A 57,141-nucleotide genomic window follows, 5' to 3' on the forward strand; every position below is an offset into this window, starting at 1 on the left:
ATCGTCGACATCGTCAATCCTGCACGAGACCTTGTATTCACCTGGCTTCTTGTACGTGTGCGTCGGGCTGCGCTCCTTTGAGGTGCTACCGTCCCCGAAATCCCAGTGAAATCGTGGCTTACGCAGCTCCTCGCCGAGGAGATCGACGGTAAACTTTACCTTAAGGGGCGCCACTCCACTGTCTGGCTCCGCCTCGATCGTGAAGATAATTTTTTTGAGGAGTTCTAAGTCTTCGGCGCTTAACGTAGGCGGCACAGACGGCTGAGGCGTCGACGGACTAACCTTCGGGGTCTCCGCTCTCGGCTGAACGGTCTTCTCCGCGGCGTGCACGGCTGCCCCCATGATGACCAAGATGGCTAACGTCAGCATGCCTCTACGCATGACAATCCTCCTCACCACCAAGCCTTGGATTGGCAGCGCGCCTTCTAAAAGACCCCCTGGTGGTCCGCAAGGTTAATGGGACAGCTTTAGCCTCCGTGTGTCCAATAAAGTAGGCCAACTTTGGCTGACTTCCCTGTGAATCCCCGAGTTCTTACAATTTGGTCATGGCCTTGTCGAGCTGGGTCCTAGATGCACTCTACCCACAAGTGTGTGCATCCTGCGAACGGTTAACCAAGCAGGCGTTTGCGTTTTGCCCCGACTGTGCTCGTGCGTTGCGACCTCTCATAAGGCCTTGGTGTTCTGTCTGCGGTACACCGCTCGCCGGCAATCACGACCAAGAAGTGCCCTGTGGGGAGTGCATTCGCCGGGAACCAGCATTCAATCGGGCACGCGCAGCCTTCATCTACGGCCAACGGGAGCAGAACAGCCCTTTGGCCATGGCGATCGCTCGGTTCAAGTACGGTCGCGTGGTCGCCCTTGCCGCAACGCTTGGCGAGCTGCTCCTTCACTCCAGCCCCATCAATCCGTCCCAGTACGACTGGGTCATTCCTGTACCGCTTACACGCGACCGGCTTCGCTGGCGGGGATTCAACCAGGCACTGTTGCTTGCGCGATTCCTGGCCCCCGCAAACCAGATCGGGCCTGACGTGCTGGAGCGTTGGAAGGCTACAGCGGCGCAGGCCGAGCTCAACCGGCGCGACCGCCAAGAGAACGTCAGAGATGCCTTCCGAGTCCGCCCATCTTGGGCAACCAAAATTCGCGGTGCTTCCGTACTGCTGATCGACGATGTGATGACAACCGGGGCCACCGTCCACGAGTGCAGCGCCGCCCTGCGTCGCGCTGGAGCCGAGAACGTGGACGTTGTAGTTCTTGCGCGCGTTACCCTTCCTTGACTGGGGTGCCAAGGTGTACAGCGACAAACTCAAGTGGGAGGCCCGGTACCGAGACGGTAAACGAGCCACGACAGCCCCGGCACCCTTGCTTGTCCAGTGGCACCACCTGCTGCAAGCCCCCGTTCTCGACCTGGCGGGGGGAAACGGGCGGAACGCTTTGTTTCTGGCGCGGCGGCGTCTCCCCGTGCAGGTCATCGACATTGCCCATGTCGCGCTGCAGCACCTCATGCGCAACGCCCGCCCGGAGAATCTTCCAATCTCCGCCATCGCCGCGGACCTAGAGCACTTTCCGCTGCCCCATCAGCGCTACGGGGGTATCGTGATTTTTCACTACCTGCAGCGCGACCTCTTTGATGGCATCCGCGCCGCGCTTCGGCCTGGGGGAGTTGTGATTTATGAAACTTTTTTGGTGGACCAGCAAAAGATCGGGCACCCACGCAATCCAAATCATCTGCTGCAGCGCGGCGAACTTCTAGCTCACTTCGCGGACTTTGAGCTTCTTCTCTACGAGGAGGGCTTGCTGGAATATCATCCACCAGCTTATCTTGCCCGCCTTGTGGCCCGACGTCCCAACAAGGCAGCGGGAGCTGCCAACACCGCGAGATGGAGATGATTCGATGCGGCCGCTTTTGCTCGCGCTCGTTGTTGGTACTGCCATCATCACCGGCTGCAACTCGGGGGGCTCGGGCAGTAGCGCACTGGCCTCCTCTGCATGGCCGCGGTTTCGACATGACGCCGCGCACACGGGGGCCGGCATCGGCCGAGTGAGCACAGCCCGTGGCAACCCTTTGGGTGTACCCGTGGATGGCGCGGCGCCGTATTCGCCGGTGGTCGCGTCCCCAGCTCTGGGGATTGACGGGAGCGCGTACGTCGTGAGCACGGGAGGTACGCTGGCGGCCGTTAAAAGCAACGGTGAGCTCAAGTGGCGAACTGGAGAGTGCGAGGCGTGTCCAGACGGAAATACCACAATCGGACCCACGCTCTCCTCCCCGACCGTCTTCGCCCCGCCTGCTGGCGCAACGGTGGTTTACTTCGGATCTGCGAGCGGACGAATCTACGGCTTTGAAGATCGGCAGACGCATCCCGCGTGTACCCTCTGCTTCCAAGCCACCACTGTTCGCAGCGACCTGGAGGCCGTCACTTTTACCGCGCCGGTGACCTTGTTCACGCACGTGGTGACGGGAAGGGTAACGCAGATTCTCGCGCCGGCAGGGGTGAGGAGCAAAGGCTCTCCCCAGGAGACGGGGTTGGTCTTCGCGATTACGACAAGTGGGGACCTACTCTGGACCTATCCGCGTACGGCCACGTACCCCTTCCCCTTTATCACCGCGGCAGCTCTCGGTGCGGGATCGACGTTGATTTTCGGAAGCGGCGATGGCTGGCTGCACGCCGTAAATGTGCTGCTGGGCGGCGAGCCAATGTGGACAACGTTTGTGGGTCCGTTTGAGGATCCCGATACGCCTGTCGCACTTGCTCCTGTGACCTCAGGCTCGACCCTATTCGCTTATACTTCGGACGGCACCGTTGTTGCGCTCTCCGCAAGCGGCGCAGTGCAGCTCTGGCGGCGCAAATTACCCGCGACGCAAGTGGCCGCGTCGTTCGCTCTCGGTGTGCAAGCGGCAGTACCGACGCCTGAAGACACACCCACTCCGGAGCCAACGCCCTCGCCTAGTCAGCCTGTTTTGCCAGTGCCCACCGCTACGCCCAGCAACGGCGCCCCGCAGCCCACGCCCACAACAACTGCAACCCCGTCACCCACGGCCACCGCCACTCCCCTCTCCCTGGCATCAAGTCTTTTCATCGTCACGAAAGATGGCCGCCTACTTGTTCTGAACTCTGTGAACGGGGCTGATGTAAGAACTGGGGATGTCCAACAGGCCGTGGACGGTGAAGTTCTGTCGAGCCCAGCGCTGTCGCTCGACTCATACCTCGTATTCGGCAGCACAGCGGGTACACTGTACGCAATCGACACGAGCTCCGGGCGGTCAGCTTGGCCTCCGATCGCCCTGGCGCCAGGAGTGCCTCTTCGTTCGTCACCAGCAGTTGACCGCGACGGCACAATCTGGATCGGTGCCGATAACGGGTATCTGTACAGAATTGGAGGCCAGTGATGTGCTGCAGACGTAATCGGGTTGTGGCGGGGATCGTTGTCAGTTTGCTTGTCGTGTTAACCGCATGCAGCTCCGGTGATGGAGTGCGCTGCAGCTTTGCTCAGCCGGCCCGACTAGCGAATTCCAGTTGGCCGAAATTCCAAAGGGATCTTCAAAACACCGGGGCAATCCGGAGCAGGACACCGTTCGAACAGCCGCTCATACGAGCGCAATTTCGCACCCCCGACGGAGGTCGCTTTTTCGCAGGGCCTGTACTTGGAAATGGAGGGCCAGCGAGCTCGGCTGCAGATCGCCGCCTCTACGTCGGGGACTCCAACGGGCGGATGTACGCCTTAGATAGTGAGAACTTGACCCCGCTCCTAGATTCCGAGTTCTCGTTTCTGATTACCTCAGCAATTCGTACCACGCCACTGGTCGCCGTCCGCCAGGATCAAGAGGCGCTATTTTTCGGCAGTGAGCTCGGCTTCGTCTACGCAGTTACGCAGAACGGGAGTCCGCAGCCACAGGTTTGGCCGTTGAATACCGGAGGCAGCGTCGGCCTCACGGTCGCTTTGCACCCGACGGACGGAACCGTCTATGCCCCTTCAGCGGCTCGAGCTTTGTATGGGATCTGCCCCAACGGCGTCATCCGCTTCTCGAGCGTCAGTGTGGCCCCTCTTTCAGGCGGCCCCGCTGTCACTCCAACTGGGGAAGTCGTGTACGGGGGTGACGATCGTTTGCTCCGGATGGAACGCAGCGACGGATTCCTCCTCTGGGCGGTGAGCGTGTCCGCCCCGGTGCGCAATGCGCCAGTGATCGAGTTAGATGAATCCAACCCTTCCAACGTGAAAGCCATATACGCCCTCGATGCAAACGCCCGACTCTTCAAGATATCGCCTTCCGGGCAACTCCAATACGTTGCGTCACTGAGCGACAACATAGGCAACGGCGGTCCACAGGACGCGGTCGTGGCGAGCCCAGCCTTGGCCAACGGCCGGTTGTACGTTGCGGTTCCTGGAGGTCAGCTCGTTGCCGTTGATGCGAACTCCGGTGTTCCCATATGGTCGTTTTTCGCTGCCGGCGAGATCGTCGCACCGCCGGTGGTTTTGCTGCACGAGTCAGGCACCACCGTTGTGTTTGGGAGCACCGCGGGCGACCTACACCTGGTCGAAGACGCGGGTAACGTTAGCGGTGCAGTGAGCACCGTGTCCGTTGGGGCACCGATTCGAACTCCGCTCGCCGTCAGCGTCGCCGGTCCGGCTCCCGTGTTCTATGTCGCGGACGACTCCGGAACCGTTTCCCGAATTGAATAGGGCTGTGGGCAATTACCCCGAGGCGGACTCAGTTGCGCCGCGTCAGCACTTCCCGCTCTCCGTACAGTTTCTTAACCTTTACTCCTCCGGGAGGAGCAACGGCTAGGCACAACTCGCAGAGCGTACATTCATCCAAGTTTTTCTCGACGATTTCGAGCGAGTCCTTGGGCCCGAGCGCGAAGATATTCACAGGGCACACTTCGACGAGCTTGCGCGCTAAGTCGGTATCTCGAGCAACCTTTGGGTCGACTTCAACGTCGATAAATAACGCCATTGCAGGGCTCCTCCTCACACTCACAAGCCCAAGCGGCTCTTGACTATCCCGGGGATATCTTCGATCCGCTCCGCAACAGAGATCCCGGCGGCTTCCATGCGGGCAATCTTTTCCGCCGTGGTGTCGGCTTTACCCTCGACAATCGTTCCAGCATGCCCAAACCGCATCCCCGGCATTTCATCCATGAATCGCCCCGCCATAAATGCCACAATGGGAAGTCTGGATTTCTTCTCGACCACGTATTGAGCGAGCTCGGCCTCCATTCGACCGCCTGGTTCACAGTAAATCACTATCGCTCGGGTTTCTGGGTCTGCTTCAAAAAGCGGCATCAAGTCGGCGTAAGTCGACCCGATGATCGGGTCGCCACCGATGGACACTGCGGTCGACTGCCCGAGGCCGGCCGCACTCAGGGTATTGCACATTTCAGTTGTCATCCCTCCGCTTCGGGACATCACGCCGACGAAGCCCTTCTTAAAAGCCTTTCGCGCATCCTCCGCCCGGCCCCCGAGTCCTCCCATTTTCGCCTCGTCTGGAGAAAGAATTCCTAAACAGTTCGGGCCAATAATCCGCGCCCCTCGCACCCTGGCCATCTCCACCATTTGTGCAACTTCGTACCGAGGAATCCTCTCCGTCACGATCACAACGAGCTTGATTCCAGCATCGAGAGCCTCGAGCACCGCGTCTTTGGTGAAGGCGGGCGGCACAGCGACAACCGAGCCGTCAACGCGCATGCGAGAAGTAATTTGCCGCACGGTGTCGTACACCGGCACACCATACACTTCGCGTCCGCCGCGTCCCGGAGTCACCCCACCCACGATTTTGGAACCGTAATCGAGGCACTCCCGAGTCATGTTGACCGCTTCACGGCCCGTGATTCCCTGGATAATGAACGTAGTGTCCCGCGTAATCAGGATCGACATCTTCAGCCCTCGCGCATCTTTGCCACGGCCCGACCGGCGGCTTCGTACATCGACACCGTACGGTCGCAGTAGTCCACACCGTAATCTTGAAGAATTTTAAAACCTTCCGACTCCCAAGAACCGGGGATCCGGAAAATCGCGATTTTCTCCGAAGGTTTGTACCCTGATTCGATCACACCTTTGATGACACCACGGGCCACGAGGTCCACCCGCGTGTTGGACACGACGTTCATCATGACCGCGATTTTCTTCACGCCAGGTTTAGAAAGGATCAGTTTGGTCAATGCACACGTCTTCGCCACACTCGGGTTGCCGCCAATTTCGCAATAGTTTGCCGGCCGCCCGCCGTGTTTGCGGATGGCGTCGAACAGCGTCAACGACCCGCCCCCGGCACCGATAATCAAACCCAAATCCCCGTCGAACTCCACCACGTTGCCCGCCACACCTCTCGGATCCGAGGCATCGATCTGCGCGCCGCGAATCTCGAATTCTGTCGGCGGCCGTGCTTGCCGCTTTTCACTCGGGTCAATACCCAGTTCCTCCAACAGTGCCCGCTGCGACTCTCGAGCATCGTCTTCCAAATCGACGTGACCGTCGAGACACACAAAGCGCCCATCCTCGAGCCGTGCCAACGGGTTGATTTCCGCTAACGTCAGCCCGTGGTTCTGAAACGCACGAGCCAATTGCGCGGCAATGTGCGTCAGGCGCAGCAGAGGCGTGCCACTGACACCGAGCGAAGCAATGAGTTCTTTGGCCATGTAGTCCGAGAAGGGATGAATCGTGGAAAAGTGCCGCTTGGCGATGTGCTCCGGGTGCTTCTCCGCCACTTCCTCCACATCAATCCCACCCATATCGCTGAAGATCATCACCGGCAGGCGAGCGAACCCATCCCAGGTCACACCCAAATAGTATTCCTGCTCCACGGGGGCACGCCCCTCAACGAGTACGCCTCGTGGCGTGTGCCCTTTAATCACTAGGCCGAGGATCTTCTCTGCGGCGTGCGCCGCTTCAGACGGGGTCTCAGCAAACAAGACTCCACCGGCCTTCATCCGACCGCCGGTGAGAACCTGAGCCTTAAGCACCACGGGCCCGCCAATTTGCTCCGCGATGGCCGCTGCCTCCTCAGGCGACTGGGCCACGCGGGACCCCGCCGGCAATGGGATTCCATACTTGCCAAACAGCTTTTTTGCCTCAAACTCGTAAAACCGCATACAATTCGGCTCCTCTTCGGCCGCGAAGGCAGGGCTCGCCGGTAGCCATTCCGTGCCTCAGGGTCAACAGAGACACGGCCCCTACTACCCATCCCACCTGCTGCCGGCCGAAGCTCCCTTCTCAAACGAGCCGAGGCGGCACCGGATCGCCGCAATATCCAGTAGAGTAAGCTCCGTTCTCACAAATCGCGCGGAAGCAAAAGAACGTCGCCGCGCAAACGCACTGCCCCGAAGTGGCGGAGATCAAGGGTGGCGATGGCTTCGGCCCGCCGCCGCTCGGCAATAGCCATCACCACGCCATCCACCAAACCAAGCTGCAGCGCCCGGTAACGCCGGTTGAGTGCATAAGCTCGATCCAAATCGGCTGGGTCCCCCCACTCGACGATGAATGCGCCCGAAACAAGGTCCTCCCGGAACGCGTCGGCAACCCGCTCCCCCAGTTGAGTGCGCGCAAGGTAGTCGACCTCGGGAAGAATCGCCCAGGGCAAGAGCCACGCTGCGGGATCCTGTTCAAATAAAACGCGAATCACCTTGTGGTGCCGATCATCGGCATCGAGCAAGCTTAAAACGGCACCAGTATCCGCGACAATCATGAGCGCCCCAAACCCTCAAGGAGCTCCTCGGCACGCTCGCTGAGGTCACCTTTGCCGCTGTGCCCCTTACCAAGGCTTGCGGGCAACCTGGCACCGTGCTCCCGCGCGTACCAAGCAACAGCCTCGCGCACAAGTTCCGCTGGTTTGCGGCCTTGTTTGCGGGCCAGGGCCTTCAGCCGCTCGTAGTCGGCCCTGTCCAGGTAGACTGTGGTTTTGTGTGGCGTTTTCATATGGCAACCATATATGGCAATTCAAGGAAGAACGCAAGCCTTACCTTCAGGCTTTCCAACCCACCGGGCTGCAGAGAGAATGCCTGCACACTGCCACTTTGTTCGCTGACAACGAACTCAACGCACGCTCGGCTGCAACCCTGGCGGTGCTTTCAGCTCCACTGAGTCCCTCAACCAGCCGTACTGTTAGCCAGAACAACAGTTGTCTGACCAGGCAAAAAATCGAGGACCGTCTGCCTGTGCGCGGAGGGTCCAAATGTCGCCCACCTTGCAAGGAAACCAACGTATGTGGCCGCGCTTGTCGCGGTGGCCCGCGGGCTACGCGGTCCGCACGATGAATTACCGCGTGCGCCAATTCCCCTTCGCTCCAGAGGCAGCTAGACTGCCCAGGCGTGGCAGCATGGCAAGCAGAGGCGCCAGAGGGCAGTTCCACAAGACTCCCCGAGGCAATCGCACGCTTTGTCGTTACACCGCCGCCGGAGCCCGGCTACTTGCGCTTGTTGCGTAACGGAGAGCTCGCTCGTCGAGTTGTCCTAGCGCGCGCAGAACTCAGCAAGTGTGAGATGTGCCCACGGCGTTGCAGGGTAGACCGCCTGCATGCCGACGCTACTGATCGGTCCGAGGGCGAGGCAACCGAGTTCCGGGGCTCGGCTCGCATGGTACCCCTACACATTCCGAAGGGCACTGCCTGCTTCACCGGCCGGTGGGCCCGCGTGGCTAACGCCTTTCCTCATTTCGGAGAGGAAGATTGTCTGCGTGGATGGAAAGGCTCAGGCACCGTTTTCTTCTCTTTTTGCAACTTGCGCTGTGTTTTTTGTCAGAACTGGGACGTCAGCCAGCTCGGCGAAGGGACAGAAGTGCAAGCCGAAGAACTCGCGGCACTGCTCTTAGACCTTCAGCGCCGGGGTTGTCACAACATTAACTTGGTCACTCCCGAGCACGTCGTGCCGCAGCTTCTCGAGGCTGTGCTGCTGGCCGCTGAGGCCGGGCTCGAGTTGCCCCTCATTTACAACACTAGTGGGTACGATTCTCTGGCTAGCCTCCGCTACCTCGACGGTGTCATCGATATTTACATGCCGGATTTCAAATACGCCTCACCGGCGTTGGCCAAGCTGTACCTGAAAGCCGAAGATTACCCCCAAGTGGCACGAGCGGTCGTCCGCGAAATGCATCGACAAGTGGGGCCGCTTTGTTTTGACAGCCGTGGTCTTGCGCGCCGAGGTCTACTCGTGCGCCACCTCGTCATGCCCGGGGCTAAGGATGATGCCCTCGAGATTCTTCGGTTCCTCGCGGAGGAAATCTCGCCGGATACCTACGTGAACCTCATGGACCAGTTTCATCCGGCAGGAGCAGTTTTGGCCGGCAAGTATCCAGAGCTTCTGATTCACAACGTCAAACGGGATCGGGATGAACTTGAAATTGCCGCGCGCTCCTTTGGGCTTTGGCGTTTTGACTTCCGCTGGCGAACGGCCTGGTGGTAGACCGCACCCGAACCCTCATCCGAGTACGAGCTCTGCCATCGTCCGCACTACGGACATGTCGTGAGACATAATCAGGAGCATGGTCACAGGACTTTCCCGCCACGCCTCGAGTCGATCCCGGATACGTTCTTTCGGCCCAACTAGAGAAATTTCATCCGCGAACTGATCCGGGACCGCAGCAACTGCTTCATCCCGCCGCCCCTCCAAAAATAGTTGCTGGATCCTCTCGGCCTCGGCTTCGAAGCCCATCCGCGCCATGAGTTCTTTGTGGAAGTTGCGCTTTTGTGCCCCCATGCCTCCGATATAAAAGCCCAACATTGCCTTCACCGGAAGTAAGGCTGTGTCCACATCATCTCCGACGTTCACAAAGACGAGAGGAGCAATTGCAAACCCGGGCTTCGCATGACGAATTTGCTCCGCATAAACCTCAGGCCGATACGGGGAATAATACAGCGGAAACCAGCCATCACAAATCTCGGCCGCGAGCGCGACGTTCTTCGGTCCCTCAGCCCCGAGCCAGATTGGCAAGTCCGCTCGTAACGGGTGTGTGATTGAGCGCAACGGCTTTCCCAAACCCCACGATCCTGGACCAGAGTACGGCAAAGGATAATGTGGGCCAGGGTTCATCACCGGGCCTTCCCGCCTCAGGACCTGACGGATGATTGCAACGTATTCGCGCGTCCGCGCAAGTGGCTGGCCGAATGGCTGACCGTACCAACCCTCGACCACTTGCGGCCCCGAAACCCCTAATCCCAAGATGACGCGGCCACCCGACAGGTGGTCAAGCGTCAGTGCAGCCATGGCCGTCGCCGTCGGTGTCCGCGCAGAGATTTGCGCGATTGCCGTACCTAAGCGAATGCGCGTGGTGTGAGCGCCAATCCATGCTAGCGGAGTAAAGGCATCCGACCCCCAAGCCTCCGCGGTGAAAACCGCCGAGTATCCAAGCCGTTCTGCTTCTTGCGCAGCCTCCACAAACCCTTGGCGCGGCTGCGCTCCCCAATACCCGAGCTGCAAACCTAATTCGAGATTCTTCATCGCCGACGCCTCAACGAGTTTTTTGCCGATAGTGCATCCTGCCGGCCATCGCAAACCACAGGCCTTCAACTTCCGATTGCGTGTAGAAGCAAACATCGGCAACATCGAGAGCGGAGGTGAACAAGGAGGTTACGTGGTGGAACGAACAAGCAGCACCTGGGCTTCTGTCCTGACTCTAGTCTCCCTCGTTTGCGTACTCATCGGTGGGGCCGTCGCCACGCGCGCAGACACCGCGCGACCCTCGGTCAGTGAAATGCTGCTCGACTGGATGAAGTGGGGAAGCGAGGAATGGTTGAGGAGAGCCGAACAAGAATACCGTGAGGGAAACTTGAAAGAGGCCGTAAAGGCAGCCGAAGAGGCCGTCCGGCTCAGACCGGGTTCGGCGTACACCCATCGGCTTCTAGGCTATCTCTACGCCACTTTAGGGCAGAATCGAGAGGCCCGTGCCGAGTTCGAGCGAGCCGCAATCATTGAACCAAAGTTGCGGGTCACTTTAGCCGACTTTTACCTCGCACAAGCTTGGGCGGAACTGGAGGCGCAGCTCCGCCGTGACCCTAACGACCCGGAAATCGCGCGGAGGTTGCGAGCCGTGGCGGCCTTAGCGGAACTGAATCCGGAACTGAAAAATCTGCTGCGCCGCCAGGAAGAACCTGTTCGCGACTCGGCTGCAGCCGAAAAAGTGCCGCCGGTTTTGCTCAGCGAGTCTGCCCCGTATGCGCTCGTGGTGGAAAAACGTTCCCAGACAGCCCGCTTGTATCGCTGGACCCCGTCCGGAATTACTCTCGATCGCACCTACCCGGTCACGACTGGGCAAGTGTCCGGCGAAAAGCAACGAAGAGGCGATATGCGTACTCCCGATGGGGTATACACCGTGCAAGACCTCATTCCCGGTGACAACCTTCCGGAGATCTACGGTGCCTTTGCGCTACCCTTGAACTACCCAAATGCGTGGGACCGACTGCGACGCCGCGACGGTCATGGGATTTGGATCCACGGAAGTGACCGTCTCACGCAGCCTTTCCGGCCACGCGAAACACGCGGCTGCGTGGTGATGCGTGAGGAAGACTTGCTCCACTTAGCGAATCTCGTGCGCCCGCAGCTCACTCCGGTTTTGATTGCCGAAGTGGTGCCCTACAAAAGCTCCCGTGACTGGGAACAGTGGTTCGCACCGCTCCGTACTGAACGACAAGCCGGAGAGCTGCTGGCCGCGGCGCTAGGCCCGGACTACGTCGCCGCAATTCATCGCGGAGGCGAGCAGATTACTCGATTGTACTACGCACGCGATCGAAGTTGGACAGTGCTCGCTCGCGAAGCCGAACCGGCTCTCAACCCGGAGGAGTGGGGTGAGAAGATTGCCACCGTCCTACCACAGAGCGTCAGCTCGCTCGAACGAATCGAAATCGAGCGCAGTGCCAAACTGCCCCGCCTCGTGATCCGTACAACCCAGCCAGCGCGCCCGAGAGCTTTCAAGCAAGAATCGGCAGACCGTTTGTACCTAGACCTTCCGGGTGTGCGGCCTGGCCCCGTCCCCGAGACAATGGAAGGAGACGGCGCCTGGATTCGCCAAGTCAAAATCGGGGCCAGTCATGCGGATCCCCCAGTAACCCGCGTTGTAGTGGATCTTTACCAGCCGACTACTTACCGGATCACGACCAGGGGCAAAGAAACCGTAGTATCTTTGATGAAACCGTAACGGGTAACCCGAATAGAACGATCCCAGCGGTGCTGCTGTCATGTGACGGACACTTTTCGGTGCAACTGTTCATTTTTGTCGCGACCACCATCAGGGATGAGGGGCACTGAGCACTCGTGACCCGTAGCCTTCCTCGGCTGCAATGTGGCACGTGGTTTGCCCCTCTCTTCGGCTCATGAACCCACCGAAGGCCTGTGTGCTCGTGACATGAGGGAGGCGGGTTCCCGCCGACTCTGCAAAGCCCGGTATCTATCGCTGAGCAACCTGCAACCAAAGGAAGGGGAGGCAGCGTTGGAGGAAGGAAGGCTCAACCCATCGACACAATTGTTCCGCGACCGGCTTCGCACTGCGCTCATCATGGTGGCCGCGGCTCTGTTCCTGTTCGCGATCGGGGAGTGGTTCTGGAGCCGCGATCAGGTCGAGGGGCTTTATGCGCTGAAAGTCGTGGAGTTCGCTGCCATCGCATTCGGACTGCTCGTAACGCGACGGCTGCGGAGCCAATCTGTGTACGAGCTCAGTGCCGTCGCGGTGTTCTCAATCTTGAGCACGACGGCTGCACTCGGCGGCCTGATCGTAGGTGATCTGGTCACCCCAGCGCTCGTCCTCACGGTCATGGCCCTAGCCGCAGCCGTGCTCTTGCCATGGAGCTGGCGGTTCCAGCTGGTCGCCGTAACCGTTGCCACCGCCGCGCTCGTGCTGTCTACTTGGGTGTCGCCCCCGACGAGTTGGTCCGAAGTGGGTTACGCCTACGTCACTGCCGCGGTCGCGTTCCTGGCATCGGTCTACATTTGCGCGGAAGCAGACCGCTACCGAAGCAGTCGGGAGCGTGCAGAGGCTGAACTCCGCGCCGCTCGCCGCGCAGCCGAAGAGGCCAGTGAGGCAAAAACTCGTTTCCTCGCCAACATCTCGCACGAAATCCGCACGCCGTTGAACGGCATCATCGGCATGACCCAGATCGCGCTCGAAACGGATCTAACGGAGGAGCAGCGCGAGTACCTGGAAATCGTCCGCATGTCCGCCGACACACTGCTCTCCCTGGTAAACGATATCCTGGATCTTTCCCGCATGGAGAGCGGCCAGCTACAACTCGAGCCCATCCCCTTCTCCCTGCGCGAGCGCATTGGCGAACTGATGAAAGGGCTTGCCATTCGCGCCCACCAGAAACAGCTAGAACTCGCCTGGCGTGCCGCCCCGGATGTGCCCGATACCCTTGTCGGCGATCCCTCTCGACTACAGCAAGTTCTTGCCAACCTCGTCGGCAACGCCATCAAGTTCACGGAACACGGGCACGTCACTTTAGAGGTCGAATGCCAGAGCCCGCCGACCGAGACGACGGTGGTCCTTCACTTCGTGGTCCGGGATACCGGTGTGGGGATTTCGCCGGAGCGCTCCCGCCACTTATTCGAGCCGTTTGAGGGAGAGGAAGTATCCAGTCAAGCGACCCGACCAGGCGCTGGCCTCGGGCTGGCGATCGTTAAACGCCTGGTTGAGCTGATGCATGGAACCATCTGGTTCGAAAGCGAACCCGGGGTTGGAACACACTTCCATTTCACCGCGCGCTTTGCGCCCACCAATGCAATCAGCCCGGTCGTCCCCAGAGTGCTCCCCTTCCATGTCACAAGCCGCATCTTGCTCGTCGAACCGCAGAAGGCGACCAGAAACGTGATCAACGAGCTGTTTACTAGTTGGGGTCTCCGCGTAGCGTCGGCGAAGAACGGCGCCGAGGCACGCGCATTACTCGAGCGCGGCATACGGGAAAAAGCTCCGTACAGTCTCATTGTGCTCAGCAGCCATCTGCCTGACGAGGATGGCCTTGCGCTTGCCGAGGCCATCATTTCCGATCCGCGCTATGAAACTCCACAAATCGTTTTACTCACAGACAGCACGGCGGTCGGTGAGGCAGCGCGCGCTCGCGCCCTTGGGCTCAGCCCACCCGTGATTCGCCCACCCAAGTACGAAGAGCTGTTCCGGGTTATCGTTGCGGCGTTCGGCCCGGAGTCGCGACCCACATCGCTCGTAACCATGCTCGGCGAAGTGGCCATCTACAGTGCGCAGACACGTACTCGCCGCCGCATTCTGCTTGCCGAAGACAATCCAATGAACCAACAACTCGTCAAACGGTTGCTCGAGCCGCGGGGATATGAAGTGGTGATCGTGAGCAACGGTGCCGAAGCTGTAGCGGCCATGCAGAAAAACGGATTCGACCTCATCCTGATGGACCTGCAAATGCCGGTCATGGACGGCATCGCAGCCGCACAGGCGATCCGCGCGTTGGAACCGCCTGGCAGACCGCGAGTGCCCATCTTGGCGCTCACGGCGCACGTGCTGCCCAGCGATCAAGAACGTTGCCTTGCTGCTGGAATGGACGGGTATATCACTAAGCCGATCCAAGCCCGACGCTTGGTAGAAACCGTAGAGGCGTTCCTGACATTCGTGCCCGTAGCTCCCGGTGGGCCGGGCGGCGCTAGTCCCCCAAGCAGTGGCGGCACCTCACCGTCGCAGCGTGGCCGGGCACACGGACCCGCACGATACTAAACGTCCCCTTCGCATCCGTCGAACACGAAGGTTAACGCATACCACCATCGACTCGGATGATCGCCCCGGTAGTGTAGCTAGACGCCGGCGTGGCGAGGTAAAGGGCTGTTCCCACAATCTCCGAAGGGTCTCCGATCCGACGCAACGCGATGTTCGTCTGTGCGTAACTAGCCACGGCGTCGAGGTCCCAATGGCGACTGACATCGGTCAAAAACGGTCCTGCTTCGATCGCGTTCACGCGCACCTTAGGGCCGAAGGCCTGCGCTAGGGCCAAGGTCAGCGTGTTCAACCCAGCTTTTGCTGCCGCATACGGCGCCTCAGCGGGCGTCGGGCGTTCCGCGGCAACACTCGTGACATTGATGATCACCCCGCCGTCGCCGCTCGCCATCCGACTACCGATGACGCTAGCAAGACGAAACGGACCCTTGAGGTTCACCGCGAGTACCTTGTCGTAAAGCTCCTCAGTGATTTCTGGTAACGACGGATACAATGGGGACATTCCGGCATTATTCACCAAAATGTCGATGCGACCAAAGGCGTTGTAAACGACGTCGATCAGATGATCGATTTCGCTCCACTTCCCCACGTGGCACGCCACGGGCAGCGCCCGCCGTCCGATTGCTTCAACCTCCTTCGCGACACGTTCACAGTTGTCCCGCTTGCGGCTGGCAATCACCACGTCGGCGCCTGCCCTCGCAAAGCCAAGCACCATTTCGCGGCCCAGCCCGCGGCTCCCCCCTGTCACAAGCGCAATCCTTCCCCGCAGATCGAACAGTGAAGCCAACTTGAGATCCATCCAAGGCACCTCCTTGCGGCGGCATATTGTTCGGCGTTGCCCAATCTACCCTAACCTACAATTATCGCAGCGACCGAACCCTCCTAAGCCCAGCGTCCGTTTTGGCTGATCGCTCAGTCCCTAGCTTCACTGCCCAAGCACTGCTTGTGAACGGGCTTACAGGCCCACGTTGCACTGTCGATGGCGAATTGGCAGAAGCTCAGTCAATTTGGCGACAGAATAGGTCGACAGACCAGATCTCTAACCGCCGCTGGAGGAGCCATGAGACTCGTCAAAGTGATTCCCTGGTTTGCCATTGCCCTAGTTGGAGCCTACGCACTCGGCCAAATCGCCTATTGGCGTGGCGAAACAGTTAATGCCGTTTGGTTCATTGCCGCGGCTGCTGCGGTGTATGCGATCGCTTATCGCTTCTACAGCGCTTTCCTGGCTGCCCGCTTGTTCGCCCTCGACGCTTGCCGCCTCACGCCCGCAGAGGCCATCAACGACGGGCGCGACTTCGTCCCCACCAATCGGTGGGTGGTCTTCGGCCACCACTTTGCCGCGATTGCAGGCCCCGGTCCGCTGATTGGCCCTACGTTGGCAGCACAGTTCGGTTACCTGCCTGGTACGTTGTGGATTCTGGCTGGCGTTGTGCTCGGAGGAGCAGTGCAAGACTTTTGCGTGTTGTGCGGGAGCCTGCGACGCGGCGGGCGCTCCCTCGGCCAGATGGCAAAAGACGAAATTGGCCCGATCGGCGGATTTGCCGCCCTGGTCGGGGTTTTTTCTATCATGATCATTTTGATCGCGGTCCTCGCGCTCGTGGTGGTCAACGCGCTTCGGCACAGCCCCTGGGGGAGCTTCACGGTAGGCGCCACAATTCCCATTGCCATGATCATGGGCGTGTACATGCGCTGGATTCGGCCCCACGATGTCCTTGGAGGAACCATCCTGGGCCTCGTGCTGTTGTTCTTCGCACTCATCGGTGGGCGATGGGTTGATCAACATCCGGTTCTCGGACCGATGTTTACCTTTTCCGGAACGCAACTCGCTTGGGCGATTATTCTTTACGGGTTCGCAGCCTCGGTGGTTCCAGTCTGGCTCCTCCTCGCGCCGCGCGACTACTTGTCCACCTTCGTCAAGCTCGGCACTGTCTTTGCCCTAGCCTTAGGCATCTTGGCCATGCGACCGGAAATTGAATTGCCGGCAATCACGCGCTTCGTCGACGGGTCGGGCCCGATCTTCGCGGGCAAAGTGTTTCCCTTCTGCTTTATTACAATTGCTTGCGGGGCAATTTCCGGCTTTCACTCGCTGATCTCCTCGGGCACCACGCCCAAGTTACTGCGGCGGGAAACCGACGCTCCGATGATTGGTTACGGCTGCATGCTGCTCGAGTCGTTTGTTGCAATCATGGCAATGATTGCCGCCGCCTCGCTCAAGCCGGGGGTCTACTTCGCCATCAATAGCCCAGCAGGTGTTGTTGGTGCCGACCCGGTCCAAGCAACTCAGACAATCACGTCTTGGGGATTTCCCGTTACCGTGGCCGAAATGGAGGAGTTGGCACGGAACATCGGGGAGCATACGGTGTTTGCACGCACGGGGGGGGCGCCGAGCCTCGCCGTCGGCATGGCACACATCTTCACCAATGCGCTGAACGGGACCGCCATCGCACTTTGGTACCACTTTGCGATCATGTTCGAGGCGCTCTTCATTCTAACGACCCTAGATGCTGGCACGCGCGTGGGCCGGTTTATGTTGCAAGATCTGCTCGGAAACATTTGGCCCGCGTTAGGTCGGACTGCTTGGTACCCGAGCATCATCTTAACCAGCACCATCGTGGTGGCCGCTTGGGGGTATTTCTTGTACCAAGGGGTCATCGATCCGCTTGGCGGAGTGAACATTCTTTGGCCCTTGTTTGGCATTGCCAATCAGTTGCTCGCCGCGATCGCCTTGGTCGTTGTGACCACCATCCTCATCCGCGAGGGCAAGGTGAAATACGTTTGGGTCACACTCATTCCGCTGACATGGCTGCTGGCCGTCACGTTCACTGCCGGGTATCAGAAAATCTTTTCGCCCGATCCGACGTTGGGCTTTCTTGCGCAAGCTCATGACCTCAGTGCGCAGCTCGCCAGTGGTGCAATCCCTGTAGACAAGGTGCGCTCGGCTCGAGCCCAAATTTTTAACTTACGCCTCGATGCCGGCGTGACAGCTTTGTTCCTGTTCCTCGTGCTCCTTATTCTGTTCGAGGCGGTCCGGGCCTGGATCCGTGCGCTACAGCCCAAGGGGGAACACGCGGCCGTCGCAGGCGTTCCGGGACCGGTGTGACGACGCGGCTCCGTCTGCTGTCGCAAACCGATGGTTACGTTCACGCCCCGAGACGGTTGGCTAACGTGCTCGTCCCAACGTTACCGACTCCGCATGTGGAACCCAAAAGCTCCATTTAGTAAGAGCGCGAGCCTCACCGAAACCACGGCGGTAGTTCGTCCGTCACCTCATCCTGTCGCGGTGGGAAGCTCTCCGGTGGGGCGCTCGTCGGTTTCACGCGGCGAGTCGCTGGTTCAAGGCCTAGCTGCCGAGGTGGTTTCCCTCCTCGAGAGGATTTTGACCGAGAAGACCTTTCCCCAGGAGAATCCGGTGCCGGAGTTGCAACCGGGGTGGGCGTGAACCAAAGAACGGGAAAGCCGGGGACTTTAATCACTGGTGTGCGGGTAGCCGTGGCTCGCGGCGGAAGCTGCGTCAGCACACCGAGTCGTGGAGAGATTGTAGGCCCCTTTTTAACCGACTCAGAACTTGCCGCTCCTGGTTTGCCTTCGGCGGGTCGCGTCTCTGGCGCGGTTTCGCCGGAGACAAATGCACGAAAGACGGCCTGACATTCTTTCGTGGTCCGCGCAAACGAAAGTTCACGGAGCCACGAGGGAATCACCCCAACCTTCGACCGCACCACCGCTTCGATCACAGCCAAGTAGTCATCCGCTGCTCCCAACATGCTGTCGGCCTGCGGGCTGGGCTTGCCCGCAAGGAGCGCAGCACGCCGGACACACACATCAAATGCTTCCTGAAAGAGCCCTCGCTCGTCCAACTGCGCGAGCTCCTCCCTGCTCTTACTATCCCGCTCGCTCTCCCAGCGAGCGCCCGCGATTCGCGCCCCACCCGCCAAAACGCTCGCAACAAGGACCGCGACCACGATCCATTTCATTTTCCTTACCATGACCGTGCCCGGCGCACGTTGCAACCAGGTTACTGCTTTACGCTGCTACGACCGCGAGCTTTCGTATCGCGCAGCGCTGCCAACTACCTTGCCTTTTGCACGCGCCGGCAGGCGCTGGGCCACAGTCGACCGCGTCGGTCGAAGCTACGACCCCGAACACCGGCAATCTGCCCACGCTGGCAATCTTCTCGCATCCGAAAGCAGCAGCTTGCCAGCTCGAGACTCTCAGTCCACATCGGCAGCATCGACCGGGCGAGGCTCCGACAGCGGTTCATAGTGGAAAACCAGCCTTCCCTCGCGCGCGTCAATTTCCACCCGCCCACCGCGCTGCAGTTGCCCGAAGAGAATTTCGTCCGCCAGTACCCGTTTGATTTCGGTTTGAATCAATCTGGCCATGGGCCGAGCACCAAAGGTGCGGTCGTAACCCTTTTCGGCCAGGTATTTCCGCGCTGCTGGCGTGATTTGCAGAAACACCCTGCGCTCGTTCAACTGGGCGTCGAGTTGCGCAATGAACTTATCCACCACCCGCTCGATCACTTCGGGGCTCAGGGGTTTAAAGTGAATGATCGCGTCCAAGCGGTTGCGGAATTCTGGACTAAAGAGCCGCTCCAACGCTTCTTGCGCTTTGTGTGCGTTGCTCCGAGCGCCAAAACCGATCGGATTCGTGGCCATTTCCTGTGCGCCCGCGTTCGTGGTCATAATCAGAATCACGTTGCGGAAATCTGCTTTACGGCCGTTGTTGTCCGTCAACGTGGCGTGGTCCATCACCTGCAACAAGATGTTGAACAGGTTCGGATGCGCTTTCTCAATCTCGTCCAACAACAGCACCGCATGGGGCGACTTGCGGATCGCGTCGGTCAGCAACCCGCCCTGATCAAAGCCTACATATCCCGGAGGGGCACCAATTAGACGCGATACCGTGTGCGCCTCCATGTATTCGCTCATATCAAAGCGGATGAACTCAACTCCAAGGGTCGATGCCAACTGCTTGGCCACCTCGGTTTTTCCTACGCCAGTGGGCCCGGCAAACAAAAAGCAGCCGACCGGCTTTTCAGGCTGCCCGAGTCCGGCGCGCGCCAGCTTGATCGCAGAGGCAAGAGTGTGGATCGCTTCGTCCTGCCCGAAGACCGAGAGCTTCAAGTCGCGCTCCAGCGTCTGCAGCCGTTCACGATCAGACAACGAAACCGAACGCGGAGGAATCTTCGCCATTTGCGCGACCACTTGTTCCACGTCCTTGACCCGCACCACTCGACGGCGACTGTTGGGGCCCCCTTCGGCCTGTAACTTGGCGCCTGCCTCGTCGATCACGTCGAGTGCTTTATCCGGCAGGTGGCGGTCGTTGATGTAGCGGGCCGCGAGTTCGACTGCCGCTTTCAGTGCACCGCGCGTGTAGGTCACCCCGTGGTGGCGCTCGTAATACTTCTTTAGGCCACGCACGATCTCCAACGTTTGCTCCACGGTGGGTTCAGCGATTTCAATTTTTTGGAACCGGCGCGCCAAGGCCCGGTCGCGCTCGAAGTAATTCTTGTAGTCCTGGTACGTGGTCGCCCCGATGCAACGGATCTCCCCGGATTGCAGTGCAGGTTTGAGAATGTTCGAAGCATCGAGCGACCCGCCGCTCGCAGCGCCTGCGCCCACCAAGGTATGGATCTCGTCGATGAACAAAATCGCGTTGCTTTGCTTCTTGAGCGCGGAGATGACACCCTTTAACCGCTGCTCGAAATCACCACGGAAACGGGTGCCAGCGAGCAAAGCCCCCATGTCCAGCGCGTAAATTTTCGCGTTCTGTAATGACCGGGGAACGTCCCCTTTGTGGATCATCAGCGCCAAACCTTCTGCCAGCGCCGTTTTACCCACTCCGGGCTCTCCCACGAACACGGGATTGTTCTTCCGCCGCCGGCACAAGACATGAGCGGTACGGGCGAGTTCACGCTCTCGACCGATAATCGGATCGATCTTCCCTGCCGCCGCCTTGGCCACCAACTCCGTGGTGAACAAGGCCAGCGGGTCCCGCCCCCGCTTGGATTCACCGTCGAAGTCTTGATCGTCGTCCTCTTCGTCATCGCCCAACGGCAGGCGGGACAAATTCTCCTCACCGATCTTGGACACCCCGTGGGAGATGTAATTGAGCACATCCAGCCGTGTAATCCCCTGTTGCTCCATAAAATAAGCGGCATGCGAATCCGGCTCGCGAAATATCGCGACCAAAACATTCCGCGCCTGAATTTCTTCCTTGCCGGCGGACTGCACGTGCGCCGCGGCCCGCTGCAACACTCGCTGAAAGCCGGTAGTCTGCTGCGGTTGCACGGGTAACCCCTCGGGGACACGCTCCAAGTGGCGATCGAAAAACGTCTCCAAAGCACGCTTCAACGCGTCAACATCGCCCCCGCAGTGGCGAATGATGTCGATAATGTCCTCGTCGTGGAGCAGCGCGTAAAGGAGGTGCTCGATGCACACGAACTCATGCCGCCGCCGGCGAGCTTCGTTAAACGCCAGCGCCAAGGAAATTTCTAACTCTCGACTGATGCGCATCCGTCACGCCTCCTCGATGCTGCAACGTAGCGGGTACTCGTGTTGGCGCGCCAGTGCTTCGACCTGAGCCACACGAGTTTCTGCCACCTCTCGCGGGTACACGCCGGCCACACCGACGCCGTGGTGATGCACGTGAAGCATGATGCGCACCGCCTCTGCCTCCGAGCGGTGGAACACCGTCATCAACACGTACACGACGAAATCCATGGTCGTGTAGTCGTCGTTGTGCAGCAGCACCTTATAAAGTTTCGGTTGCTGCACTTTCCGCCGGGTTCTTGTCTTCGGGACCGTGGGGACCTCGTCTTCCCACTCAGGTCGCCGTTCACCCATGCCTCGAAGATTAGCACGGGCTTACCTGGGGACAACCAAATTTCACCCGCACCTTTGCTCGCCGTGCGCTCCCTACTTCCAACACTAGCCGATTTACCCCTGCTTCACCGCAGCAATGAAGGCATCGATGTCTTCCGGCCCGTTATAAAAGTGAATCCCGAGGTGCAGACACCCCTCGCGATAATTGATCGCAATGTGCCGTTGGTGCAGGCGATGCATCCAGTGCTCAGCATTTTCCCCAGGAGGCGGTTCGAGGAGAAGAATTCCGGACCACAGCTCCCGCTCTCGCGTGCTCCGGATCTTCCAACCGGACTCCGATAGCTCCGCTGCAAGGTAATCGGAGACAGCCCGGATTTGCGCAGCAATCCGCCCAATGCCCAGTTCCATAAGCCACGATACCGAGGCCTCCAGCGCAGAAATTCCTGGGATGTTTCTCGTGCCTTCTTCGAAACACCGAGCGCCGCCTGCGTAAGTCACGTCGTAACTGCTCAGCGGCTCTGCTGGTTCATGTGGATCCACCAAGCTGTTTGCACCGACGTGATACAACCGCATGTGCTCCCGCGCTTCGCGCGCGATGAAGCAAATTCCCACCCCCGGTGGTCCCAGGAGCCACTTCTGGGCACCTGCCGCGGCAACGTCAACCCGCATCGTACGTGCGGAAAACGGCAACGCTCCCCACCCTTGAACCGCATCGCACACCACCCATGCGCCCCGCTCGTGCGCGAGCGCGACCAGTCCGGCGAGGTCATGGCGAAACCCGTTGTAAAACTCCACCCAGCTCACCACGACCCCTCGCGTGCGCTCACCCCACGCTGCAGCAAAATCGTCCGACGTACATGCGCCTGCACTCCGAGGGCGGACCCAACGGACCTCCAGCCCAGCCACGCGCCGACTTAAAAACGGCAACACCGTGGCATAATGGCTGCCCTGCACCAGCAGCACCTCGTCACCAGGTTGCCACGGTAGGCTCTCCGCTGCCCAGAGTAGGCCTTCGGTAGTATTGCGACAAAAGGCGATCTCGTCAGCATCGGCACCGAGAAAGTCGGCGACCCGCTGTCGCGCACGCTCGAGCACGCGTGGGACGTGGAAAATCTCGAACACGATTCCCTCGCGAGCCAACTTGCGCAACACGGCGGTTGCTGCGCTCACCGCGCGGCGCGGGAGCAACCCCATGCCATTCGAGGCGAGGTATACGTAACGTTGGAGCGCAGGAAATTCGGCGCGAATTTCGGCAAGCTCTCGAGCATCAAAAGGCTGGTCTGCCACAACCGAACCCCGACTGTCGCCCTCGTACCCCACCCAACGTGGGCTGCGAGAGTCTTCCTTCTCAAGCTACGAGCGTAACTCTACACAGGCAACGCAACCAACCCGCCGCCGTCAACCACCAACGTATGACCGGTGATCCAACTCGCAGCGTCCGATGCGAGGTAAAGGGCGGCATAGGCGACATCTTCCGGCGTGCCGAGGCGTTTCAGCGGATATCGCTCGGCAACCAAAGCGCCACGTCCTTCGTCCCAAAGCAGCCGCGCAAAATCAGTCTGCACTAAGCCGGGAGCGATGGCGTTCACGCGCACCCGCGGCCCGAGTTCAGCGGCGAGCTGCCGAGTCAAATGAATCAGCGCCGCTTTGGTCACATTGTAAACCCCCAGGAGCGGACTGGTCTGCAATCCTCCCACTGAGGAAATGTTGAGCACAACACCGCCGTGTTCCTTCATCCAAAAGCGCCAACAGAGTTGGGTCCAGATGAACGGCCCGCGCAAGTTCACTTGAACGGTTTTGTCGAACCGAGGCAAGTCTGCCTCGATCAGCGGCCCGGCGTACGGATTGGTTGCCGCGTTGTTCACCAAGATATCCACCGCACCAAAGCGCTCCAAGGCGAATTCCACGCATGCTTGCGCTTGCTCGGGCTCACCCGCATGGGCAGCGCAGTATGCAACGTCTGACCCAATCTCTTTCGCAGCGTGCACGAGCTCGTCCGCCTTGCGCGCCGAAATCACCACCTGAGCACCAGCATCATGGAAAGCCCGTGCAATCGCTTTGCCGATTCCCCGCGATCCACCCGTGATCAGCGCAACCTTACCGTCCAACCGCAGCTCCATCGGTCCAACCTCAATCAACTAAGCCTCGCTGCTCCAAGCGGGCCCAAGTGTCCTTCAGCGTTACTGTGCGATTCAAGACGAGCTTGCCCAAACGCTGACTATCCGGATCCACGCAAAAATAACCGAGGCGCTCCAACTGCAGGCGTTCACCCGGCTTCGCCTCCGCCAGGGCTGGCTCTACCCACGCATTAGAGATGACCCGCAGAGAATCTGGATTGAGGAAATTCTTGTAATCCACGTCCTCTTTTTCCGCCGCCGGGTTTTCCACGGTAAAGAGACGGTCATATAGACGCACCTCCGCCGGGATCGCGTGCGCCGCGGATACCCAATGCAACGTCGCCTTCACCTTTCTTCCGTCAGGGGTGTCCCCACCGCGCGTTGCTGGGTCGTAGGTGCAACGCAACTCAATGACCTCGCCCCGAGCATTTTTTACCACTTCCTTGCAGGTAATCAGATATCCATAACGTAAACGAACCTCACGGCCCGGAGCTAAGCGAAAGAACTTTTTGGGCGGATCCTCGCGAAAATCATCAGCCTCGATCCATAGCTCTCGGGAAAACGGAACTTTGCGCGTTCCCGCCGATGGATCCTCCGGGTTGTTAATCGCGTCCATCCGCTCGACTAGGTTGGGCGGATAGTTTTCGATGACAACCTTTAAGGGATTCAAAACCCCCATGAAGCGCGGAGCACGGCGATTCAGGTCTTCACGGATGCAATGCTCGAGTAACGCGATATCAACTAAAGAGTCCCGCTTCGCGATTCCAATGCGCCGACAAAAATCACGGATGGCCTCGGGCGGCACCCCCCGGCGTCGCAAGCCCGCTAAGGTCGGCATCCGCGGATCATCCCATCCATGTACGTACCCGCCTTCCACGAGTTCGATCAGCTTTCGTTTGCTTAGAACCGTGTAGCTCAAGTTCAGCCGGGCAAACTCGATTTGCCGGGGATGGCACGGAGTTTCGAGGGTGTCCAAAATCCAATCATACAACGGCCGGTGATCCTCAAACTCCAGAGTGCACAGCGAATGCGTGACGCCCTCGACCATGTCCGAAAGGGGATGGGCAAAATCGTACGTCGGGTAAATGCACCACTTCGCTCCCGTGCGATGATGCGGAACGTGCTTGATCCGGTACAAGACTGGGTCGCGCAAATTCAGGTTCGGAGAGGCCATGTCGATCTTCGCCCGCAGGACGCACTCGCCTTCCCGGAACTTCCCCGCCCTCATGGCCTCAAAGAGGCGCAGATTTTCCTCTACACTCCGATTGCGATACGGGCTCTCCCGTCCCGGTTCCGTCAATGTTCCCCGGTACTGGCGAATCTCGTCGGTACTCAGATGGCACACATAGGCTTTGCCTCGCCGGATCAACTCCACGGCATACCCGTAGAGCTGCTCGAAGTAGTCGGAGGCGAAAAACAACTTGTCGCCCCAGTCGTAACCCAGCCACCGAACATCCTCTAAAATCGCCTCGACGTACTCCTTGTCCTCCTTTTCGGGGTTCGTGTCGTCAAAGCGCATGTGGCACACACCGCCGAACTCCTGCGCAACACCGAAGTTCAGGCAAATCGACTTTGCATGGCCAATGTGCAAGTACCCATTCGGCTCCGGTGGAAAACGCGTCACCACCCGACCCCCGTTTTTGCCCGTGCGCACGTCTTCGGCAATGATTTCTCGAATGAAATCTCGTGGAGGTGCCGTGGCTTTGACGCTCCCCGCCGTCACATCTGCTCGCTCCATAAGGCTGTCCTGCTCATAGGGAGGTTACCGAGAACGGTCAACGCCGGGCTTGCCTTGACCGCAGAACTCGACCACTAACCGCGGCCATGAACACCATTCAGATTGAAGACGTGGACGCCGTCCGCATCCTTACGCTGAACCGCCCGCCCGCGAATGCTATTGAAGAACAGTTGCTTTCGGACCTCCAGGACGCTTTACACGAGGCACAGTCCCACTCCCAGGTGCGCGCTTTGGTTGTCACCGGAGCTGGTTCGTTTTTTAGTGCGGGCTTCGATTTCCGAGCACCACGGCGCAGCGAGGAACAAGCGGCAGCCTTTTACCGCCTGTACCGCGATACACACGTGAGCCTACTGTCCTTTCCCAAGCCAACTGTTGCCTGGGTGCAGGGGCATGCGATTGCTGGGGGCTTGGTGCTGGCTCTCGCGTGCGATTATCGGTTGGGGGTGCAAGGAAACTATCGGATTGGGTTAAACGAGATCGCCGTCGGGGCGGCTTACCCACGAGCGGCCCTGGAAATCATTCGGCTTCGTTTGTCCCATGCTCGGGCGGCGGAACTCATGCTAGGTGCTGCGCTCTACCCGGCCACGGAGGCAATCCGTCTCGGTGTTGTCGATGAACTCCTTTCCCCAGAGGGTGCGCGCGACACGGTGCTGCGGCGCGCCGCGCGGCTCGGCGCGTTTCCCGCAGAAGCGTATGCCCACACGAAACGTGCACTCGTTGGGCCGGCTGTACAGGCCATCCTCGCGGAGACGGAAGACGAGGCGCGCGATACTCGTGCGGTGTGGCAATCCCCCGAGGGCCGTGCCGCGCGCCACCGACAATGCGAGCGGTTGCTCTCTCGCTGAGGCCAACTAAAGCGCAGGCCACGTTTACGGCTCCACTGCGTGGAGGTTCGTGTTCGCGGGAACGTCCAGCCACACCTGCCTCGCTCCCGTTCCCGGCCAACTCACTTCGACACGGTCCACCAAGGTCATATCGCCCAACCCAAAATGTGCCGTGAACTCATTGTGGCCGAGGTAGTTGCTGCCGCCATCGATTTCCCGCACTTGCGGCACCCCGCCACGATGGACCCACACGCGCGCCCGTGCACCAATTCCAGCACGATTCCAGCTCGTGCCCGTGACCTTGATCTTGAGCCACTTGCGTCGGCTCCCGCAGTCATTTCGAAACAACAATGGGTGGTCCGAGTTGTTGGCGATGAAGAGGTCTAGATCTCCGTCGATGTCGTAATCCCAAACCACAACAGCGCGGTTCTGCCGATCGTCGATTAAGCCCCAAGCTTCCCCCACCTCACGCATGGTGCCACCAACATTCTCCCACACCCGGAGCCGATCCCGTTCATAGTCGTCGTCCAGCTCGCTCATCCCGAGCTCGTCCAGCACCGGAAAGCGAGCGCCGTTGCCGACAACCAAATCGAGGTCGCCGTCGTTGTCCGCATCCCAAAACGTCGCACCCCACCCCCAACCGGCATTGCGGACTCCCCACTGGTCCGTGACATCGGCAAATCGGCGCTTGCCAACGTTGCGGAACAACCGGTTGCCACTCGTACCCCAAAAGCAGCCCTCTGGCCCCTGGCAGCGTGCGAGAGGATCCCAAATCGAACTCACAAACCAGTCGAGCAAACCGTCGCCATCCACATCGCCCACAGCAGATCCCATACCGTTTTCATCCGTACCTACACCTGCTGCAACCGTTCCATCCAGAAACGTTCCGTCTTGCCGGTTCCAAAATAAGCGGCTGGTTCCAAAGTCAGAGGCCACAAGAAGATCCGGCCAACCGTCCTCGTCGAGGTCGGTAAAGCGAGAGGCGAACGAAAATCCAAACCCGAGATCGGCACGAAGCGGAGGAACGGTATCCAATCGGACCCCGGCTCCCACAGTGACATCGTGAAAGAAACCGGGGCGCGTCAATCCCTCGTTACGCAACAGCCGCGCGTGCGACGGAGCATTGCGACGGTTGTACCCGCGAGGACGCCACTCGGTTACATGGATGTCGAGAAATCCATCGCGATCGTAGTCGCCAAACGCCACGCTGAAACCGTAGTGCGGCTCTTCGGTGAGCACCGCAGCACCGCGGGCGAGCCCTTCTTCGGTAAAGTGGCCACTGCCGTCGTTGACGAACAAGAAATGGCGGCGCTGGTCCGGGCCAACCGCCGTCGCGTACAAATCAAGGTCCGCGTCGTTGTCGATGTCTCCCCACGCCACCCCATTCATGCGGGTTTCGGGGACGACAAGACCAGCTCGTTCTGCCACCTCTTCGAAGCTTCCGTCACCGCGGTTGCGGAATAGCAAAAGGGAAGGCTCGTCGAGCCTACTCACAACGAGGTCCACTCGCCCGTCACCGTCAAAGTCGCCCGCGGCCGCGCCGCCAGAGAAGTAAAACTGCTCGTAAAAAGGGGCTGGCGAGGGCACAGTGTAGTGCACGTAATCCAAACCCACCTCTCGGCTGACTTCCGTGAAACAAGGCTGTCGTTCGATGAGGCGGGTCGCCGTCGCGCTTGGGGAAGCTGTCGGGGTCGCTGTGTTTGTCGGCAGAATGATCAGCGGCGTCGCAGTCCTCGTAGCCCGAGGCGTGCACCCCTGCAGCAGCGCGTTGACCCCTAGCACGATCTCCTCGATAGTTACTCGGCGATCCCCGTCGATATCCGCCGCAACGCACGCCTCCGGCCCTACGAGTTGCAAAGCAATCCGTACACTGCGGATCAGTTCGTCGACGGTGACTATGCGATCGCCATCGCAATCCCCCACACAAGCGTCTTCGGACCCAAGGTCGACGGCCATCGTGTCTCGCAGCGAGGCAGCCAGCGCGACCAAGCTACGAAGCGCCAATGCAACGATCCGGCGCGCGAGCTGGCGATGCCTCGCCACAAACCGCATAGCTCGCTTTTACTCCGACCCGTTACTGTTTGTCTACAATTCGTGCGACCGCCACGGACTTTCGAGGCGCAAGCTCCAGGGCACCGTGGCCCGCACTGGCACGAGCGCAGCACAGCGGAGGCAAGGCCTCCAACCTGCGTCATTGGGAGGGCAGAACCTGATACACCCAGTGCCCGAACGGGGCGGGCCGCGCCTCGGGACGCTTGCGGATGTTGTAATAGTCGATGCTGGCCTGCAGGTGCCTGCGAAGTTCGTCTCGATCGCGACGAGGAATGCCCTCTGGCCGCTCCCGAACCAAGTCTAGGAAGTAGTTCGTGTACAGATAGGCGGCCCATCCAGGTGAGACCTCACCCGTGGCAGCGCGCTCGGAGAGCATCAGATAGTAGTCCCAGAGTTCCGGAACGAGTTGCGGCGGCGCTGGGCTCAACAAGAGAATCTCGTGCACGGTTCGAATCGTCTCATGGGCAACGGTCGACGCGGGTGGCGCCGCCAGATCCGGCGTGGGCTCGCGCCACCGCCCCTCTTGGGCGAGGGCTGGCGTTCTACCGAGAGAGCCAGAACCCAGCACCGCCACGAGAGCGAGGCTACGAACTGCAAGGGCGAAGAACCTCATTGTAGGCTCTTAACAACAACCCCAGCGCCCTCGTCAATACAGGAGAGGCCGATCGGCAGGTGCGGTGGGCGTAGGCCGTCAGCCCTCCTACCGAACCCACCGACCGGCGCATGCAAATTTCAAACGATCTGCCGCAGTTCAGTGAGCCAACTTATACAGCTCCACGGCGTTGCCCGCACAAATCGCGTATCGCTCTTCTTCGGGGACCCCGGAGAACATCTCGTTCGCAAGCTTGCGGGTGTAAGGCCAATCACAAATGTGGTGCGGATAATCGGTAGACCACATCATGTTTTTAATCCCAACTGCATGACGGTTCCGGACGCCGTAAAAGTCTTGAACGAACGTAACCAACCAGTTGCGGTGGAAGTATTCGCTCGGCAGCATCTGCAGTTCCACCTTGGCCCAAGCACGGTTGCGGAAGTAGCGGTCGTCCAGTTGCTCGAGGAAGAACGGCACCCACCCTGCGCCCGCCTCCACAGAGATGAACTTGAGGCGTGGGAAGCGATCGAACAACCCGGACAAGATGGTTTCCGCGATGATGTTCGGCATGGTGTCCAAACCTGCGCAGGCGTACCCCACGATGGTTTTCGCACCCGTGCTCAGTAAGCCTTGCCCCTCCATCATCCCGGTGCTCACTTGCGCTTTGCCGCTTTGCTTCGATGCCACTCCGAGATGGATACTCACCGGCATCTCCAGCTTCTCAGCCTCAGCCCAAAAGGCATTGTCATCGACCGTCAGCGCTGGCGCCCCGCTTGGCCAACTGGAGAGGATCACACCTCTCATCCCAAGCTGCTTTGCACGGCGCATCTCGGCAATCATTTCCTCCACACCCAGGTTCGGCATTTGTGCCAGACCAATGAGCCGCGTGGGGTCAGCCGCCATGAACTCCTTCGCCATCCAATTGTTGTACGCCTGAATCCCTGCTTTGTGGAACTCCGGATCGTCGTCGAGCATGAAATGGCGCATGGTGCGCTGCGAAGGGTACAACACTTCGGCGTCAACACCGTCGATATCCTGCTCTTTCAGTCGCTCCGAACCAATGAACGCGCCTTTGTTGACCTTATCGTACCGGGCCCCAGTCCACTTAAATTGATCGTACGTTCGCCCGGGATACGTGGTCACCAAACCAAGGGGCACCGGAGGCGTGCCCGGGCGATACTGCCACGCGTCACCCCCTTCGGAATCCTTTACGAGCTTCGGCGCCTTCGGCAAAAATTCCCGTGGCAACCATTTCTCCCATAAATCCGGGGGCTCCACGATGTGAGAATCCGCCGAAATGAACTGATACTTTCGTTGTACCTCCATTGTTCTTCCCTCCTCTCGCGGCGTTATTTTCTTACACCGCCGATCTGTTGCGTTCGTAGGCGGAGTACCATAGGAGAACGTGCACCGAAGGTCTGTGACCGATGTCACACAAGGCCCCGATCACCATCGACCCAGCAATCCGCGCTAGTTGGGCAACCGACTGGGGTTTACCCGCGCCGGCAATCGAGCACCTCATGGAAGCCGCCACGTATCGCACTTACCCGCCGCGCACTTCGATTTTGCCGCAAGGCAGCTCCCGCAGTACGGTGTTCTTCGTTTTGCAGGGAGAGGTCAGTGTGTCGGTCTATTTGCCGGACGGCCGGCGCGTCCTTTGCGCGCTTTACCAACCGGGGACCATCTTCGGTTTTCCTTTGGTCGACAAGGAGCGCCCGCGTTGGAGCTCGGCTGACGCCTTTACCGAAGCCAAGCTGGCGCTGGTGTCGCGTGGCCACTTCGAGCGCGTCCTCCACACGCTGCCCGCAGGTGTGGTTGCCGATTTCTTCAATCGGCTGCTGATGCGGCAAGCTCGCTTTGCGATGCGGCTGCTCCACTGCATGGTGCTCGACCTGCCAGGGCGCTTGGCGCTCGCGTTGATCGAACTCGCTGATGCATTTGGGCAACCTTCAGCAGAGGGTCTCCAAATTACCCTTCCACTGACCCACGAACATCTCGCCGAAATGGTTGGCGCCTCTCGCGAGCGCGTGAGCAAGGCAATGGCCGAATTCGCCCACCGAGGCATTCTCCAGTACAAACGCTACTCGATTACCTTGCGCGATCTCGATGCACTCCGGCGAGCGGCAACCCCGCGGGCCAATCCGTTGGCCTGATTAGGGGGTTAGATCACCTCGGCGTGGGGCCAGTTGGCTCGCAACCCTGAGCCACTCCACAACCGCAGCGAACAACCCATTCCCGCCAGCTCGTTCATCGTCGGCAGTGAGCACGTCCAGATGCACGTAATTCTCCATCAGCATGGTGCGGAAGCCATCCGCAACTCGATCGCGGGCCACCCCGCTCCGTAGCGCGGGGGCGAGAGAATCCCGATAAGGGCGCAGACGCTCCAAGTTAGCCAGCAACCCGCGGCTACCCCCAACCGCAAACACCGGCACATCGACGCGAGCGTTCTCAGTTACCGCCAACCCATGCTGATCGAGCCGCCAATCCTCGCTTCGGCTCACGTTCAAACCGGTGACCACGCCGACGTCCAAGGTCAGTCGAGCCGGAAAGTACCATTCAATAAAGTTCGTCGGACCACGAAATAGGAGCCCCCCAAAGGTTTCGAGCCGCGTCGGGTCGACACGCCCCGGATCATCGGCTGCGGCGTCGCTCCAGGTGTAGGTCGCGCTCGCGTCTAGCGGCGCCAGGAGGTTTCCCACCGCGCCGAGCAGCTGGCTCAAGAGCCCTGCATTGGGATTCGGTCCCACCGTGCCTCCGGTTGCGCTCCCGACGGACACCCGCGCGAAGGCCAGGGGCTGGAAATCGTTGTCAAACCCAAACCCCAAGGCAGCACGATTCGTGGCAGGGGGGATCACCGTCGAGCCAAACAGCAAAGTGAAAAAGCCGCGATACAGATCGGCATCGGGTGAAATGGTATTCGCTTGCCCAAACTCAGGAGCTGCCCGCATCCCTAGAATTTCTGCGGTCACGAAGAGATCCGTAGAAACGAAGGGCTCCAGCGAACTCACCGGATTCCCGTTGCGCAAGCTCTGTAAGCTTACTCGGCTCAATCCGCCCGGCACTCCGGTAGTTTCGTACGCTTGCTGCGATGGCGGTGTGGCGCCCGCATTGGGTGCGCCTTCCAATAGGATCAAGCCCGAGAGCAGCTCGAAACCGGCGTATGGGCCAAAATCCCATGCTGCGAAGATTGGCGCGATCGAGGCCCCAAGCGAGTGACCAGCAAGGAAAATCGCCGCGCGTGGGTAGCGCCGCCACACCTCGCGTAGGAGCGCATGCAAATCCTCAATGTGCACCCGTAAACCCCACTCCGAGAGAAACCGAAGCTGCTCCGCCCGTAGGAAACCTTGGAAGCGCTTACCCGCAACTTCGGCACCCTGAAAGTAATACGCTTTGGCGATGTCAGGATTCTTCTCGCGCTCAGCCTGATCGAGGCCCCAATGATCCTCTAGCGCATTCGAGCGCCGATCCACGGCCCACAAGGCAATACGCCCATCGCTACGGGCAATGAGTCGTCGAGCTAAGTAGTCAAAGTCGTTCGCCCCTCCCAAAAACCCCGGCACGCAAACGACCACGAACTGCACGTCCCCATCCCCCCTGCTCGGGTGCTGATAAACAAGTGCCCGAGCAAAGTTGAGCTCAGCGGGGGTCGCGGTACCCGTCACTGGGTTCGGAGGCGGCACCGCCCCAGGAACCAAGACCAACTGGGGGCTGACTTCCGGACGGCTGGCTGCACCCTCACCATCGTCGCCGCACCCCCACACGCCCCCCAAGCTTGCCACGATTGCTGCCGCGACCACCACTCGTGCTGTCATCTCATCGCTCCTCAGCTTTTTGTGCCCTTTGTTCCGAATCCAAACAAGGCATACCCGCTGAGAAGCGCAGCCGGCCCATTACACCCGCGCCCCCCGCACAAGCGTCCCCGGGGGCGCCCGCAACATGCTGCCGCACCAGGCGGGCTCCTGGCCTCTGGGGCCGGGCGCCCGAGTACAAGCTAACGAAGGTGGGAAGTACCGTTTGGGGGCCTTAGCCCGCGGTACAGGTTTGCGCGCTCCTCACGGAGTTCGGCAAGCCGGCGCTCCGCATCCCGGACCATCCGAGGGCGGTAGTTCAGCAAGTAGTACGCGCCGATGATGACCGCGATCAGCGCAAGCCCGTGATCGGGGTGGATCTCCAAGTACTCCAGCACCGTACGAACAACCTCGCTCATCGATCCTCCGAGCTGACGATGCCGTTTTTCGAGCCAAAACTATGCCCACTTGTGTCAGTCCACCGGGTTGAATAGTGGCACCTTACGTGTCTGACTCGTGGCGCAAAATGACAAATTTTGTCTGCCATTTTGTTGCCATTCTTCTCACTTGCTGTGCGCTTTCCGCAATCTGCTTTGCAGCTCCTCCGAGCCATCATCCCGATGTCACCGAGGCGCAGCCGACGCCGGAACTGGTTCCGCCCCAAGAACAACAAACCCTGCCTCGCCAGGGCAGGGGTGCGCTCTACACCATTGTGGTCGGCCGTGAGCTGATCCACGAAGTAGCTGCCGGCGACACTCCTGCGGGTCTTGCCAAACGCTACGGTGTTCGCCTCCATACGGTTTTGCGTCGTAACGGGATCCGTGATCCCCGTCGGCTGCGCATCGGGCAACGGTTGGTTTTATCGAACCGCCACATCGTTCCCGCAAGCTTTGCCAACGGCTTGGTAGTGGATCTCCCCCTGTTAAGCCTTTATTGGCTCCACGAGGGACGGGTTGTTGCGAATTTCCCCATCGCCGCTGGCCGCCCAGCTTGGGAAACGCCGCCGGGAATGTACCGCATCATCGGGCGTCGTCGTAACCCCACCTGGTATGTGCCGGTGTCGATTCAACGGGAAATGCAAGCCGCTGGTCTGCGAGTACGGAAACGTGTTCTACCAGGTCCCGATAACCCCCTGGGCAAATACTGGATCCAGCTTTCCGCACCCGGGATTGGACTGCATGGCACCAATGCTCCGTGGAGCGTTGGGCGCTATGCGACACATGGTTGCATCCGCCTGCATGAGGAGCACATCGAAGAGCTCTTCACCAAAGTGCCAGACGGGACGCCCGTGGCCATCGTTGATGAACCTGTTCGCCTCGCGCGTACTCCTGACCAAAGGATCTTCTTGGAGGTCCTCGACCGTCCAGAGGTGTGGTCGCCAACCCAGCTCGAGAGTGCTTTGGAACATGCTGGGCTGCGGGCGGAAATTGACTGGCCGCTAGCGCTCCAAGCGTTAACGGGCCGGTGGGGCGTGGCCGTGGATATTACCGCAACCCTGTTGCCTGAGTCAGTCTACTCCCCGGAAACCGACTCTGCGGTTCACCAATCAGGCGAAGCGACGCACTAAGTCGTCCACGACCTCGAGCACTTCTTCCACGGCCACGTTCAGGAAAGCTTGCCGCTGTTCCAAATCGGCATCCGAAAGCTCCGCTGCCTCAGCCGCCAGCGCCTGCTCTACGGGATCGAGCACGGCCCGCACGACCGGCAAACGGCCTTCCCAATCTTGCTCCACCCGCTCCAACAACCCGCGCATGCGCCACCACGCAGAATCCGCAGAATATTCTTGTCCACCGCGGGTCAGCACCTCAGGGAGGGTGAGATCCAAAAACAACGGCAAGAACGCGCCCACGCACGGCGAGCCCAAACACGCCCAGTAAATCGCGTTACGCGTCCCTGCCACAAACTCAGCAATCATGCTCGCTGTGGTGGTGCCGACCGGATCCGCGTGCATGCACACGGTGAAATACTCTGGTTCGCTCGGGTTGACCCCAGCGCGCGGGTTGGTGCGCCCATAATGATCGCGCATCCATTGACGAAGCAACGCCGGCGAGATCTTTCCCTTCGCGCTTCCCAAGAGTTCGCAAGTTCTTCGATGCCGTCCCGAGGAAATCACCGGTGGCACAACCTCAGTGTCCCGATACGCCTTCGCGAAGTCGAAGCGCTCCACCACCTCAGCGGTCCACCAGCCCTGCTCCACAGCGTAGGACACCGTGTCCGGGCCGAGCTCGTCCCAGTCGGTGCCGATGGTTAGGTGGTTGGAAACGCTGGCAACGTCGCGCACCTGCCGCAGCGCCCAGTGCCGCCCCGAAGTCTCCCAAACAAAGGCCTCGTGCGGATCGGCAACGAGGAACGAGTTATGGTACGGCCAGTCTTTGTCCGCGAAGCCCGAGCCCCCTTGGCCGTATGTCGCCAGCAACTCGCTCATGACGCGTACGGCTTCTCGGGCAGTCGTCGCACGCTCGAGACCCAGGCGGACAAGGTCCATACCCAAAAGCCCGGAGGCAGCAACCGGCTCCTTCGTGAACACCGTATGATTGCCAATCACAACCCCATGCTCGTTGAGCCCATGTTCGAAACCCCAGCACCAGTACGGGCGCGATCCTATGACCCGATGCGTGCGTTGCACCTGCGGAACAGAGATGTACGTACAACGAACTTGCTCATCCGCAGCATGCTCTCCCGCCGGGACGTCGCAGAGCGGCTGACATTCCAGGGCAGGGCGATCACTGTTCTTGGCAAACAAGGTGGCCCCAGTGGCCGTTACGGAACTCAAGGCCACTAACGAGTCGCAACTAACGCGCACACCGATCGAACTCATGCTGCCCCCTTAGCTCGTCCACCATTTTGTGGGAACAACGCAAGGGACCGCGCATGACCCGCGCGGCGGGGAATTCCCCTTGGTTTCCGAGCTGCCAGCCGCTCGGCTCCGCGATCGTCCGACATGGCGATGCGGAGTGGGACAGAGTTACCTTGAACGTCGCGAGTGGTCCGGCACAGCGGTGAGAAACCTTGGAGGCGTCGACTGCCGCCGAATTTCAAGGCATGAAGGCAGCCACGAATGAAGAAAAAGGAGGACGTCCGGTGGGAGAGTACGAAACACTACAGGTTGAATGGCAAGGGAGCGTAGGTGTGGTCACTTTACACCGGCCGGAGCGGTTGAACGCTTGGACCCCAACGATGGGCAAGGAACTCGTCGAAGCGTTTCGCGCCTTCGATGCGGACAGCGGCATCCGCGTGGTGGTGCTGGCTGGAGCTGGCCGGGCTTTCTGCTCCGGGGCCGATTTGGACTTCTTCCGTGCACAAGCTCGCAGTGGAGAGAGGGAAGGCGGAGTGACCCGCAGCGAGGACTTCCCCCTGCTGCTCCGTCAGTTCTCGAAACCGACCATTGCCGCTTTACACGGCTACGCCCTCGGCGTCGGTGCAACGATGGCCCTGCTTTGCGACCTACGGATTGCCAGCAGCGAAACGCAAATTGGCTTCCTGTTTGCCCGGTTAGGCTTAATGGCTGAGCTGGGCTCGACCTATCTTCTACCCCGCCTTGTCGGCCTTGCCCGTGCCTGCGAGCTCCTCTTTACAGGGAAAATGTACAGTGCGGAGCAGTGCGCTGCGTGGGGTTTGATTAACCGCGTCGTCCCGCCCGGCCAAGCGCTCGAGCAAGCGTTGGCCCTAGCATCAGAGATCGCCGAGTGTGCGCCGTTATCGCTGCGCCTTACCCGCCAGGCCCTCTACGAGGGGCTGGAAAATTCCTTTCCCGGCCAGCTCCGCTTGGAGTCGCTTTCTCTCCACTATTTATACGGGACGGCGGATCACAAAGAAGCCCTTCAGGCCGCTTCGGAAAAGCGTTCGCCTGTGTTCACCGGCCGTTGAGCCTCCGCGCTACCAAGCACAGCCGTAATCCGGCTCACCCTTGCTCGCTCGGTTTGCGGACTACCGAGGTCTGCTCCCCACCGCACCCTCGATTAAAGCAGCCTCATCAGTTACGAGGCTAGCTATCTTCGGATTCGGCACCCGATATGTTCCGCCGTACGCGCGCAAGGCGATGCCCCCAAGCCCAACGGCCATCACAATAGATTCCCGAAACAGGCGTAAAGACGTCTTACGGTCGCGGTAGGCTACCGACACTGGGACCTCCGTCACCGGGACTCCGAGCTCCCGCGCGGCGAGCAAGAGCTCCAAGTCGAACAGGTAACGTAAGGAACGCACCCTTTGACACAGTTCGATTCCCACCTCCCGTGAAAACGCCTTCAAGCCACACTGCGTATCCGTGATGCGTAGGGGCAAACACCAACGGACACACCGGTTGAAACCTATGCCAATCAAGTGCCGGCGCGCGGCGTAGTTCAGCGCACTCATGCTCACCAACATCTCCGAGCCAGGCAATCGGCGGGATCCAATCACAAAGGGCGCCCCAGCGAGAACGGGCTCGACCACTGCCCGGTAACTGCCTGGCAAAAACGGACCGTCAGCATCCGTGAAACACACCACGGGAAACGACGCCTGCATCACGCCCCGGTACACAGCCCACCCCTTGCCCCGGTTGCACGACGACCGCAGCAACCGCACACCCGCCAAGCTCGAAGCCACACGAGTGGTATCGTCCGTACTCCCATCGTCCACGACCACGATTTCGACGGGGCTGTCCAGTAGAGAGAGTTCGCTCCGAACCTTACGAACCGTCTCGGCCAACTCTTCCGCCGCGTTGTATGCCGGAATGACAACCGAGACCCCGCTTTGCCGACTTTGGCTCATGTGGTCACGAATTCCTTTGCTCGTCGACGTTGTTGCCACGAGCAGATGGACTCTGCAACACGAGTGGCAAGAACCCCTTCTGCTCTCGCACCGAATTCCTCACCCCGGTTCGAGGTACTCTCAGCGCTACGGGTACCGGATGTCCGCTTGCTGCCGCAGGCGGGCCACCAGTTCATCGCGCAAACGCTGGCGTTCGCGCTTGCGCAGCACTGCTTCAATTTTGGTGCGCGCCTCTTCGAGCGGAACGATGCCCGCCTCCCGTTTCCCCTCGACAAGAAACACATGCACGCCATTGCCATGCCGAACGGGCTTTGATGCCTCGCCCGTCGCCAAATCGAACACCACTCGCTCTACTTCAGGGTCCAACTCGCCCGGCCCCACCCAGCCAAGCTCTTCTTCCAATACGCCTTTTACTTCCGCAGGGCCAACCGAGTTCGTCGCCCCAGACAACCATTTCTGCCGAACGACTCCCGCGGCGCGCTCCGCGGCACGCCACCCCTCGGGAGTGGGAGACTGCACCGCTACGAATGCATGCTTCAAGCGAACTTGCCGCGGGTGGCGGAACTCGTCCTGGTTTCGGCGGTAGAAATCATCAACAGCGTGCGACTCCACCCGGACTTCTTTCCATACCACCGTTTCCAAGAATCGCTGCACCACTATTGCCCGCTCGGTATCCCTCTTGAGGTCCGCCAACGTCCAGCCCCGCTCGGCAAGCGCGCGCTGCCATTTTTCTTCCCCACCGAACTTGCCCCTGGACCGTTCGATCTCCTTCTCGACTTCCTCACTGTCCACGTTCACTCCCACCCGCCGGGCCTCTTGATACAGTAGCTCGAAGTCGATCAACGACTCGAGGGCAGATCGTTCCCACTCCTCCCGTTGTGCGCCGCCTTCGCCAGCACCCTTGACTGCCACAATTCCGGCGACGATTTGATCGACGACCTTGCGCGGAATCGGCGCGCCATTCACCACTGCCGCTGGCGCTCCAGCTTCTTGCCCTGCTGCCAGACAGGCTGCGAGTGCCAGCCCTATTACCACGGCCCAGTCGATGCCACTACGACGGAGTGAGTGCAGAACCATACGAATTCCTTACCCGGCGCCCTTAACCCGATTGCCATCGAGGACGAAACTGCTTCGCGGGTTTGCACGGGCATTTGTTGCAAAGCGCAATAATTGCGGGCAGATTGCCGCCACGGCAAATACTTTGAAACGGAGGTGGCTCATGGCCGTGGTGGAGCTGTTGGGCCGTGGACTCTTAGCCATCATTTTTCTGCTCTCAGGGTTCGGCAAAATTATAAAGTTCTCCTCAGTGGCGGAAGACATGGCTCAGCACCGAGTGCCACTTCCAGAAGCCGCTCTCCTCGCCACCATTCTAATCGAGATCTTCGGCGGAGTCGCTATCGCCCTGGGTTTCAAAACACGTGTTGCCGCAGCAGTGGTGGCCGCCTGGCTTGCGGTCGTCACTCTCGTGTACCACACGAGCCTGGTTGTTCCCCAGTCTCAGGACCAAACGATCCACTTTCTCAAAAACCTCGCGATCCTCGGCGGACTTCTCGGGCTCGCCGCACGCGGCCCAGGCAGCATCAGCTTGGATGCCCGGCCGCGCCGGAACCGTCTCGAGGTGTGAGCAGCACAGGAAGCGCGCGCCACATAACAGCAGCAAAGGCGACCAGCCTGTGCCGGATAAACTCCCGCGGGAAGGCGTCATGAAAAGCGCCGGCCGATGCGGCGCCGTGTATGAACCGATCTCCGCCCATGGCCGCTTGCATCCACGCCACTCGCTGCCTAATCGCTGCCCAACATGGCCTGGGAGAGACCGACGGAATTGCGCGTCGCCCTCGTGCAGATGCACTGCGGCAACGACCCATCCGAGAACCTTCGGCGCGCTGTGGAGTTCGTTCGCCAAGCAGGCGACCAGGGTGCTGGGCTGGTGTGTCTCCCGGAGCTGTTTCGTACAACCTACTTTTGCCAGCAAGAAGTTCCGGAGCTGTTCGACCTCGCCGAACCCATTCCCGGGCCCACCACGGATGCACTCGCACGAGCCGCATCGGTGGCACACGTTGCCGTCATCGGCTCCGTGTTCGAGCGCCGTGCTCCTGGCCTTTATCACAACACTGCCGTTGTCTTGGGTGCTGACGGTACGTTAGCCGGTGTCTACCGCAAACTTCACATCCCGCACGATCCCCTTTACTTTGAAAAGTACTACTTCACGCCCGGCGACTTGGGCGTTCGCGTATTTTCTGTGGCCGGTTGGAAGGTGAGTGTGTTGGTTTGCTGGGATCAGTGGTTTCCAGAAGCCGCTCGTCTGGCAGCACTTTCGGGCGCTGAGGTGATACTCTACCCAACCGCAATCGGCTGGCACCCGGCGGAAAAAGCGGAGCACGGAGCCGACCAGTACCAAGCTTGGCAAACCGTGCAACGTGCCCATGCGATCGCCAATGGGATCTACGTTGCCGCCTGTAACCGCGTGGGTATCGATGACCGGCTCGAGTTCTGGGGTGGGTCGTTCGCCTGCGATCCCTTCGGCCGCGTGATTGTGCAGGCGAGCCACGAACGAGAAGAACTCCTGTGGTTCGGCTGCGCTCGAACGGCGATCGAAGACACCCGCCGGAATTGGCCGTTTCTGCGTGACCGCCGGACGGACGCATACAGCGGCCTCCTCAAACGTTTCCTCGACGACAGCGACCTCTGATGCCCCAGACGTTACCTGCCACTCCTGCCGAGCTCGGGTATTGTATGCCCGCTGAGTGGGAACCTCACGAGGCCACGTGGCTTTCCTGGCCGCATAAAGAAGAGTCTTGGCCGGGCTTGTTCGAAAGCGTTCCCCCAGTTTGGGCGGAAATCGTGCGGGCGCTGGTGCCCTTCGAAGAGGTGCGCATTCTCGTGGGCACGGAAGAATTGGAAGAATCAGCGCGCTCCGTTTTGGAACGAGCCCGCGTTCCGTGCGGACGCGTGCGCTTTTTTCGCATCCCGACCAACGATGCATGGGCGAGAGATCACGGACCCATCTTCGTCGTCAACCGCCAACAGCGCCGACTTGCCATTGTCGACTGGGAGTACAACGCCTGGGGCGGCAAGTACCCTCCCTGGGACCTTGATAACGCCGTTCCTACCCGTGTCGCCGAGGCCTTGGAGCTGCCGCTTGCACGTCCAACGATGGTCCTCGAAGGGGGCTCCATCGACGTCAACGGTTGCGGAAGCCTGTTGACGACCGAAGCCTGCTTACTAAATCCAAACCGCAACCCGGGTCTGAGCCGCGAAGCCATCGAACGCCGACTCTGCCAGTACCTCGGCGTCCGACACATCCTCTGGCTGGGGCAGGGAATTGCCGGTGACGACACCGATGGTCACGTGGACGATCTCGCTCGCTTTGTCGGCCCGCGGCGCGTCGTCGCTGTCGCTACCGAAGACCGATCCTCTCCCGACTACCACGCATTGGCGGATAACCTGCGCCGGCTTGAGCATATGCGGGATCAAGACGGCCGTCCGCTTGAAATAGTGCGGCTCCCGCTGCCCGAGCCGGTGTTCTACGAGGGCCAACAACTGCCGGCGAGTTACGCCAACTTTTACATCGCCAACGGCACCGTGTTGGTGCCAACCTTTGGCGTGCCGCAAGATGACGAGGCGCTCTCAATTCTACAGAGCGTGTTCCCCGAGCGCCGCGTCGTCGGCATTCATGCGCGTGAGCTGATTTGGGGCTTAGGCGCGATCCATTGTGTCACCCAACAACAGCCTCGAGTCTGAACCCCGCTCGCCTCACAGCAGCGATGGCCCGGCGGTTGCCACGGGCAGAGCTCCGGTCACAAAAAAGCTGTGCGCACCGGTGTCCGACAACGTAGCAACCACCTCAGGGAGGGAAGACGGCCGTTCGCTAAAGAGCAAGACCGCTAGCTGGACCGTTTCCACACCGGCACTGAGCCCCAGGTCCTGTTTCGGGACATCGAGGGCGTAGTCCACCAGTTGCCCCTCTGCCAACGCCCGACCCGGATCCAACAAGTGCCATGGAGCCCCTTCTTGCGCAGCTCGAACCGCTACCATGCTGATGAATGCCTCCTCGCCCCGCAAGGCTCCAACTTGAAGAACGAACTGGAGCACGCACCTCTCCCTCGTCAGCGCACAGCGCAACGCGACTCCCGCCGGCGTGAAGAGTACGTCGTCGCCAGAGGTTGCATTAGCCGGCGTTTCGTTCTCCAGCGGGCACACCTGCTGACCAGTCGCCGCCAACACAACACACCGCCGCTCTTGCAATGCCGCCGCAATCGCCTGCTCTTCCCTTGCCCGGAGATCGAATCCGCTCGAACCACTGCCGCCACCACAGCCGCCTATGCTGCCACTACCAAACAAGCCCAAGAGTATCAGCAACACATGCAGCATCTTCATGTCCAGACTCCTCAAATACTGGTGGCTGCAACCAACACGTTGAGAAACTGTGTTTCCGGGGATTCGTCCGCCGCGAACTCCTGCGCGAGCGCGCGCAGCGCGGTATCGAGCCGCTCTTGAAACTCGCTCAAGCGCGCTTTCTCGATGTGGAGAAAGTGATTACGCAGATACGTCTCTGTGCCGCCATCGCTGAGTGCCAGCTTGTCCAACAACGCCTTCGCAAAAAGCGCACAAAACTCCATGGCCAGAGCAGCTCTTTCCTCGCGGTCTCGGGCTACATAGTGTCGCCCTTTCCTGCGCACGCGCCCCTTCTGCACCTCCACCAACCCTCGCTCGCGCAGCAATTGTTCTACCTTCTCGGCAATCGCTTTGCTGCCCGCGGACCGCTGCTTCGACCGCCGCGCTCCGCGCCGCTCTTCGTGCTCAAATCCGCGGCGCCACTCGGCAAGCGCGATCCAACTGCCGTCATCTGGCAAGGCAGCAATGGCTTGGCTGACCCGCACGGCTAATTCCGCATCGGTAATGCCCTCCACGGCGCGGGGTGCCGCCAGTACTCGGCGCAACTCTTTGCCGAAAGCGTGCAGCATCCGGTCGCGCCAAAGCAGCGCGAGCAACGGATGAGGATCTTCCCCCCGAACCGCTGCCAGCCTGCGCACCAAAGCTTCGCTCGGAAAACGTTTGCCGTTTTCGATGTAGCTCAACATTACTGGATCGATCGTTCCGCCCAGAACTTCCTCGGCGAAGCGACGCACCGTGTACTGCCGCCCCATGAGGACGCGCGTTTCGTAAAACACGTCCTTGATTTGCCGAAACTTGCCCTGCACAGTCGTCCGCATGGTGGTGCGCTTACACAGCCTAATCGGTGCACTTTAAAAAACAAGTTTTGTTTGTTGGTGCAACCGCGCCCACCGGAGCGCGGCTCAGGCCATGGCCGCCCGGGAGCGCACCGCGCGGCGAGGGAAGCCAGCATCGTACTCGCGCTGCCAACCCTGTCGGGCGTGCGGAAAGTAACGGGCGAACCCGGGCAACCATGGCAGAGCCAACTGCCCCGCCATCACTGCGGCCCGAAACAGTTGCTCTTGCCACGACGACCAAGCAAAGCCATATCGCTGCCGCAGCACCTCGGGAAGGAGGCCGACAGACAACAAACGCACCGGGGGCATGGCTCCGCGCAACCAAATGGGCTGCGTCGGCTGCAAAATGGCGCTCGCAATTGCCCGCGCTTGCGCGGTCACAGTCAGCACATCGCCTGCGAGCATCTCTTGCATGTAGCTCTCAAATTTCGACCAAGTGGGCGGAATCGCTGCACTCGGGATACCGAGGAGCCGCGCAATGACCTTGGATTCCTCGTAGTACTTCTCTTGCTCCTCCTGCGCCAAAGGGCGCACAAACATTCCGAATATCCGTTCCGCCGTGTGCACCAAGGTCGCATGCACCCACAGCATCAACGCCGGATCCGAAGCACGGTAGGGCGTGCCTACGGCAAACGGTCCCGCTTGCACCGCGAGTCGCCCGCGCACCTTGGCATGACGACGCTCGATTTCGCGCACAGCGCGAATTGCATCCGCAGCCGGCGCGAAAGTAATCGTGAGCATGAGATCGAGCGTCCGGTAAAGCCGATCGAGCGGGCGCTCCTGAAAGTTACTGTGATCGGCCACCCCTGCCGCCACCAACGGGTGGGCAACCTGCATCAACAGTGCGCAGCCACCCCCAGCCAACAGCACCGCCTCGCGGTTGATGTGCCAGGTAAGCGTATCGGGTCCCAAGAGGCTGCGAGTAAGATCAATCTCCTTCCTGCCCGCCGCGGAGCACAGCCGCTCTCGATCGCTACGTGAAATCCGCTCTACCGGGGCGTTGCGTGCCATGCCGAACCTCCTCCCCACCGGTCCCCCTACCTTAATCAACGCCGCGTTGTCCACTCTCAAATTGCTACGGGACCGTCCGCCGTGAAACCTCTCGGCGTTCCTCAAAACGCACGAGCTCATTGCACCGCGAGGGCTCGTTCTTGTCGCGCAGGCGCCCACACGCACGCCTCCGTGCTGAGGGGGCCCTTTGTTGCACAACCATACTGCCCGTTGCTACGCAGGCCGCACGCCCGACCCGAGACTCCAAAATACTCGGCCCGCTCCGGTGGGGGGTGCACATGGCCAAGGTGGCAGAAGATCAGGTGGAATCCGTCGCAATCGCCGCTGCTCGCAGAGCGGGCGAACACATTCGCCGCGCCTGGTCGCAAGCTCGCCGAGTGGAATACAAGGGGCCAGTCGATTTGGTTACCAACACCGATCGGGAGGCCGAAGAGATCATCGTCTCCCACATTCGAGAGCGCTTTCCGGGACACACCATCGTGGCCGAGGAAACCAGCGGAAGTGCGATGAGTGGGCGGCCGAGCAGCTCCGAGCCGGCTTGGTACGTAGACCCGCTGGACGGCACAGTGAACTTCGTGCACGGAGTTCCCCACTTTGCCGTGTCGATTGCCTTTGGGTACGGCACGCGGATCAATGTGGGCGTCGTCTACGACCCGATGCGCAACGAACTCTTCTCCGCTCGCCGCGGCGGTGGCGCGTTTTTGAACCAGCAGCGCATCTCCGTGTCGACCACGAATGTCCTGCATCAGGCACTGCTCGCGACTGGATTTCCCTACGACCGCCAGCAACGGCCCGACTTTTACGTTGCCTTCTTACGCGACTTCGTTGCCGTGGCTCAGGATGTGCGCCGCTTCGGATCGGCAGCCCTCGATCTGTGTTGGGTGGCCGCGGCTCGGTACGATGGGTTCTGGGAATGGCGCCTTCATGCGTGGGACGTCGCGGCAGGAAGCCTCGTTGTACAAGAGGCGGGAGGGATGGTCAGCACATTCCGGGGGCAGCCTCTAGATTTGTTCGGCGACCAAATTGTTGCCACCAACCTCGCCTTGCATGCACAACTGTGCATTCGCTTGATGAACCGGCTCGACAGCTTTGCGCGCCTGAACCCTTAACCCGGTCGAGACCTCGGCACTGGGTTGCCGGGAACATCGAGACCGGGCAGACCGTCGATACTCCGGAGGTTGTGCCGCAACTGGTAGTCGCGCAAGCCGGCCTCACCCTTGCGCTCGGCCCACTTGACCAATTGTTCACGCTCGCCGACAAACTGGTACACGGGCACGCCGTACCCGCAAGACTGCGCCACCCTCTGCACCCGCACACGAATCATCGCGCGCACTCCCGGCAACGGGGGGAAGCAGGAGCGCAACGCCGCAAAACCAGGGTCACCCGGCTCCAGCACTTCTCCGCGGCCGTACACGCGCACGATTTTGGGCTCTCCCTCAAAGGCACAAAACATCAGGGTGATGCGGCCGTTTTCCTTAAGATGTGCGATCGTCTCCACGCCGCTGCCGGTCAGGTCGAGGTACGCCACCGTACGGTCGTCGAGCACGCGCAGCGAATCCAGTCCCTTCGGAGAAAGGTTCACGTGCCCATTGCGAGCAAGCGGGGCAGTGGCGACAAAAAACACATGCTGTCGCTCGATGAATTCTCTGACTGCAGGCTCGATCCGGTCAGCCGCCATGGCCCTTCATTCGCGCAAATCCCGCCCGAGCACCACCTCACCACCCCACAGCGCGATCAAAAAAGAGAGACTCGTCGAGCAAGGCACTGTCGAGATCAATGACCGCTCCGGGGCTCGCATCAGGAATGTAAGTGCCGTCGCTCAACAAAAAGGCAAATGCCTGCCGAAGGGCTTCGGTCACCGTGATCGTCACCGTATGGCCGTCGAACTCGCCTTGCCCATAATCAGTCATGACGAAGCGCCAAATCCCGCTGCACCCTGACGCACTCATACAACCTCGCGTGAGATTCAAATCTGGAAGCTGCATCGCCAAGGCCAGATCCTCCGTGGTGCGGTTCGGGACCACAGCATCCACAATCCCTTCGTGCATCAAAATGCGCTTCGGAGGCGCCCCGGGTAACCGCCGGTCGGGCGCAATGACATACGGCGCGTAGTTGATCGGATCGGCAGGATCCAACGCCCACTGCGCAATTTGTTGGAAGCGGTGCAAGAAGGGAGCGAAGTATGGACTGTCGGGGGTAATTCCCACGAAGATCCCGAGAAGCGGCTCGATGAGCTGACGAATTTCCCGGGAGGCGAGAATGTTCGGCAGTCCACCTCCAGGCACACTGAGCATCCCTACGAGCACCTTCGACTCCACGGCCATGAACATCGTTCCCATGATGCCGCCCAACGAACCACCGAGGTAATGGATGCGGTTGGGATCTACCTGATCGAAGGGCGCAATTCCGGCCGCGTGCGCATTTTGAATCATGCGAGCGAGCTGCACGAAATCGGCAATGGTCTGACGAAAATATTCCCGCGTGGTGGTGATACTCTGAAGATTGAAGAAGTTGACAACGTTCCCCCGCCGCCCATGCTGCAAAGCCGAGATTGCAATCCCTACCAAGGGCAAATCGAGATTCGTGCGCGCAATCTGCGTCACGTCGCGGCCGGAGCCCCCTAGGCCGTGGCCAAAGATCACGACCGGGTAGCCCGTAGCCGGCTTCGCTGCCTTCGGTAGCACCATGTAGAAGTCGACTTTGTTCGTACTCGGCGTCACGGTTCCGGCAATCTTCGCTGGGTCGAACGCACCGTTCGGCCGCTCCCGAAAGTCGAAGGAATCGAAATATCCCACGGCCACGGCTGAAACGTTGGACGTGGTGCGGCTCCCCAGGAGACTCGCATAGCCGTCGGTACCTTCGGGAAAGATCCCCGTTTGCAAATCACCCAGTGGGCGATCCAATACCGGCTGCCCGGGAACGAGCTCGCCAGCATCGAAACGCTGCCGGATGGTCACCAAGTCGTCCACCGTACTCTGCGTGGTGAATAGTTCCGTGAGCAGCAGCCGCTCGCGAGGCAAGTTGTACGATTGCGCCAAGAAGTCCCATACCGGTACGAGCCGTTCGCGCCACTGCGCGGCCGCTGCGTCTAAATCCGAGCCCGCAACCAGGCGCCGGAAGTCATCGCTGGCCTGCACCCGAAATCCGTGAAGATCCGTGAGCTCGTCGGTGACGATCAGAACGTACGTCGTCTTTGGCTCCAGCGGCACCACGGGCAAAATTTCCAGCACGGTCTCTGGGGCCCAAAAGGAAGCGGTCACCGCGGCGGGGGCCGCCGCGAGGTCGTGGTATTTGAGCAACCAAATGCCACGCGGATACAAACCGGCATCTGCCACCACGGGCTGATCGAACGGCACGCGAATCGGTGCAAACGTGGAGAAGCCGTCCAAGGCGCGGAGCTGCCGGGCGACTTCTTGGCTGTACACCCGCGCTGCCGCCAGCGGAGGCTGCCCGGGAAGTGCGAGTTCCAAGTACGCCGGCGGCACATCCGGTCGGCCGTCCGGCGCAAGTAAGCGATCGCTCGGAAACGGGTTCCGGGGGTTGCTCACGTCCAGGGAGTACAGCAGCCGCGCTGGGCGGAGCAGCGTGGCCGTGGCCGTCGGTGTTTGGGAAGAGGTGGCCGTGGAGGTCGGGGGAATTGGAGTGAAGCTTGCGGTGGGAGTCGCTGTCATTCGCAGCGTGGGCGGCGGGGTCGGGGAAGCTGTAGCCGGCGGAAGCTCGGTTGCCGTCCGAGTGGGCGTCGGGGTTGCGGGGAACGACGTCGCAGTCGATGTCGGCGTTCCCGTCGGCTCAACCGCGGAAGTAATTTCGTTGCTTCCGCAAGCTGCCACCACAACCGCACACCACAACCCGAGCAAGAGCCGGGCAACCCAAGTGAAGCTGTGCCTACGCATGGGCACGCCGGCTACTCGCTTTGCCCCGTGCAGTCAAGCACGGCACGGCGAGCGGCAGGTTCCACGGCTCAATCGGTCAGCCGTTTGCTTCAACGGTGCCTGGGCGAAGTTCCACCGGGAGGCGCCGGCCTCGGGGATCGGAGAGAATCAGGTTATCGAGATCCACTTCACAGTGCGCAGCGCCTCCAGCGGTCCGAAAAACACAGCAGAACAAGCGATTCACCTCGGCCGGCAAGGGCCGCGTATCCCGGAGGCTAACCATCAACGCGCGCATCCGCGCGGGCTCAACGAGACGGACCATGAATGTGTCGCGGTCAACTCCGGCACCGAGTCCGCATTTCACCTCATCACCAACGGGTGCCTCGGCCGACAAACAAACCGGGTCCCAAAGCAAGTCCGCCTGCACACCAGCAACGTGGCCGCTGTTCACCTCGAGGTTCACACAAACATCAACGATGTCCGTCGCACCCGGTTCGTGCGATCTCCCTTCCACCGCAACCACGTTGACCACCTCCTACCCACCCTGCCCCGCCAACTCGCTCCACCATGGGACGTCGCTCGAGCGACTTCCGTCGGCAATCGCTGGCTCGCTGCCGCCGCCGCTTGCCCCTGGTCCAGCCCCGCCGCCTCCGCAGCCCGCAACCAGCAAACACGCCATAATGGAAAACCACCCGACTGAGTTCCGAAAACGCGCCCCGCTGCGATCCATGGCTCCCTTTTTACCACTTTTTACCACCCCTCTTGAACCGCTAGCGACACCCGCACGCCTCGCCTTCAGCGGGCAAACACTCCGACTGATCCCCGCAGCCGCGCCACACGCTGGCACGCGGACTGCGGGCGGCAGGCGCGCGCGGGCATTCAGGTGGTTCGATCCCCGCGCAATCTTGCAGGCTGCCTCCCTCAGGCCCGTAAGGGCGACCTCACACGCCAGCGCGCCCGGGGACTCTCCAGCAAAGGAGCTGAGAGCAACCGTGCGGCAGGCACTCGCTAAGCGATGATTTGCGCATAGCGATCGAGCAATGGCAGAACCTTGTCTCTACCGGCCGGCGGCAGTCCGAAAATGACCCGTTCGACCTTTGCCGCGCGGAAAGCCTCGATGACTTTGGGATCCGCCGGTGCGGAGAAGACGCTGATAGACACCGTTTTCGGATCACGCCCCTTCTCCTCTGCTACTCGGCGCAACTCTTCAATTTGCGGGAGGATCGCCGTGCCTCGCACCCCGAGCGGCAGCCAGCCATCGCAGTAATCCACCACGCGCTCGAGCACTTGCCGCGAATGGCCGCCCAACAGGATGGGCGGATGAGGCTTTTGCACCGGCTTCGGCCACGACCAGATGGGATCGAAGTTCACGAATTGGCCGTGAAACTCCGGCTCGTCCTCGGTCCAAATGCGCTTGAGCGCCGCCACCTGTTCCCGCAGTTTTTTCCAACGCGTGCGGAAGTCGGTACCGTGGTTCGCCATCTCCTCTACGTTCCAACCTCCTCCGATACCGAAGATGAACCGACCTCCAGACAAGAAGTCGAGCGACGCCACTTCTTTGGCGAGCGTGATCGTGTCGCGCTGAATGACCAAGCAAATGCCCGTGCCGATTTTGATCCGGTGGGTAACTGCCGCAGCCGTCGCCAATGCCACAAACGGGTCGTGCGTGTGCCAGTACTCTTTCGGAAGCTCGCCGCCACCGGGCCAGGGGGTGCGGCGGCTGGTTGGGATATGGGTGTGCTCAGGAAAGAACAACGATTCGAACCCGCGCGCCTCTGCTTCCCGCGCGAGTTCGTCCGGCCGAATTGCATAATCCGTGGCGAAGATCATTAAGCCATAGTGCATGGTGTTCCTCCTTTTGGGTATCGAGCGCTGACCGTTCGCGGCTCACTTCTTCCCACGATGGTGCTCCTTCCCCTTCTGCGGCGACGGGCTTCCCGCCGGCGTTGCGCCGGCTGGGGTCGCCTGTGCGGGGCTCTTCTTACCCTCCGGTGTCGGCGTACCGACCGCGGCTGGAGTTTTCGCTAGAGACGCTGGCTTGGTCGGTGCTGTGCCCGCTGCCGTAGGCTCGGGGGTGGCCACAGCGGGTTGTGCCGTGCCCTCTGCCTGCGGTGTCGCCCCTGCCATCACTTCGGCCGGTGCCGGCGCCACTTGTGCCGGCACTCCCGCGGCTGGCGGGGCTTGAACCGCCGGAGCGGGGGCAACCGCTGGAGCTGCCGCCGGCGCCGCACCGCCACTGACACCCGCCGCTGGTGGCGCAGCCGGTGCCGCGCCTGCAGCGGCACCGCCGCTCCCCATGCCGCTTTGGCCGCCACCCACAATTGCCGGGGCTATCACCCCACCCGATCCCGTGCCACCAACGGGCACCCCGCCCTGGTCGCCGGCACGGGCTACGGTGATGCTACCGCCAACCCCGGTCACGTTAATTCTCTGCCCCTTACGGTCCGACAAGATCACATTCGCCACGTTGATCCCGCACGTGCGCCCGCCCGCCGCTGGCGACACGCGAAATTGGCAACAGAAGACCTGGTGGACACTTTCCGGCATGGGCGTGGTATCGTTCAAGCTGACCATCAAGGCCCGCAACCGATCGTTGGCGAGCACACGGGTTTGAAACGTCGAGCGCCCGGTTTCTGGATTCATCACGCACGCCCCTTGGTCGCCCATGCCGCGATCCACCGTGAGACAAGACGAATCCCACACCAAGTCCACCTGCAGGCCTGATACGGTGCCATCGTTCTCGTCGAGGTACACACACACGTCGGGTGTGTCGCCCGGCGACGCATTTGCTCCCTGCACGCGCAACGTGATGGCAAATGCCTGCGCACTGAAGAGGCTTCCGACCAGCATCCATCCAAGCAGCGAAACCATGCGCTTCATCGTACACTCCCTACTCGTCGATTAGCCGAGCCTACTCTCGCTTTTTCCGTAAGGCGAGAGTGCTTGCACGCGTTCTTTCACAATTCGCTGTAGCGGAACAACCGCATGCCAATGGCGAACGAAACCGCGCCGTAGGCGAGCAAAATGCCCAACTTTGGCGCCACTTCCACGATTGTCCGGTCGCGCAGCATCACATCGTGAATGGCAAACATCGACCATGTCGTCATCAAACCATGAGCGATCGTTTGCATCCACTTCGGCTGTTCGTAAAACGGCCACCAACACCCGCCGAGCGCCGCGAGAATAAACACGGCGGAGAGCCCAACCGGAATAATTTGCTCGCGCGTGCGCGCCATCGCCGCCACAATCATGCTGAAACAAGCCATCGAAAACACGATGCACACGACCACGGCAAGCATGGCCACAGGCGAGCTCCCTAAACTCAACCCGTACACCCAGTGGCCAAAGCCGAGCAAAATCAGCAATTGCAGTGTGCCCACGATCAACCGGGCAGCCAGTTTGCCACCCAAAATCGTAAACTGCGACACTGGAGCCACTGCCAGCCGGCGGGTGGTGCCCCACACTTCTTCGTCCCTAAGGCCAAACGCCACGCTGAAAATCAGGCTCAAGAGCACGAACATGACACTGAATCCAGGGATGTTCTGCTCCAGCGAGGTAAACTTGAGGCGCTTCCCCGTAAGACTGCGCTCCTCCAAGGTCAGCAGCTCCTCCTCGAACGGATCGCCCAGCGAGGCTGCCTCGCGATCCGCCAAGAGAAAAATCACGCGGATGGCTTGCAGCTCGGCCCACTGCGCAGGATCGGTGAGCAACTCGATTTTGCTTGGCTTGTTCGTCAGGTAACGCTTGCTCAAGCCCGCCGGCAACACCAGCATCGCCGGCGCTTTATTTTCCACCGCGACTAAGCGCTCGGCAGTGGCGCGGTCCACCTCGCGTACGTCGAGGTGCTCGCGAAACACCTTCATCAGGGCGTTCGCCACCGGCCCTTGGTCTTCATTGACGATGGGGAACAAGATGCTTTGTGTGCCGATCTCCGACTGAGTTTCCGCCACCACCAAAATGATGATGATCGGTACCACCAACAGAGAGACCAACGCCGAGCGGTCGCGAACAATCAGCCGCAAGTCTTTGAGCATCACGCGGAGAAGCTTCACAGCTCATCCTCGCTTCCCGTTCCCCCCGGGCCATACTTGCGGCGCATGCGGGCGAGCAAGTCGTTGGGCGTCTCTTTTTCTAGCAAGCGACCCAACTGCCGGCGGAAATTCGCGGTAAGACTTAAGTCCTCGATTTGAATGTCGGTCGCTTTCCACGTGCCATTGTCGAGCCGCATCTGGTAGATCACCGCAAATTCATCTCGCGGGGTAATAATTTTGGTCTCCACCCGGGCGCGATCGCCGTTGACCTGCTCGCCGACGTAGCCAAAGTCCGGCTTCTCGAACAGAAGCAACTTCTGCACGTAGGTGCGCTGAAACAGCTCGCGAAAGAGCTGTAAAAATTCTTGCCGCTGGGCCGGTGAGAATTTCGACCAGTGGTCCCCCAGCGCTTCTCGCCCCATGGTATCCGTGTCGAGAAAACCTTTGAGCAAGCGGGAAAGATCAGCGAGCTTTTCGTTGTGCGTCTTGGCGCTATCGACAATCTGCCGTGCTTCCTCCAACACAGCTCGCGTCCGCTCCAAGGGAGACACCGCCCCCGAGCTGGGACCAGCCAAGCCGGCGCAGCACACCACCAAGATGGCAAACCCTGGGCGCCGCATCAGTCGCGCAGCTCCTTACCCGTGAGTTGCAAGAACAAGTCCTCGAGGCTGAGTGGGGCAATTTCCAACATCACCCGCTCGGCAAACGGCTGCAAACAGTGATGCAGCGCTGGCAGAGCATGCACTGCTTTGCTCACGAACAAGCGCGCCCCACCGTCGAACTCCTCGAGGTGGCAGACCCCGGGCACGGATTGCAAAGCGCTGCAGTCGAACGCGCGAGGTAAGCCGCGAACGTGGATCACTTCCGAGCACCCCGCGTCGCTAAGCAAAGTCATGAGCGGCCCCATGGCGATGATCTTGCCTTCGTCCATGATGCCAATGCGGTCGCACAGGCGTTCAGCCTCCTCCATGTAATGAGTGGTATAAAGAATGGCGGTGCCCGCCTCCCGCAGCGAGCGCACGATGGAGAAGATCTTTTCTCGCGAATGTGGATCCACACCCACCGTGGGTTCGTCGAGCAACACCAGCTTCGGCTCGTGCACCAAACTCACGGCAAGATTCAGCCGGCGTTTCATTCCGCCTGAAAATTCTTGCACCGGCTCGTCTTGCCGATTTTCGAGGCCGACGAGCTCCAGCAGCTCCTGCACCCGCTGCTCGAGTTTGGCCTTCGGCACCCCGTACATACGGCCAAAAAATTTGATGTTCTCCCGCGCCGTTAGTTGCGGATACAGAGAAACGTCCTGCGGCACCATGCCGATCAATGCGCGGACCCGTCGCGTTTCGTTGCGGACCGAGTGCCCGAACACAAAGGCATCACCGGCGGTCGGCCGCAACTGGGTGGCAATCATCGAAATCGTGGTGGTTTTCCCGGCGCCGTTCGGACCCAGCAGTCCGAACACCTCGCCCCGACAGATTTCAAAACTCAGCCCTTGCACGGCCACCACGCTACCGTAGCTCTTGCGCAACCCTTCCACACGCAGGGCCACTTCTCGACTACGTTCAGCCAAAGGAGCGGTGGAATCCAGTTCTGCAGCCGGCTTCACTGCCGCAGCCACCGGGGCGACACTGCTAGCGGTTCCCATTGTTTCCACGAAGTGCGCATGGTTCAAGCAGAATCCCCGCTGGGAGAAAAGGGCTATGGGCATGTGGACAGGAGTTCAGCGCAGGAACAGAAGTGCAAACTCGCGCACCGGGCGCGCACGTTCCGGATGGTTTCCAGGACAGCGAGAGCGGTGCTTCCTTGTCCTCTGCCTGCTCCTGGTTGTCTCCGCTCTCGTCCCTCGGCGGAGCAGTGCAGCAGAAGCGGAGGCGCTGACTCTCGCGGAGTGCATCCGCTCAGCGCTGAAGCACGATCCCGACCTGCAAGCGGCTTCCGCCGAGATTGCCGCGGCGCGCGCCCGCCTCGCGCAAGCGCAGGTTGGACGGTGGGGCGAAGCCGAGTACCGGCAGATTCTGGGATTTGTTCCCGAAGCCAAGGGCGACATCCTCGATCCGCCGAAACAAAACCGCAACGCCGTGTTCCGTAACCTCGGGCCGTTCACACAGCTCGAGGTCATGGTGAATGTCCCCCTTTTGACTTTCGGCAAGCTCCAGGCCGCCCTCGATGCGGCGCAAGAAGGACTTTCCGCACAGCAAGCCATAGGGGAGGCCAAGCGGGCCGATGTCGTGCTCAATGTCAAGCGATTGTACTACGGCGCGCTTCTCGCCGACCAGCTCGCCCTCGTTCTCGAAGACATGGTCGAGAACATGGATAAAGCCATCCGCAAAGTGCAAGAGCGGCTTGCGAGCGGTTCGACGTCGGTGACTGAAATCGATTTACTAAAGCTTCAGGCGGGTCGCGCAAAGTTGGCGCGCGGCGTGGCCGAGGTCAAAGCGTCGACAACCCTCACACGCAAGGCATTGGCCCGTGCCATCGGCAGGGATGTGCAGGCCGAGCTGCGGCTTGCCGACCGTAAACTCGATCCTGTCGCCCTGCAGCTCGACCCCGTGGAGGTGTACGTGGACGAAGCGCTGCGCTCGCGACCCGAGGCGGCACAAATTGCGCATGGCCTCGCCGCCCAAGCTGCCAAAGTGGAAATGGAACGGGCGGAACTCTTTCCCTCTTTCTTCCTGAGCACGGGATTCCAGTATGGGCTTGCGCCGAACCGCACCCGGCAACGGAACCCATTTGCTGCAGAGGACTTCAACTACACCCGTCCCGTCGGCGTGCTTGGGTTTCGTTGGGAGTTGGATTTCTGGCGCAAGCAAGCCAAGGTGGCCGAGGCAGAAGCGGATCTCGCGAAGCTGCGCGCGCAACATCGTGGTGCGCTCTCTGGGCTGCAGTTGGAGGTGCACAAAGCGTATGGGCAAGTGGTGCAAGCGCGGGAAGCCATGCTCGCCGCCTCCGAGGGGCGGAAGGCGGGGCGTAGCCTTCTCGTTGCCACGGTGAGCAACTTCGATCTCGGCATCGGCGAGGCAGAAGAGCTGTTCAAGGGCCTGGGCACCTACACGGAAGCGAGCACCGATTATTTCCGTGCGGTGCACGACTACAACGTTGCCGTCGCCGAACTCTCCCGCGCTGTCGGTAAAGAACTGTTGCCGTTGGAGTACTGACCGGGCCCTCACTGCTCAGCGGTGGCAGCGCTCCGCGCGCTCTCTGATCGACGCGGGCACGAGTTTCGGTGAACCCACCTTCGCCCAGTGCGACGCGGGCGCCTTCAAAGCTGGCGCCGCTCCCCACCGACAGCCACACCGACTCCCACCCTCGCTTCCACTCCGACGCCCACTTCCACTCCCACTCCCACTTCACGCCCACGCCGAGCGGGTGAGGGGCGCCGCTTCTGCGCGCGACACGTTGCCGTCCTGCGGTACCGTAGGGGCGACGCATGCGTCGCCCCTACGATTGCCTTGGTGCCACGTGCCAAGACGGCGAGGCGCCCGGCGCTGATGCCAACACCTTCGCGAATTCGCCTGCACCCAACCGCCATTCATCATTCGCTATTCACCATTCGGGATTCGCCATTTCCCGCCACTCGCTACTCGCCGCTCGCTGCTGGCCCTTCATCCGCGGCTGACGCTGCACCCTCTACCCCTGCGGTGGGCGGCGGGTCTGCCTATCGCGGCGCGAGCAACGTTTGGCGACGCTGTCCGCCCGCCACAAATGATCCTCCCTCTCCCCCTCCCGGAAGAGAGGGAAATAGGGTGAGGAGGAGACCAAAGCAACCCGACCGGCAGCGCTCCGAACCCGGTGGCCCCGGCGAGGCATCCGGGTTGGCCACTCGTTGGGGCAACCCGCGGATACTCAGGGTCGGTAGGCCCGCCGGGTGGCCGAGTGCAGCAGGGATTCGTCCGCGCTGCGGGACTTCCGGTAGCGAAGGCGCTCTTCCTTCCGCGGCGGGCCTGAGGATGGATCGCTGGCGGAAGATGCGGCAGCCGGGCCCGCAACGATCGCGTCGCCTCCCTCGGGCAGAACTCTCGCTTCACTCCGCCCACTACCTGACGGGGGATCGTAAGGCCGGCGGCCAGGGGCTTCATGTGTGCCGCCTTTGCATGGGTGCGGCTTTCGCCGCGACCTAGCGGGCTCTCCATGGTGAACCACGCCGCCTTTCGCTAGGGAAGGGACGTTTCCTCTATGGCCCGTCCGCTGCGGTGTTCGTTCGTGCTCTTGGTTTTCTTCACGCTTCCTTGGCTGGGCTGCACCTCGATCGAGCCCGGCAGCGACCATTCCGTCCACTCCCGCCGCCGGGCGGCCCTAGAAGAGCGGAACCGTTTGAGTCTCGAACCCGACGAACCAGGCGAACGGCAGGCTGAGGCCGAGTTTGTCGAAGAAGCTTTGAGCAATCCGCAGCCGAGCGGCGCCGAGGCAAAGCCTGCAGCCACGCCGCCTGCTGCCGAGGAGAGCCAACTCGGCATTGGCGATGGTGCGGCGTCCCTGGCTCATGCGGCGCAACCGCCCGCCAACTCGGGCGGCAGCGTCGCTGTGTCGAAGACAAACGAAGACTCCGTTGCCCCCCTGATCGGCCCCGGCACACCGGCGCATGTCGCAGCGGCGCTCCGCTGCGTGGAGCGAGGACGCAGCTTGCTCGCGCATGGGCGGACGGATGCTGCTCGCGAGTGGCTCGAGCGCGCTCTCACCTTGGACGGCAATAACGTGTACGCCTTCTACTTCCTCGCGCGCGCCGCCGTGCAAGCGGGTCGGCTAGAGCAAGCCGAAGCCTTCTCGGCCCGCGCCCTCACACTGGCAAGCCAGGCCAACGGCGCATGGCAAAGCCGCGTGCTCGCTTTGAGGGGCGAGGTTCTCGAGGCGGTCGGACGCTTCCCCGAGGCGCGCCAAGCCTATCGGCGGGCAGCGGAGTTGGACCCCACCAACGTGCAAGCCCAAACCGGGCTGGCAAGGCTCGCCCAACCTGAATAAACTCCGGGGCTCGCGACGATGAGAATCTTGGCCATCGAGAGTTCCTGCGACGATACGTCTACCGCTGTGTTGGAAAACGGCGTGGTGCGTGCCAATATCGTGCTCTCGCAAGACGAGGTGCACCGGCCCTACGGTGGCGTGGTGCCCGAGTTGGCTTCGCGCTCCCATATGCGCGCGATCTTGCCGTTGGTCGACTCCGCCCTGGAGCGGGCCGGTGTGCAGCTCAGCGATATCGACGCCATCGTGGCCACGTACGGTCCGGGCCTCGTCGGCTCGCTGCTGGTCGGTTTGAATACCGCCAAGGCTCTGGCGTTTGCGCAAAACGTCCCCTTTCTCGGCGTAAACCACTTGGAAGGCCACCTGTTGTCCCCGCTCATCGAGGCCGCGCTCGAATTTCCCTACGTGGGCTTGGTGGTCAGCGGCGGCCACACGAGTTTGTATTTGGCGGAAGACTACGGGCGCTACACCCACCTCGGCAGCACGCGCGACGATGCCGCCGGGGAAGCATTCGACAAAGTGGCCAAACTTATGGGACTCGGTTTTCCTGGCGGCAAGGTGATCGACGACCTAGCCCGCAACGGCGACCCCAATGCCTTAGCGTTTCCGCGCGCACGGCTGAAGAACAATGCCAACGGCGGTGCCTTTGACTTCAGCTTCAGCGGGATCAAAACCGCCGTCGCCCTGTGGCTGCAGGAGCACCCGCTCGATAGCGA

At 60.8% G+C, this 57,141-nt stretch carries 52 protein-coding genes and 2 pseudogenes (2 of these 54 cut by a window edge); 20 read left to right on the forward strand and 34 right to left on the reverse strand.

Annotation, left to right across the window (positions count from 1 at the left end; genetic code table 11):
- On the reverse strand, positions 1 to 381 hold the 5' portion of the coding sequence (locus N3C12_13940) for a PKD domain-containing protein (GenBank protein ID MCX8073528.1). The gene continues 48 nt to the left of window position 1, outside the view; only the first 381 of its 429 coding nucleotides appear in the window; its start codon is at positions 379 to 381; its stop codon lies off the left edge, out of view.
- Between the two features lie 437 nt (positions 382 to 818).
- On the opposite strand from N3C12_13940, the gene N3C12_13945 reads away from it, so the two are divergent.
- The 5 genes and pseudogenes from N3C12_13945 to N3C12_13965 all read left to right on the forward strand — a co-directional run bounded on the left by N3C12_13945 (position 819) and on the right by N3C12_13965 (position 4,677).
- The gene (locus N3C12_13945) at positions 819 to 1,274 is read left to right on the forward strand and encodes a phosphoribosyltransferase family protein (protein ID MCX8073529.1); all 456 of its coding nucleotides are present in this window, start codon (positions 819 to 821) and stop codon (positions 1,272 to 1,274) included.
- A complete protein-coding gene (locus tag N3C12_13950; protein ID MCX8073530.1) occupies positions 1,252 to 1,887 on the forward strand; it encodes a class I SAM-dependent methyltransferase in 636 nt (211 codons plus the stop codon). Before N3C12_13945 ends, N3C12_13950 begins: the two co-directional genes overlap by 23 nt.
- Before the next feature lie 4 nt (positions 1,888 to 1,891).
- Positions 1,892 to 2,854 (forward strand): annotated as a pseudogene (locus tag N3C12_13955) (PQQ-binding-like beta-propeller repeat protein).
- A gap of 48 nt (positions 2,855 to 2,902) precedes the next feature.
- Positions 2,903 to 3,007: pseudogene (locus tag N3C12_13960) on the forward strand (energy transducer TonB).
- A 377-nt stretch (positions 3,008 to 3,384) separates the two neighbouring features.
- Positions 3,385 to 4,677, forward strand: a complete 1,293-nt coding sequence (locus N3C12_13965) for a PQQ-binding-like beta-propeller repeat protein (GenBank protein ID MCX8073531.1) — start codon at positions 3,385 to 3,387, stop codon at positions 4,675 to 4,677.
- Positions 4,678 to 4,705: 28 nt separating this feature from the next.
- Here the strand turns inward: N3C12_13965 and N3C12_13970 are convergent, their stop codons facing one another.
- The 5 genes from N3C12_13970 to N3C12_13990 form a co-directional block, all read right to left on the reverse strand.
- Entirely contained in the window at positions 4,706 to 4,951 is a 246-nt protein-coding gene (locus N3C12_13970; GenBank protein MCX8073532.1) for a hypothetical protein, read from the reverse strand.
- Positions 4,952 to 4,971: 20 nt separating this feature from the next.
- Positions 4,972 to 5,871: a CoA-binding protein gene (locus N3C12_13975; protein MCX8073533.1), complete on the reverse strand. Its 900-nt coding sequence runs from the start codon at positions 5,869 to 5,871 to the stop codon at positions 4,972 to 4,974.
- Between the two features lie 2 nt (positions 5,872 to 5,873).
- Positions 5,874 to 7,082, reverse strand: coding sequence for an acetate--CoA ligase family protein (locus tag N3C12_13980; protein MCX8073534.1), 1,209 nt, complete (start codon positions 7,080 to 7,082; stop codon positions 5,874 to 5,876).
- A 179-nt stretch (positions 7,083 to 7,261) separates the two neighbouring features.
- A complete protein-coding gene (locus tag N3C12_13985; GenBank protein MCX8073535.1) occupies positions 7,262 to 7,675 on the reverse strand; it encodes a PIN domain-containing protein in 414 nt (137 codons plus the stop codon).
- The gene (locus tag N3C12_13990; GenBank protein MCX8073536.1) at positions 7,672 to 7,905 is read right to left on the reverse strand and encodes a ribbon-helix-helix protein, CopG family; all 234 of its coding nucleotides are present in this window, start codon (positions 7,903 to 7,905) and stop codon (positions 7,672 to 7,674) included. The genes N3C12_13985 and N3C12_13990 overlap by 4 nt, the downstream gene beginning before the upstream one ends.
- Positions 7,906 to 8,297: 392 nt before the next feature.
- On the opposite strand from N3C12_13990, the gene N3C12_13995 reads away from it, so the two are divergent.
- Positions 8,298 to 9,386, forward strand: a complete 1,089-nt coding sequence (locus N3C12_13995) for a radical SAM protein (protein ID MCX8073537.1) — start codon at positions 8,298 to 8,300, stop codon at positions 9,384 to 9,386.
- Between the two features lie 15 nt (positions 9,387 to 9,401).
- Here N3C12_13995 and N3C12_14000 read toward each other — a convergent pair whose 3' ends face one another.
- A complete protein-coding gene (locus N3C12_14000; GenBank protein ID MCX8073538.1) occupies positions 9,402 to 10,421 on the reverse strand; it encodes an LLM class F420-dependent oxidoreductase in 1,020 nt (339 codons plus the stop codon).
- Positions 10,422 to 10,554: 133 nt separating this feature from the next.
- Here N3C12_14000 and N3C12_14005 point away from each other — a divergent pair, with 133 nt between their 5' ends.
- Positions 10,555 to 12,114, forward strand: coding sequence for a L,D-transpeptidase family protein (locus N3C12_14005; protein ID MCX8073539.1), 1,560 nt, complete (start codon positions 10,555 to 10,557; stop codon positions 12,112 to 12,114).
- Between the two features lie 207 nt (positions 12,115 to 12,321).
- Positions 12,322 to 14,649 carry a response regulator gene (locus tag N3C12_14010; GenBank protein MCX8073540.1) on the forward strand — a complete coding sequence of 776 codons (2,328 nt, stop codon included), beginning with the start codon at positions 12,322 to 12,324 and terminating at the stop codon, positions 14,647 to 14,649.
- A 31-nt stretch (positions 14,650 to 14,680) separates the two neighbouring features.
- Here the strand turns inward: N3C12_14010 and N3C12_14015 are convergent, their stop codons facing one another.
- Complete coding sequence (locus N3C12_14015; protein MCX8073541.1) at positions 14,681 to 15,445, reverse strand: glucose 1-dehydrogenase; 765 nt, start codon at positions 15,443 to 15,445, stop codon at positions 14,681 to 14,683.
- A 261-nt stretch (positions 15,446 to 15,706) separates the two neighbouring features.
- On the opposite strand from N3C12_14015, the gene N3C12_14020 reads away from it, so the two are divergent.
- Positions 15,707 to 17,746 (forward strand): carbon starvation protein A, encoded by a 2,040-nt coding sequence (locus tag N3C12_14020; GenBank protein MCX8073542.1) that lies wholly within the window; start codon positions 15,707 to 15,709, stop codon positions 17,744 to 17,746.
- A gap of 133 nt (positions 17,747 to 17,879) precedes the next feature.
- On the opposite strand, the gene N3C12_14025 is transcribed toward N3C12_14020, so the two are convergent.
- The 6 genes from N3C12_14025 to N3C12_14050 all read right to left on the reverse strand — a co-directional run bounded on the left by N3C12_14025 (position 17,880) and on the right by N3C12_14050 (position 25,325).
- Positions 17,880 to 18,617, reverse strand: a complete 738-nt coding sequence (locus tag N3C12_14025; protein ID MCX8073543.1) for a hypothetical protein — start codon at positions 18,615 to 18,617, stop codon at positions 17,880 to 17,882.
- A gap of 237 nt (positions 18,618 to 18,854) precedes the next feature.
- The gene (gene clpA / locus N3C12_14030; protein MCX8073544.1) at positions 18,855 to 21,161 is read right to left on the reverse strand and encodes an ATP-dependent Clp protease ATP-binding subunit ClpA; all 2,307 of its coding nucleotides are present in this window, start codon (positions 21,159 to 21,161) and stop codon (positions 18,855 to 18,857) included.
- 3 nt (positions 21,162 to 21,164) lie between these two features.
- Positions 21,165 to 21,491 carry an ATP-dependent Clp protease adapter ClpS gene (gene clpS / locus N3C12_14035; GenBank protein ID MCX8073545.1) on the reverse strand — a complete coding sequence of 109 codons (327 nt, stop codon included), beginning with the start codon at positions 21,489 to 21,491 and terminating at the stop codon, positions 21,165 to 21,167.
- A gap of 93 nt (positions 21,492 to 21,584) precedes the next feature.
- Positions 21,585 to 22,757, reverse strand: a complete 1,173-nt coding sequence (locus N3C12_14040) for an aminotransferase class V-fold PLP-dependent enzyme (protein ID MCX8073546.1) — start codon at positions 22,755 to 22,757, stop codon at positions 21,585 to 21,587.
- Between the two features lie 80 nt (positions 22,758 to 22,837).
- Positions 22,838 to 23,590, reverse strand: coding sequence for an SDR family oxidoreductase (locus N3C12_14045; protein ID MCX8073547.1), 753 nt, complete (start codon positions 23,588 to 23,590; stop codon positions 22,838 to 22,840).
- A 10-nt stretch (positions 23,591 to 23,600) separates the two neighbouring features.
- The gene (locus N3C12_14050; GenBank protein MCX8073548.1) at positions 23,601 to 25,325 is read right to left on the reverse strand and encodes a glutamine--tRNA ligase/YqeY domain fusion protein; all 1,725 of its coding nucleotides are present in this window, start codon (positions 25,323 to 25,325) and stop codon (positions 23,601 to 23,603) included.
- Between the two features lie 86 nt (positions 25,326 to 25,411).
- Here N3C12_14050 and N3C12_14055 point away from each other — a divergent pair, with 86 nt between their 5' ends.
- The gene (locus tag N3C12_14055) at positions 25,412 to 26,170 is read left to right on the forward strand and encodes an enoyl-CoA hydratase/isomerase family protein (GenBank protein ID MCX8073549.1); all 759 of its coding nucleotides are present in this window, start codon (positions 25,412 to 25,414) and stop codon (positions 26,168 to 26,170) included.
- A 24-nt stretch (positions 26,171 to 26,194) separates the two neighbouring features.
- On the opposite strand, the gene N3C12_14060 is transcribed toward N3C12_14055, so the two are convergent.
- The 3 genes from N3C12_14060 to N3C12_14070 form a co-directional block, all read right to left on the reverse strand.
- Entirely contained in the window at positions 26,195 to 28,192 is a 1,998-nt protein-coding gene (locus N3C12_14060; protein MCX8073550.1) for a CRTAC1 family protein, read from the reverse strand.
- A 148-nt stretch (positions 28,193 to 28,340) separates the two neighbouring features.
- Positions 28,341 to 28,814 (reverse strand): hypothetical protein, encoded by a 474-nt coding sequence (locus N3C12_14065; protein MCX8073551.1) that lies wholly within the window; start codon positions 28,812 to 28,814, stop codon positions 28,341 to 28,343.
- Positions 28,815 to 28,952: 138 nt separating this feature from the next.
- Positions 28,953 to 30,119, reverse strand: a complete 1,167-nt coding sequence (locus N3C12_14070; GenBank protein MCX8073552.1) for an amidohydrolase — start codon at positions 30,117 to 30,119, stop codon at positions 28,953 to 28,955.
- A gap of 101 nt (positions 30,120 to 30,220) precedes the next feature.
- On the opposite strand from N3C12_14070, the gene N3C12_14075 reads away from it, so the two are divergent.
- Positions 30,221 to 30,946: a Crp/Fnr family transcriptional regulator gene (locus tag N3C12_14075; GenBank protein ID MCX8073553.1), complete on the forward strand. Its 726-nt coding sequence runs from the start codon at positions 30,221 to 30,223 to the stop codon at positions 30,944 to 30,946.
- On the opposite strand, the gene N3C12_14080 is transcribed toward N3C12_14075, so the two are convergent.
- On the reverse strand, positions 30,947 to 32,605 hold the full coding sequence (locus tag N3C12_14080; protein ID MCX8073554.1) for a lipase family protein: 1,659 nt from the start codon (positions 32,603 to 32,605) through the stop codon (positions 30,947 to 30,949). It lies immediately after the preceding gene.
- Positions 32,606 to 32,784: 179 nt separating this feature from the next.
- Positions 32,785 to 33,000, reverse strand: coding sequence for a hypothetical protein (locus tag N3C12_14085; protein ID MCX8073555.1), 216 nt, complete (start codon positions 32,998 to 33,000; stop codon positions 32,785 to 32,787).
- Positions 33,001 to 33,107: 107 nt separating this feature from the next.
- Between N3C12_14085 and N3C12_14090 the strand changes: the two genes are divergently transcribed.
- Positions 33,108 to 34,148, forward strand: coding sequence for a L,D-transpeptidase family protein (locus N3C12_14090; protein ID MCX8073556.1), 1,041 nt, complete (start codon positions 33,108 to 33,110; stop codon positions 34,146 to 34,148).
- On the opposite strand, the gene N3C12_14095 is transcribed toward N3C12_14090, so the two are convergent.
- The gene (locus tag N3C12_14095; GenBank protein ID MCX8073557.1) at positions 34,128 to 35,399 is read right to left on the reverse strand and encodes a C69 family dipeptidase; all 1,272 of its coding nucleotides are present in this window, start codon (positions 35,397 to 35,399) and stop codon (positions 34,128 to 34,130) included. The genes N3C12_14090 and N3C12_14095 overlap by 21 nt on opposite strands.
- Positions 35,400 to 35,662: 263 nt before the next feature.
- Between N3C12_14095 and N3C12_14100 the strand changes: the two genes are divergently transcribed.
- Entirely contained in the window at positions 35,663 to 36,448 is a 786-nt protein-coding gene (locus N3C12_14100; protein MCX8073558.1) for an enoyl-CoA hydratase/isomerase family protein, read from the forward strand.
- Positions 36,449 to 36,508: 60 nt separating this feature from the next.
- On the opposite strand, the gene N3C12_14105 is transcribed toward N3C12_14100, so the two are convergent.
- Both N3C12_14105 and N3C12_14110 read right to left on the reverse strand, forming a co-directional pair.
- Entirely contained in the window at positions 36,509 to 37,330 is an 822-nt protein-coding gene (locus tag N3C12_14105) for a glycosyltransferase (protein ID MCX8073559.1), read from the reverse strand.
- Positions 37,331 to 37,456: 126 nt separating this feature from the next.
- Entirely contained in the window at positions 37,457 to 38,407 is a 951-nt protein-coding gene (locus N3C12_14110) for a SurA N-terminal domain-containing protein (GenBank protein ID MCX8073560.1), read from the reverse strand.
- Positions 38,408 to 38,549: 142 nt separating this feature from the next.
- Here N3C12_14110 and N3C12_14115 point away from each other — a divergent pair, with 142 nt between their 5' ends.
- The 3 genes from N3C12_14115 to N3C12_14125 all read left to right on the forward strand — a co-directional run bounded on the left by N3C12_14115 (position 38,550) and on the right by N3C12_14125 (position 41,071).
- Positions 38,550 to 38,954, forward strand: coding sequence for a DoxX family protein (locus N3C12_14115; protein ID MCX8073561.1), 405 nt, complete (start codon positions 38,550 to 38,552; stop codon positions 38,952 to 38,954).
- 174 nt (positions 38,955 to 39,128) lie between these two features.
- Positions 39,129 to 40,019 carry a carbon-nitrogen hydrolase gene (locus tag N3C12_14120; GenBank protein ID MCX8073562.1) on the forward strand — a complete coding sequence of 297 codons (891 nt, stop codon included), beginning with the start codon at positions 39,129 to 39,131 and terminating at the stop codon, positions 40,017 to 40,019.
- Positions 40,019 to 41,071 carry an agmatine deiminase family protein gene (locus N3C12_14125; GenBank protein ID MCX8073563.1) on the forward strand — a complete coding sequence of 351 codons (1,053 nt, stop codon included), beginning with the start codon at positions 40,019 to 40,021 and terminating at the stop codon, positions 41,069 to 41,071. The genes N3C12_14120 and N3C12_14125 overlap by 1 nt, the downstream gene beginning before the upstream one ends.
- Before the next feature lie 12 nt (positions 41,072 to 41,083).
- On the opposite strand, the gene N3C12_14130 is transcribed toward N3C12_14125, so the two are convergent.
- From N3C12_14130 to N3C12_14140, 3 genes are all read right to left on the reverse strand, one after another.
- Complete coding sequence (locus N3C12_14130) at positions 41,084 to 41,707, reverse strand: hypothetical protein (protein MCX8073564.1); 624 nt, start codon at positions 41,705 to 41,707, stop codon at positions 41,084 to 41,086.
- Positions 41,708 to 41,718: 11 nt separating this feature from the next.
- Positions 41,719 to 42,543 (reverse strand): hypothetical protein, encoded by an 825-nt coding sequence (locus tag N3C12_14135; protein MCX8073565.1) that lies wholly within the window; start codon positions 42,541 to 42,543, stop codon positions 41,719 to 41,721.
- A gap of 84 nt (positions 42,544 to 42,627) precedes the next feature.
- Positions 42,628 to 43,572, reverse strand: coding sequence for a DUF2236 domain-containing protein (locus tag N3C12_14140; GenBank protein ID MCX8073566.1), 945 nt, complete (start codon positions 43,570 to 43,572; stop codon positions 42,628 to 42,630).
- 278 nt (positions 43,573 to 43,850) lie between these two features.
- On the opposite strand from N3C12_14140, the gene N3C12_14145 reads away from it, so the two are divergent.
- Positions 43,851 to 44,681 (forward strand): inositol monophosphatase, encoded by an 831-nt coding sequence (locus N3C12_14145; GenBank protein MCX8073567.1) that lies wholly within the window; start codon positions 43,851 to 43,853, stop codon positions 44,679 to 44,681.
- Here N3C12_14145 and N3C12_14150 read toward each other — a convergent pair.
- From N3C12_14150 to N3C12_14190, 9 genes are all read right to left on the reverse strand, one after another.
- Positions 44,678 to 45,250 carry a pyridoxamine 5'-phosphate oxidase family protein gene (locus N3C12_14150; protein ID MCX8073568.1) on the reverse strand — a complete coding sequence of 191 codons (573 nt, stop codon included), beginning with the start codon at positions 45,248 to 45,250 and terminating at the stop codon, positions 44,678 to 44,680. The two genes, N3C12_14145 and N3C12_14150, sit on opposite strands and share 4 nt — an antisense overlap.
- Positions 45,251 to 45,287: 37 nt before the next feature.
- Entirely contained in the window at positions 45,288 to 47,465 is a 2,178-nt protein-coding gene (locus tag N3C12_14155; protein MCX8073569.1) for a hypothetical protein, read from the reverse strand.
- Between the two features lie 76 nt (positions 47,466 to 47,541).
- Positions 47,542 to 47,976 carry a hypothetical protein gene (locus N3C12_14160; GenBank protein MCX8073570.1) on the reverse strand — a complete coding sequence of 145 codons (435 nt, stop codon included), beginning with the start codon at positions 47,974 to 47,976 and terminating at the stop codon, positions 47,542 to 47,544.
- A gap of 3 nt (positions 47,977 to 47,979) precedes the next feature.
- Positions 47,980 to 48,174 (reverse strand): hypothetical protein, encoded by a 195-nt coding sequence (locus N3C12_14165; protein MCX8073571.1) that lies wholly within the window; start codon positions 48,172 to 48,174, stop codon positions 47,980 to 47,982.
- Positions 48,175 to 48,452: 278 nt separating this feature from the next.
- On the reverse strand, positions 48,453 to 49,289 hold the full coding sequence (locus N3C12_14170; GenBank protein MCX8073572.1) for an LLM class F420-dependent oxidoreductase: 837 nt from the start codon (positions 49,287 to 49,289) through the stop codon (positions 48,453 to 48,455).
- Between the two features lie 42 nt (positions 49,290 to 49,331).
- On the reverse strand, positions 49,332 to 50,324 hold the full coding sequence (locus tag N3C12_14175) for a hypothetical protein (GenBank protein MCX8073573.1): 993 nt from the start codon (positions 50,322 to 50,324) through the stop codon (positions 49,332 to 49,334).
- Positions 50,325 to 50,401: 77 nt separating this feature from the next.
- The gene (locus N3C12_14180) at positions 50,402 to 51,496 is read right to left on the reverse strand and encodes an ABC transporter permease (protein ID MCX8073574.1); all 1,095 of its coding nucleotides are present in this window, start codon (positions 51,494 to 51,496) and stop codon (positions 50,402 to 50,404) included.
- Complete coding sequence (locus N3C12_14185; protein ID MCX8073575.1) at positions 51,493 to 52,095, reverse strand: ABC transporter substrate-binding protein; 603 nt, start codon at positions 52,093 to 52,095, stop codon at positions 51,493 to 51,495. The genes N3C12_14180 and N3C12_14185 overlap by 4 nt, the downstream gene beginning before the upstream one ends.
- Positions 52,095 to 53,117 (reverse strand): ABC transporter ATP-binding protein, encoded by a 1,023-nt coding sequence (locus N3C12_14190; GenBank protein ID MCX8073576.1) that lies wholly within the window; start codon positions 53,115 to 53,117, stop codon positions 52,095 to 52,097. Before N3C12_14190 ends, N3C12_14185 begins: the two co-directional genes overlap by 1 nt.
- 61 nt (positions 53,118 to 53,178) lie before the next feature.
- Between N3C12_14190 and N3C12_14195 the strand changes: the two genes are divergently transcribed.
- The 3 genes from N3C12_14195 to tsaD all read left to right on the forward strand — a co-directional run.
- Positions 53,179 to 54,627, forward strand: coding sequence for a TolC family protein (locus N3C12_14195; GenBank protein ID MCX8073577.1), 1,449 nt, complete (start codon positions 53,179 to 53,181; stop codon positions 54,625 to 54,627).
- A gap of 1,018 nt (positions 54,628 to 55,645) precedes the next feature.
- Positions 55,646 to 56,428: a tetratricopeptide repeat protein gene (locus N3C12_14200; protein ID MCX8073578.1), complete on the forward strand. Its 783-nt coding sequence runs from the start codon at positions 55,646 to 55,648 to the stop codon at positions 56,426 to 56,428.
- An 18-nt stretch (positions 56,429 to 56,446) separates the two neighbouring features.
- A protein-coding gene (gene tsaD, locus N3C12_14205) for a tRNA (adenosine(37)-N6)-threonylcarbamoyltransferase complex transferase subunit TsaD (GenBank protein ID MCX8073579.1) crosses the window boundary here: on the forward strand, positions 56,447 to 57,141 show its 5' portion. 310 nt of this gene lie beyond the right edge of the window; 695 of the gene's 1,005 nt are visible here — the first part of the coding sequence; the start codon lies at positions 56,447 to 56,449; its stop codon lies off the right edge, out of view.

It is taken from the genome of Candidatus Binatia bacterium, from assembly GCA_026415395.1.
GTDB lineage: Bacteria > Desulfobacterota > Binatia > HRBIN30 > HRBIN30 > HRBIN30.

Bases quoted from the DNA above. Each gene is read 5' to 3' on its own strand.
- N3C12_14165 (MCX8073571.1), bottom strand. From the start codon at position 48,174: ATGGATCGCAGCGGGGCGCGTTTTCGGAACTCAGTCGGGTGGTTTTCC.
- N3C12_13985 (MCX8073535.1), bottom strand. From the start codon at position 7,675: ATGATTGTCGCGGATACTGGTGCCGTTTTAAGCTTGCTCGATGCCGAT.
- N3C12_14175 (MCX8073573.1), bottom strand. From the start codon at position 50,324: ATGAAGCGCATGGTTTCGCTGCTTGGATGGATGCTGGTCGGAAGCCTC.
- N3C12_13965 (MCX8073531.1), top strand. From the start codon at position 3,385: ATGTGCTGCAGACGTAATCGGGTTGTGGCGGGGATCGTTGTCAGTTTG.
- clpA (MCX8073544.1), bottom strand. From the start codon at position 21,161: ATGCGCATCAGTCGAGAGTTAGAAATTTCCTTGGCGCTGGCGTTTAAC.
- N3C12_14015 (MCX8073541.1), bottom strand. From the start codon at position 15,445: ATGGATCTCAAGTTGGCTTCACTGTTCGATCTGCGGGGAAGGATTGCG.
- N3C12_14190 (MCX8073576.1), bottom strand. From the start codon at position 53,117: ATGGGAACCGCTAGCAGTGTCGCCCCGGTGGCTGCGGCAGTGAAGCCG.
- N3C12_14000 (MCX8073538.1), bottom strand. From the start codon at position 10,421: ATGAAGAATCTCGAATTAGGTTTGCAGCTCGGGTATTGGGGAGCGCAG.
- N3C12_14150 (MCX8073568.1), bottom strand. From the start codon at position 45,250: ATGGCGGCTGACCGGATCGAGCCTGCAGTCAGAGAATTCATCGAGCGA.
- N3C12_13945 (MCX8073529.1), top strand. From the start codon at position 819: ATGGCGATCGCTCGGTTCAAGTACGGTCGCGTGGTCGCCCTTGCCGCA.
- N3C12_14065 (MCX8073551.1), bottom strand. From the start codon at position 28,814: ATGAGGTTCTTCGCCCTTGCAGTTCGTAGCCTCGCTCTCGTGGCGGTG.
- N3C12_14085 (MCX8073555.1), bottom strand. From the start codon at position 33,000: ATGAGCGAGGTTGTTCGTACGGTGCTGGAGTACTTGGAGATCCACCCC.
- N3C12_14185 (MCX8073575.1), bottom strand. From the start codon at position 52,095: ATGCGGCGCCCAGGGTTTGCCATCTTGGTGGTGTGCTGCGCCGGCTTG.
- clpS (MCX8073545.1), bottom strand. From the start codon at position 21,491: ATGGGTGAACGGCGACCTGAGTGGGAAGACGAGGTCCCCACGGTCCCG.
- N3C12_14120 (MCX8073562.1), top strand. From the start codon at position 39,129: ATGGCCTGGGAGAGACCGACGGAATTGCGCGTCGCCCTCGTGCAGATG.
- N3C12_14070 (MCX8073552.1), bottom strand. From the start codon at position 30,119: ATGGAGGTACAACGAAAGTATCAGTTCATTTCGGCGGATTCTCACATC.
- N3C12_13975 (MCX8073533.1), bottom strand. From the start codon at position 5,871: ATGTCGATCCTGATTACGCGGGACACTACGTTCATTATCCAGGGAATC.
- N3C12_14045 (MCX8073547.1), bottom strand. From the start codon at position 23,590: ATGGAGCTGCGGTTGGACGGTAAGGTTGCGCTGATCACGGGTGGATCG.
- N3C12_14155 (MCX8073569.1), bottom strand. From the start codon at position 47,465: ATGCGTAGGCACAGCTTCACTTGGGTTGCCCGGCTCTTGCTCGGGTTG.
- N3C12_14110 (MCX8073560.1), bottom strand. From the start codon at position 38,407: ATGGTTCTGCACTCACTCCGTCGTAGTGGCATCGACTGGGCCGTGGTA.
- N3C12_14055 (MCX8073549.1), top strand. From the start codon at position 25,412: ATGAACACCATTCAGATTGAAGACGTGGACGCCGTCCGCATCCTTACG.
- N3C12_14170 (MCX8073572.1), bottom strand. From the start codon at position 49,289: ATGCACTATGGCTTAATGATCTTCGCCACGGATTATGCAATTCGGCCG.
- N3C12_14020 (MCX8073542.1), top strand. From the start codon at position 15,707: ATGAGACTCGTCAAAGTGATTCCCTGGTTTGCCATTGCCCTAGTTGGA.
- N3C12_14135 (MCX8073565.1), bottom strand. From the start codon at position 42,543: ATGCGGACGACTGTGCAGGGCAAGTTTCGGCAAATCAAGGACGTGTTT.
- N3C12_14115 (MCX8073561.1), top strand. From the start codon at position 38,550: ATGGCCGTGGTGGAGCTGTTGGGCCGTGGACTCTTAGCCATCATTTTT.
- N3C12_14090 (MCX8073556.1), top strand. From the start codon at position 33,108: ATGACAAATTTTGTCTGCCATTTTGTTGCCATTCTTCTCACTTGCTGT.
- N3C12_13990 (MCX8073536.1), bottom strand. From the start codon at position 7,905: ATGAAAACGCCACACAAAACCACAGTCTACCTGGACAGGGCCGACTAC.
- N3C12_14105 (MCX8073559.1), bottom strand. From the start codon at position 37,330: ATGAGCCAAAGTCGGCAAAGCGGGGTCTCGGTTGTCATTCCGGCATAC.
- N3C12_14050 (MCX8073548.1), bottom strand. From the start codon at position 25,325: ATGGAGCGAGCAGATGTGACGGCGGGGAGCGTCAAAGCCACGGCACCT.
- N3C12_14095 (MCX8073557.1), bottom strand. From the start codon at position 35,399: ATGAGTTCGATCGGTGTGCGCGTTAGTTGCGACTCGTTAGTGGCCTTG.
- N3C12_14080 (MCX8073554.1), bottom strand. From the start codon at position 32,605: ATGACAGCACGAGTGGTGGTCGCGGCAGCAATCGTGGCAAGCTTGGGG.
- N3C12_14195 (MCX8073577.1), top strand. From the start codon at position 53,179: ATGTGGACAGGAGTTCAGCGCAGGAACAGAAGTGCAAACTCGCGCACC.
- N3C12_14025 (MCX8073543.1), bottom strand. From the start codon at position 18,617: ATGAAATGGATCGTGGTCGCGGTCCTTGTTGCGAGCGTTTTGGCGGGT.
- N3C12_13980 (MCX8073534.1), bottom strand. From the start codon at position 7,082: ATGCGGTTTTACGAGTTTGAGGCAAAAAAGCTGTTTGGCAAGTATGGA.
- N3C12_14010 (MCX8073540.1), top strand. From the start codon at position 12,322: ATGAGGGAGGCGGGTTCCCGCCGACTCTGCAAAGCCCGGTATCTATCG.
- N3C12_14075 (MCX8073553.1), top strand. From the start codon at position 30,221: ATGTCACACAAGGCCCCGATCACCATCGACCCAGCAATCCGCGCTAGT.
- N3C12_14140 (MCX8073566.1), bottom strand. From the start codon at position 43,572: ATGGCACGCAACGCCCCGGTAGAGCGGATTTCACGTAGCGATCGAGAG.
- N3C12_14145 (MCX8073567.1), top strand. From the start codon at position 43,851: ATGGCCAAGGTGGCAGAAGATCAGGTGGAATCCGTCGCAATCGCCGCT.
- N3C12_14130 (MCX8073564.1), bottom strand. From the start codon at position 41,707: ATGAAGATGCTGCATGTGTTGCTGATACTCTTGGGCTTGTTTGGTAGT.
- N3C12_13970 (MCX8073532.1), bottom strand. From the start codon at position 4,951: ATGGCGTTATTTATCGACGTTGAAGTCGACCCAAAGGTTGCTCGAGAT.
- N3C12_14125 (MCX8073563.1), top strand. From the start codon at position 40,019: ATGCCCCAGACGTTACCTGCCACTCCTGCCGAGCTCGGGTATTGTATG.
- N3C12_14200 (MCX8073578.1), top strand. From the start codon at position 55,646: ATGGCCCGTCCGCTGCGGTGTTCGTTCGTGCTCTTGGTTTTCTTCACG.